At 43.4% G+C, this 49,391-nt stretch carries 41 protein-coding genes, 1 tRNA gene and 1 riboswitch; of the genes, 38 read left to right on the top strand and 4 right to left on the bottom strand.

The genetic code is table 11. The features are described from left to right. Positions 1–86 precede the first annotated feature (86 nt). A riboswitch (glycine riboswitch) is annotated at positions 87–198 on the top strand. A 149-nt stretch (positions 199–347) separates the two neighbouring features. The 13 genes from JQM82_RS01725 (at position 348) to JQM82_RS01665 (ending at position 14,559) form a co-directional block, all read left to right on the top strand. Then, positions 348–734, top strand: coding sequence for a GrdX family protein (locus tag JQM82_RS01725; protein WP_235248199.1), 387 nt, complete (start codon positions 348–350; stop codon positions 732–734). 75 nt (positions 735–809) lie between these two features. Further along, on the top strand, positions 810–2,090 hold the full coding sequence (locus JQM82_RS01720; protein WP_235248198.1) for a glycine/sarcosine/betaine reductase component B subunit: 1,281 nt from the start codon (positions 810–812) through the stop codon (positions 2,088–2,090). 17 nt (positions 2,091–2,107) lie between these two features. Then, a complete protein-coding gene (grdB, locus tag JQM82_RS01715; RefSeq protein ID WP_235248197.1) occupies positions 2,108–3,418 on the top strand; it encodes a glycine reductase complex selenoprotein B in 1,311 nt (436 codons plus the stop codon). Between the two features lie 39 nt (positions 3,419–3,457). Then, positions 3,458–4,402, top strand: a complete 945-nt coding sequence (trxB, locus tag JQM82_RS01710) for a thioredoxin-disulfide reductase (RefSeq protein ID WP_235248196.1) — start codon at positions 3,458–3,460, stop codon at positions 4,400–4,402. A gap of 129 nt (positions 4,403–4,531) precedes the next feature. Beyond that, entirely contained in the window at positions 4,532–4,849 is a 318-nt protein-coding gene (gene trxA / locus JQM82_RS01705) for a thioredoxin TrxA (protein ID WP_235248194.1), read from the top strand. Positions 4,850–5,015: 166 nt separating this feature from the next. Further along, positions 5,016–5,489 carry a glycine/sarcosine/betaine reductase complex selenoprotein A gene (gene grdA / locus JQM82_RS01700; protein WP_235248192.1) on the top strand — a complete coding sequence of 158 codons (474 nt, stop codon included), beginning with the start codon at positions 5,016–5,018 and terminating at the stop codon, positions 5,487–5,489. Positions 5,490–5,710: 221 nt separating this feature from the next. Next, positions 5,711–7,243, top strand: coding sequence for a glycine/sarcosine/betaine reductase complex component C subunit beta (grdC, locus tag JQM82_RS01695; RefSeq protein WP_235248189.1), 1,533 nt, complete (start codon positions 5,711–5,713; stop codon positions 7,241–7,243). A gap of 14 nt (positions 7,244–7,257) precedes the next feature. Then, complete coding sequence (gene grdD / locus JQM82_RS01690) at positions 7,258–8,412, top strand: glycine/sarcosine/betaine reductase complex component C subunit alpha (RefSeq protein WP_235248188.1); 1,155 nt, start codon at positions 7,258–7,260, stop codon at positions 8,410–8,412. Between the two features lie 124 nt (positions 8,413–8,536). Further along, positions 8,537–9,322 (top strand): hypothetical protein, encoded by a 786-nt coding sequence (locus JQM82_RS01685; RefSeq protein WP_235248186.1) that lies wholly within the window; start codon positions 8,537–8,539, stop codon positions 9,320–9,322. 148 nt (positions 9,323–9,470) lie between these two features. Then, on the top strand, positions 9,471–10,712 hold the full coding sequence (locus JQM82_RS01680) for a GNAT family N-acetyltransferase (protein WP_235248185.1): 1,242 nt from the start codon (positions 9,471–9,473) through the stop codon (positions 10,710–10,712). Then, positions 10,709–11,170, top strand: coding sequence for a threonine/serine exporter family protein (locus tag JQM82_RS01675; protein ID WP_420370598.1), 462 nt, complete (start codon positions 10,709–10,711; stop codon positions 11,168–11,170). Before JQM82_RS01680 ends, JQM82_RS01675 begins: the two co-directional genes overlap by 4 nt. Positions 11,171–11,246: 76 nt before the next feature. Next, on the top strand, positions 11,247–12,710 hold the full coding sequence (gene gltX / locus JQM82_RS01670) for a glutamate--tRNA ligase (protein WP_235248184.1): 1,464 nt from the start codon (positions 11,247–11,249) through the stop codon (positions 12,708–12,710). Between the two features lie 10 nt (positions 12,711–12,720). Next, positions 12,721–14,559 (top strand): ATP-dependent helicase, encoded by a 1,839-nt coding sequence (locus tag JQM82_RS01665; protein ID WP_235248183.1) that lies wholly within the window; start codon positions 12,721–12,723, stop codon positions 14,557–14,559. Here the strand turns inward: JQM82_RS01665 and JQM82_RS01660 are convergent. Continuing rightward, entirely contained in the window at positions 14,545–14,853 is a 309-nt protein-coding gene (locus JQM82_RS01660; RefSeq protein WP_235248182.1) for a DUF1292 domain-containing protein, read from the bottom strand. The genes JQM82_RS01665 and JQM82_RS01660 overlap by 15 nt on opposite strands. A gap of 168 nt (positions 14,854–15,021) precedes the next feature. On the opposite strand from JQM82_RS01660, the gene JQM82_RS01655 reads away from it, so the two are divergent. The 11 genes from JQM82_RS01655 (at position 15,022) to JQM82_RS01605 (ending at position 27,385) form a co-directional block, all read left to right on the top strand. After that, positions 15,022–16,038 (top strand): sugar ABC transporter substrate-binding protein, encoded by a 1,017-nt coding sequence (locus tag JQM82_RS01655; RefSeq protein WP_235248181.1) that lies wholly within the window; start codon positions 15,022–15,024, stop codon positions 16,036–16,038. A 67-nt stretch (positions 16,039–16,105) separates the two neighbouring features. Further along, entirely contained in the window at positions 16,106–17,797 is a 1,692-nt protein-coding gene (locus tag JQM82_RS01650) for an alpha-amylase family glycosyl hydrolase (RefSeq protein ID WP_235248179.1), read from the top strand. A 27-nt stretch (positions 17,798–17,824) separates the two neighbouring features. After that, complete coding sequence (locus JQM82_RS01645; RefSeq protein ID WP_235248177.1) at positions 17,825–18,373, top strand: DUF5662 family protein; 549 nt, start codon at positions 17,825–17,827, stop codon at positions 18,371–18,373. Positions 18,374–18,442: 69 nt separating this feature from the next. After that, positions 18,443–18,527 (top strand) — tRNA-Leu (locus JQM82_RS01640). A 147-nt stretch (positions 18,528–18,674) separates the two neighbouring features. Continuing rightward, positions 18,675–20,183: a polyphosphate:AMP phosphotransferase gene (gene pap / locus JQM82_RS01635; protein ID WP_235248200.1), complete on the top strand. Its 1,509-nt coding sequence runs from the start codon at positions 18,675–18,677 to the stop codon at positions 20,181–20,183. After that, positions 20,180–21,187, top strand: coding sequence for a deoxyguanosinetriphosphate triphosphohydrolase (locus JQM82_RS01630; RefSeq protein ID WP_235248176.1), 1,008 nt, complete (start codon positions 20,180–20,182; stop codon positions 21,185–21,187). Before pap ends, JQM82_RS01630 begins: the two co-directional genes overlap by 4 nt. 47 nt (positions 21,188–21,234) lie before the next feature. Further along, positions 21,235–23,010 carry a DNA primase gene (gene dnaG / locus JQM82_RS01625; RefSeq protein ID WP_235248175.1) on the top strand — a complete coding sequence of 592 codons (1,776 nt, stop codon included), beginning with the start codon at positions 21,235–21,237 and terminating at the stop codon, positions 23,008–23,010. Between the two features lie 39 nt (positions 23,011–23,049). After that, entirely contained in the window at positions 23,050–24,162 is a 1,113-nt protein-coding gene (gene rpoD, locus JQM82_RS01620) for an RNA polymerase sigma factor RpoD (RefSeq protein ID WP_235248174.1), read from the top strand. Positions 24,163–24,175: 13 nt separating this feature from the next. Beyond that, complete coding sequence (locus JQM82_RS01615; protein ID WP_235248173.1) at positions 24,176–24,871, top strand: tRNA (adenine(22)-N(1))-methyltransferase; 696 nt, start codon at positions 24,176–24,178, stop codon at positions 24,869–24,871. 26 nt (positions 24,872–24,897) lie between these two features. After that, positions 24,898–25,692, top strand: coding sequence for a Nif3-like dinuclear metal center hexameric protein (locus JQM82_RS01610; RefSeq protein ID WP_235248172.1), 795 nt, complete (start codon positions 24,898–24,900; stop codon positions 25,690–25,692). Between the two features lie 25 nt (positions 25,693–25,717). After that, a complete protein-coding gene (locus tag JQM82_RS01605; RefSeq protein WP_235248170.1) occupies positions 25,718–27,385 on the top strand; it encodes a nucleoside kinase in 1,668 nt (555 codons plus the stop codon). A gap of 90 nt (positions 27,386–27,475) precedes the next feature. On the opposite strand, the gene aroC is transcribed toward JQM82_RS01605, so the two are convergent. Then, a complete protein-coding gene (aroC, locus tag JQM82_RS01600) occupies positions 27,476–28,573 on the bottom strand; it encodes a chorismate synthase (RefSeq protein ID WP_235248168.1) in 1,098 nt (365 codons plus the stop codon). Between the two features lie 192 nt (positions 28,574–28,765). Between aroC and JQM82_RS01595 the strand changes: the two genes are divergently transcribed. From JQM82_RS01595 to JQM82_RS01550, 10 genes are all read left to right on the top strand, one after another. Further along, positions 28,766–30,400, top strand: a complete 1,635-nt coding sequence (locus tag JQM82_RS01595; RefSeq protein ID WP_235248166.1) for a L,D-transpeptidase family protein — start codon at positions 28,766–28,768, stop codon at positions 30,398–30,400. A gap of 26 nt (positions 30,401–30,426) precedes the next feature. Further along, complete coding sequence (tgt, locus tag JQM82_RS01590; RefSeq protein WP_235248165.1) at positions 30,427–31,560, top strand: tRNA guanosine(34) transglycosylase Tgt; 1,134 nt, start codon at positions 30,427–30,429, stop codon at positions 31,558–31,560. A 105-nt stretch (positions 31,561–31,665) separates the two neighbouring features. Then, entirely contained in the window at positions 31,666–31,971 is a 306-nt protein-coding gene (gene yajC, locus JQM82_RS01585; protein WP_235248164.1) for a preprotein translocase subunit YajC, read from the top strand. 200 nt (positions 31,972–32,171) lie between these two features. Next, positions 32,172–34,424: a formate C-acetyltransferase gene (gene pflB, locus JQM82_RS01580; protein ID WP_235248163.1), complete on the top strand. Its 2,253-nt coding sequence runs from the start codon at positions 32,172–32,174 to the stop codon at positions 34,422–34,424. Between the two features lie 45 nt (positions 34,425–34,469). Next, positions 34,470–35,219, top strand: coding sequence for a pyruvate formate-lyase-activating protein (pflA, locus tag JQM82_RS01575; RefSeq protein ID WP_235248162.1), 750 nt, complete (start codon positions 34,470–34,472; stop codon positions 35,217–35,219). Between the two features lie 314 nt (positions 35,220–35,533). Next, a complete protein-coding gene (gene leuB, locus JQM82_RS01570; protein WP_235248161.1) occupies positions 35,534–36,616 on the top strand; it encodes a 3-isopropylmalate dehydrogenase in 1,083 nt (360 codons plus the stop codon). Between the two features lie 47 nt (positions 36,617–36,663). After that, the gene (gene ilvD / locus JQM82_RS01565) at positions 36,664–38,337 is read left to right on the top strand and encodes a dihydroxy-acid dehydratase (RefSeq protein WP_235248159.1); all 1,674 of its coding nucleotides are present in this window, start codon (positions 36,664–36,666) and stop codon (positions 38,335–38,337) included. A gap of 30 nt (positions 38,338–38,367) precedes the next feature. Further along, entirely contained in the window at positions 38,368–40,047 is a 1,680-nt protein-coding gene (ilvB, locus tag JQM82_RS01560) for a biosynthetic-type acetolactate synthase large subunit (protein WP_235248158.1), read from the top strand. 29 nt (positions 40,048–40,076) lie between these two features. Further along, positions 40,077–41,159 carry a 3-phosphoserine/phosphohydroxythreonine transaminase gene (serC, locus tag JQM82_RS01555; protein WP_235248157.1) on the top strand — a complete coding sequence of 361 codons (1,083 nt, stop codon included), beginning with the start codon at positions 40,077–40,079 and terminating at the stop codon, positions 41,157–41,159. Positions 41,160–41,161: 2 nt separating this feature from the next. Continuing rightward, positions 41,162–42,325 (top strand): phosphoglycerate dehydrogenase, encoded by a 1,164-nt coding sequence (locus tag JQM82_RS01550; RefSeq protein ID WP_235248156.1) that lies wholly within the window; start codon positions 41,162–41,164, stop codon positions 42,323–42,325. Positions 42,326–42,473: 148 nt separating this feature from the next. On the opposite strand, the gene JQM82_RS01545 is transcribed toward JQM82_RS01550, so the two are convergent. Further along, positions 42,474–43,643, bottom strand: coding sequence for a ribose-phosphate pyrophosphokinase (locus tag JQM82_RS01545; protein WP_235248155.1), 1,170 nt, complete (start codon positions 43,641–43,643; stop codon positions 42,474–42,476). Positions 43,644–43,801: 158 nt separating this feature from the next. Between JQM82_RS01545 and der the strand changes: the two genes are divergently transcribed. The 3 genes from der to JQM82_RS01530 are packed head-to-tail and all read left to right on the top strand — an operon-like array spanning position 43,802 to position 46,812. Then, the gene (der, locus tag JQM82_RS01540) at positions 43,802–45,130 is read left to right on the top strand and encodes a ribosome biogenesis GTPase Der (RefSeq protein ID WP_235248154.1); all 1,329 of its coding nucleotides are present in this window, start codon (positions 43,802–43,804) and stop codon (positions 45,128–45,130) included. A 2-nt stretch (positions 45,131–45,132) separates the two neighbouring features. Beyond that, positions 45,133–45,780, top strand: coding sequence for a glycerol-3-phosphate 1-O-acyltransferase PlsY (gene plsY / locus JQM82_RS01535; RefSeq protein ID WP_235248152.1), 648 nt, complete (start codon positions 45,133–45,135; stop codon positions 45,778–45,780). 18 nt (positions 45,781–45,798) lie between these two features. Beyond that, on the top strand, positions 45,799–46,812 hold the full coding sequence (locus tag JQM82_RS01530; protein WP_235248150.1) for an NAD(P)H-dependent glycerol-3-phosphate dehydrogenase: 1,014 nt from the start codon (positions 45,799–45,801) through the stop codon (positions 46,810–46,812). A gap of 47 nt (positions 46,813–46,859) precedes the next feature. Here the strand turns inward: JQM82_RS01530 and JQM82_RS01525 are convergent, their stop codons facing one another. After that, entirely contained in the window at positions 46,860–47,747 is an 888-nt protein-coding gene (locus JQM82_RS01525; RefSeq protein WP_235248149.1) for a LysR family transcriptional regulator, read from the bottom strand. A 168-nt stretch (positions 47,748–47,915) separates the two neighbouring features. Between JQM82_RS01525 and spoIVA the strand changes: the two genes are divergently transcribed. Then, entirely contained in the window at positions 47,916–49,388 is a 1,473-nt protein-coding gene (gene spoIVA, locus JQM82_RS01520) for a stage IV sporulation protein A (protein ID WP_235248148.1), read from the top strand. Positions 49,389–49,391: the final 3 nt, after the last annotated feature.

The following is a 49,391-nucleotide window of genomic DNA, read 5'->3' as shown; positions in this document are numbered from 1 at the left end:
GTTGAAAATAATTTAACGATAGGTTATTATAGGTTTAGAAAATGAAACTTATAAAAAAGTTCTATAAGTTAATATGAAAAGCGGGTTGATGTTTCTCAAGAGAGAGTTGATATTTCGACCGCCGAAGAGGCAAGCCTGTCATATGCTGGTGATCATATGCAGTGTGAAACTTTCAGGCAAAAGGACTGGGAAACGGACCGTATTCTGAATCTTGTGCTGTGTGAGAGGCTTCGCTGGAACACACTTGGTATCAGGGCAAAAGACAGGAAAGGACGATTTAAACATCTAGCCGTGTTTAAAGCGTCCTTTTTTTAAACAAGGGAAACTGAAAGGAGTAAGTGGATCAAATGAGTCGGAAAAGTTATATGATCTTAACCAATAATCCACTGGTTTTAGAAAAGCTGAAGGACACGCACAATGTGATATACAAAGATATTTCATATGAAGAACTTCTGAAAGAAGTAAGAGACAGAATTCACGAGGGTCACTTGCTTTTATCACATCCCTTATCGGGAAGTGTAAAGCCTAATGAAACACCATATAAATCAGTAATGATATCAGAAGGAAAGGGGGAGATGGATCGGAGGTCTCTTTCGTTGATTGAAAATGCCATTCAGGCTTGCGGAAAGTTTGAGGATAAATCAGGCAAATATGCAGCGAATGTATATGAGGATTTTCAATTGATCGACTGGACATTGCTTGAAAGCGGGTTGGCATCAGCGGATGCCTGGTAGTCATTTTAGAGAGGTTGTTAAAGTATTGCAGCTTTAGACAATAAAATGAATCTTTTTTGAAGGAGGGAACTACAAGTGAGATTAGAAATGGGACACATTTACATTAAGGATATTCAGTTTGCATCTGAATCAAAGATTGAAGACGGAATCCTTTATGTATCCGAAGAGGCTGTGAAAGCCGTAGCTCTTGAGGATGAGCATATTAAGAGCGTATCGTTTGATATTGCAAAACCAGGAGAGTCTGTAAGAATTACACCGGTAAAAGACGTTATCGAGCCACGTGTGAAAGTTGAAGGAAGAGGGGGAATCTTCCCGGGCGTTATCGCAAAGGTTGATACAGTAGGTGAAGGAAAGACTTATGCATTAAAGGGAATGGCTGTTGTTACAGCTGGTAAGATCGTTGGATTCCAGGAAGGTATTATCGATATGACAGGTCCTGGAGCTGATTACACACCATTTTCCAAGACATTGAACCTGGTTATGGTATGTGAGCCGGTTGACGGAATTAAACAGCATGATTATGAAAAAGCAGTTCGTTTTGCAGGATTCAGAGTTGCAGTTTATCTTGGGGAATTAGCTCGTAACCTGACACCTGATGAGACAAAAGTATATGAAACATGCACGATCAAAGAAGGCATGGAAAAATATCCGGATCTTCCGAGAGTTGCTTATGTTCAGATGCTTCAGAGTCAGGGATTATTACATGACACATATGTATACGGCGTAGATGCTAAGAAGATTGTTCCTACAATCTTAAGTCCAACAGAGATCATGGACGGTGCAATCGTATCCGGTAACTGTGTGTCTGCATGTGATAAGAATCCAACTTATGTACATGAGAACAATCCGGTTGTTCATGATATGTTTGAACAGCACGGAAAAACAATTAACTTTGTATGCCAGATCATTACAAATGAGAACGTATATCTTGCAGATAAGATGCGTTCTTCCGACTGGACAGCAAAACTTTGCAAGATGTTAGATCTTGATGGTGTTATCGTATCTCAGGAAGGATTTGGTAACCCGGATACAGACCTTATCATGAACTGCAAGAAGATTGAAGCAGAAGGCGTTAAAACAGTTATCATTACTGATGAGTATGCAGGACGTGACGGAAAGTCTCAGTCTCTTGCTGACTCTGACCCGGCTGCTGATGCGGTTGTTACAGGCGGAAATGCAAACCAGGTAATTATCCTGCCAAAACTTGACAAGGTAATTGGAACACTGGATTACGTAAACAAGATTGCAGGTGCCAGCGAAGAAACACTTCGTGAGGACGGAAGTCTGGAAGTTGAGCTTCAGGTACTTACAGGAGCAACGAATGAAACAGGTTTCAATAAACTGAGCGCAAGATAAGAGGGGAGGATAATAGAATGGCTAAGATTAAAGTAGTTCATTACATCAATCAGTTCTTTGCACAGATTGGTGGAGAAGAAAAAGCAGATTATCCGGCAGAGCTTCGTGTAGGTGAGGTTGTTGGACCGGGTATGGCATTGACTCAGAATTTTAAAGATGAAGCAGAGATTATTGCAACAATCGTTTGTGGTGACTCTTACTTCAACGAAAATCTGGAGAAAGCGAAAGCTGATATCCTTGCTATGGTAAAAGAGCAGGCTCCGGATGTATTTATCGCAGGACCGGCATTCAATGCAGGTCGTTATGGTGTAGCTTGTGGTACAATCGCTGCAGCAGTTCAGGAAGAACTTGGAATTCCGGCTGTAACAGGTATGTACGTAGAAAACCCGGGTGCTGATATGTTCAAAAACCAGGTATATATGGTTTCTACAAAGAACAGTGCAGCAGGTATGAGAGATGCGGTTAAGAAACTGGCTCCTCTTGCAGTGAAACTTGCTAAGGGTGAGAAGATTGGTGCATCTTGTGAAGAAGGTTATATGCCGAATGGCGTTCGTGTAAACTTCTTTGAAAAAGAAAGAGGTTCTCAGAGAGCGGTTAAGATGCTTATTAAGAAGCTGAATGATAAGCCGTTTGAGACAGAGTTCCCGATGCCTGACTTCGACAGAGTAGAACCAAATCCGGCTGTAAAAGATCTGGCGCATGCTAAGATCGCGTTGGTTACATCTGGTGGTATCGTACCAAAGGGAAATCCGGATCACATTGAAAGCTCCAGTGCTTCTCACTATGGAGAATATGATATCGCAGGAGTTATGAATCTGACAGAAGAAACCTATGAGACAGCTCATGGTGGATACGATCCGGTATATGCAAATGAAGACCCTGACCGTGTACTTCCGGTTGACGTTCTTCGTGACATGGAAAAAGAAGGAGTTATTGGTGAATTACATCACCTGTTCTATACAACAGTTGGTAATGGTACAGCTGTAGCATCTTCTAAAGCATTTGCAGCTGAGTTCTCTCAGAAACTGAAAGCAGACGGTGTTGATGCTGTAATCCTCACCTCTACCTGAGGTACCTGTACTCGTTGCGGTGCAACGATGGTTAAGGAAGTTGAGAGAGCAGGAATCCCTGTTGTACACATTTGTACAGTAACTCCAATTTCTATGACAGTAGGTGCTAACAGAATCGTTCCGGCTATCGCTATTCCTCATCCGCTTGGAAATCCGGTTCTGGATAAGGCTGAGGAAAAAGCACTTCGTCGTAAGATCGTTGAGAAGGCTCTGAACGCTCTGACAACAGAAGTAGACGGACAGACGATTTTTGAGTAGACGTGTTGAATACTTAGACGAAAAGGAGAATAACGCAAAATGAGCAAGATTTATGACGTTATTGTCCTGGGTGCAGGTCCTGCTGGTTTAGCAGCAGGACTGTACGCAGGAAGAAGCCGTCTTTCTGTTCTGATTATTGAAAAAGGACAGGACGGCGGACAGATCGCAATTACAGATGAGATTGAAAACTATCCGGGACAGATCGTAGAAGGTGAGTCCGGACCGTCTCTGATTGCGAGAATGACACAGCAGGCAGAAAAATTTGGTGCAGAACGTGTATCTGATACGATCACAGAAGTATCACTGGAAGGCGAGATCAAAGTTCTTAAGAGCGCAAAAGCTGAGTATCAGGGAAGAAACGTGATCATCGCTACCGGAGCTCATGCAAGACCGATCGGATGTAAAGGGGAAGCAGAGTTCACAGGTAAAGGTGTATCATACTGTGCAACATGTGATGCAAACTTCTTTGAAGACTTTGAAGTATACGTAGTAGGCGGAGGAGATTCTGCAGTAGAAGAAGCCATGTATCTGACCAAGTTTGCAAGAAAAGTTACGATCATTCACAGACGTAACGAACTGCGTGCGGCAAAATCCATTCAGGAAAAAGCATTTAAGAATCCAAAGCTGAACTTCATGTGGGATTCTGTAGTAGAAGAAGTAGGCGGAGACGATATTCTTCAGTGGATGAAAGTGAAGAATGTAAAGACCGGAGAAGTTACGACGGTAGAAGCAGATGAAGAGGACGGAATGTTCGGAGTATTCGGATTCATCGGAACCATCCCGAACAGCAAACCGTTCGAAGGAATCATTGATATGGATGAGCGTGGATACATCAAGACAGATGAAGACATGCACACCAACATTCCTGGTGTATATGCAGCAGGGGATGTACGTATCAAGAGCCTGAGACAGGTGGTTACTGCAGCAGCTGACGGAGCAATCGCAGCAGTACAGGTAGAAAGAAGTATGTCTGACTACTTCTAAAAACTAATGAGCACAGCGTGACAATCTTGAGCTTCGCTGTGCGGGATAAAAAGAAGTAAAAAAGCAGACGCGACGTGCCTGCATGAAAGCGAAAGCTTAAAAATATATTTCACAAGGAGGAACATACCAATGTTAGATGTAGATAAGCACACATTTGAAGAAGAAGTGTTAAAAGCAGAAGGTTATGTATTCGTAGATTTTTACGGTGACGGATGTGTACCATGCCAGGCTCTGATGCCAAAGGTACATGAATTCGCTGACACATATGGAGATAAGTTAAAATTCACATCTCTGAATACAACAAAGGCTCGCCGTCTTGCAATCGGACAGAAAGTTCTCGGACTTCCTGTTATGGCAATCTACAAAGACGGAGAGAAAGTAGAAGAACTGGTGAAAGATGACTGTACACCAGAATCTATCGAAGCAATGATTAAGAAGTATATCTAATCGGAGCATCGTGAGTGCGTAAACAGCCACAAGGCTTTTACGGGAATGTAAAATCTGCCGCTTTCAGCGAGCACACTCGCCGGAATTTCATTATCGTTTGCCCGGCGGAGTATAAACATTTCTACAATAAATAAAAAAAGAAGGGAAAGGAAGGAGGAAACACGTCATGGCAATATTAGAAGGAAAAAAAGTCGTTATCATTGGCGACCGTGATGGTGTTCCAGGACCGGCAATCGCAGAGTGCGTAAAGACTGCTGGCGGAGAAGTAGTATTCTCATCCACAGAGTGCTTCGTCTGAACGAGCGCTGGTGCAATGGATCTTGAGAATCAGAAGAGGGTAAAAGAATTCGCAGAGGAGTATGGTCCGGAGAACTTAGTAGTAGTTCTTGGAGCAGCTGAAGGCGAAGGTGCTGGTCTTGCAGCAGAGACTGTAACAGCAGGTGACCCGACATTCGCAGGTCCATTGACAGGGGTCCAGCTTGGACTCACGGTATATCACGTATGTGAAGAAGAACTGAAAGAAGAATTTGATCCGGATGTTTACGATGAGCAGGTAGGCATGATGGAAATGGTTCTTGATCTTGACGACATTGCTGGAGAAATGTCAGCAATCCGTGATGATTTCTGCAAGTTTTTATAAGAAGGGTTTGAGATCGTTTCATCCCACATTTAACGAAACGGTGAGGTAAACACTTACCTCGCCGTTTCGTTCTATAACAAAGTATGCAGGGCAGGCTGCAGATGACGCAGGCTGCCAGTATTGCACATATCGCTGAGGCACGTCAGATGATGACACATTCCTGTAAACAACAGTTAATTATTTTGAAATGATTTAGAAAAGAAGAAAGGTGGATACTCACAATGAACAGTGTAATCAAAGGCGCAAGCTATGTACTTGCACATACTCCACAGATGGTATTTTATAATGGAACAACACAGACAACAGAGAAGGTTGTCAATCCAGAGTCTGAATATTTGAAAGCAATCGACAGTCACCTTCGTTCTTATGAAGAGGCTGTAAGTTACTGGCCAAACCAGGTATATATCGGAAATGCTCATCCGGATGAATTAGCAGAAGTTGCATTCCCTTATTATGATAAGGCAAAAGAGGGTGCAGAGAGATACGGAAAATACGGCGAGATCATGCCGGAAGAAGAATTCCTGATTCTGGCACAGACGGTAGACGTATTCGAAGTTGTAAAGCTGGACAAAGAATTTGTGGCAGCTCATAAAGACGCATTTGCAGCAGATCCGATCATCACAGAAGATATCGCAGCAAAAGTTGAGGAAGGTATCGATGCAGAAGAGATCGCAAGACTGGTAAATGAAGAGCATGCAGAAGGTCTGTATCATGCAGGCAAACTTGTTGGATGTATCAAGAGAGCACATGATATCGACGTAAACCTGTCCGCACATGTTATGCATGAGAATATCATGAGTAAGGCTACCAGCGTACTTGCATTGTTATACGGTGTAAGAAATGCAGGAATCGACAAGGCAGATGTAGAGTATGTGATCGACTGTGCAGAAGAGGCATGTGGTGATATGAACCAGAGAGGCGGCGGAAACTTTGCAAAGGCTGCAGCAGAGATCGCAGGCCTTGTAAATGCAACCGGATCTGATACCCGTGGATTCTGTGCAGGACCATCTCATGCGCTGATCGAGGCAGCATCCCTGGTAAAAGCCGGAACCTATAAGTGTGTAGCTGTTACGGCCGGAGGATGTACCGCTAAATTAGGTATGAACGGAAAAGACCATATCAAGAAAGATATGCCGATCTTAGAGGACTGCCTGGGCGGTTTCTGCGTGATCATCGCTGAGAATGACGGAGAGAATCCGGAGATCAACCTTGATATCGTAGGACGTCATACGGTAGGAACCGGTTCTGCACCGCAGAACGTAATCGGAAGTCTGGTAGCAGATCCGCTGGAGAGAAACGGAATGAAGCTGACTGATATTGACAAGTTCTCACCGGAAATGCAGAACCCGGATATTACAAAACCGGCAGGAGCAGGAGATGTTCCGCTTGCAAACTACAAGATGATCGGAGCACTTGCAGTTAAGAGAGGCGAGTTAGACAGAAAAGAACTTGCAAACTTCACAAAAGATCATGGTCTGACCGGATGGGCACCGACGCAGGGACACATTCCTTCCGGTGTACCGTACATCGGATTTGCAAGAGAAGATATCCTTGCAGGAAAGATCAAGAATGCAATGATCATCGGAAAAGGAAGTCTGTTCCTTGGACGTATGACCAACCTGTTTGACGGATGTTCTTTCGTGATCCAGGCAAATACAGGAGCAGAGGATAACAGCGGAGTATCCGAAGAAGAAGTAAAAGGACTGATCGCAAAAGCTATGAAAGATTTCGCTGCATCATTGCTGGCAGAATAGAGAGGTGAACAAAGATGGCAAATGGAATTGAAAAAATGATTGCCGACACCTTTATGGAAATGGCTCAGGGATTGGAAACAGGAAGCTTTGGGAAGAGACCGAAGATCGCACTTACCGGAATGGGAAGTGAACATGGAGAAGAGAACTCCATGGCAGCTGCAGTAGAGGCAGCAAGAGACGGAATCGATGTCTATTATATCGGAACCTTAGAGGCAGAGGGCGTGATAACAGTCAAAGTGGCAAACGATGAAGAAGGCCATGACAAGATGGAAGAGATGCTGAAAAACGGGGAAGTAGATGCAGCAGTAACGATGCATTTCCCGTTCCCGATCGGCGTATCCACTGTTGGACGCTGCGTGACACCTGCAAAGGGAAAGGAAATGTACATTGCCAATACGACGGGAACCTCCAGTACGGATCGTATTGAAGGAATGATCAAGAATGCCATCTACGGAATCATCACAGCAAAGGCATGCGGAAACGCAGCACCGAGCGTAGGAATTCTGAACGTAGACGGAGCACGTCAGACGGAAAAGGCATTAAAGCAGTTAAAAGAGCAGGGATATGATATCACATTTGCAGAGTCTGCAAGAGCAGACGGCGGATGCGTCATGAGAGGAAATGACGTGCTTCAGGCATCACCGGATATCATGGTAACAGATTCCCTGACAGGAAATATCCTGGTTAAGATGCTCTCTTCCGCAAATACAGGCGGAAGCTTCGAGGCAACAGGCTATGGCTATGGTCCCGGAATCGGAGAAGGCTATGAGCAGTTAGTGATGATCGTATCCAGAGCAAGCGGAGCACCGGTAATCGCCAATGCAATCCGCTATGCGGCACAGCTGGTAAGAGGAAAAGTCTTTGAAGTAGCAAAGGCAGAATTTGCAGCAGTGAATCAAGCAGGACTGAAGGATATCCTGGGTGCATTAAAAGCAGCTCAGAAACCGGCTGCAGCAGAAGAGGATGTAAAAGAACCACCGAAGGAGATCGTAACAGCACAGATCCCGGGAATCGAGGTTATGGATCTGGAAGATGCGGTAAAAGCATTGTGGAAGATCAACATCTACGCAGAAAGTGGAATGGGATGTACGGGACCGATCATCCGTGTATCTGATGCAAATCTTGCAAAAGCAGAAGAAGAGCTTAAGAAAGCAGGATATATTCAGTAATTTCAACACTTAAAGGAAACGGAAAAAGATCATAGATCTGAGGAAGTGGCGTCAAATGTGTCGAGATGCCACTTCCTTTTGTATAATCCTTACTTTATAATGAAAAAAGTAGGGAGGTGCAAAGATGGAAGAAGCGTTGCATATAGATATTATACAGAAAACGATTTACCGGATCTGTTACATTATCATGTGGATGATGGCAGGAATCTTTCTCTTTTATGAAATCAGTACATTTGCAGGATATCCGGACTTGAGCCGGCATTTGAGCAGGATAATACTGGATGAAGCAACATGTTGTGGCATTGATATGTCGGTTCTTCATACCACCTCAGATATCAGGAAAATATCTGAAAAAGCGAGGAATATGGCTGTTATACAGCAGGAAAAGATGAAAAATACTGTGCAGGAAACTCCAGAAGCGGAGAGGATACGAGAAACGACCGAAATGGTGAAAACACTGGAAGTACCGGTGATTCCGGACGAAGAAATGCCGGGTGTTTCGGGGAATGAACCGGCTTACATTGAAAGTGTACCGGATTCGATTCCAAATGATCTTTCACAGATGGAGATGGAAGACGCAGAGATAGAGATCAGGGGATTCCTGATTGATGCAGATGGTTATATCATGGGATATACAGATGTTGTTTCTGCAGTAGATGGTGTTCTGGTGATTCCAAGTGATGAGAGATGCACAGGAATTCGAAAATCAGCGTTGGAAGGGCTGGAATCCATGATTTTTGAAATCTATATTCCTGAAAACATTACAGAGATTGAAGCAGAGACGTTTGAATATCTTGAAGAGCTGATGTATATAGAAGTAGCTGCAGACAATCCTGTTTATAGCAGTGAGTATGGAGTATTGTATACGAAAAACGGTGAGATGGTAGCTTTCCCAAAGGGAAGATATTAAAAGGGAGGCAGTAGAGACTCTCGCAGCAGATGCTGCGATGGTCTCTGTTTTCATATATAAATACAATTTAATTTCCAAAAATTCTCTATGATTCTCCAGCTTCTGGTGATATAATGGATGAAATTGAGCAAGGCAAAAAGGAGCAGACATGAGAGTTAGGCAGATAATAGAGAATAAAAGATTGTATATAGACTTGTTGTTGTTGGCTGATCCGCAGGAAAGCATGATTGAAAAGTATCTGGATCAGGGGGAGATGTTTCTCCTTGAAGAGAATGGAGAAGCAAAGACGGTTGCAGTAGTAAAGGTTTTAAAAAACCGGAAGTGTGAACTTAAGAATATTGCGACAGCCGAGGCACAGCGGAACAAGGGATATGGAAAGTATATGATACACTTTCTCTGTGAGCATTACAGCAGCGTGTGTGATGTGATGTATGTTGGTACGGGTAATACCGGAAAAACAATAGACTTTTATAAAAAATGTGGGTTTGAAAATTCTCATATACTGGTAGATTTTTTTGTGAAAAATTATGAGAAGCCGATTTATGATGATGGAGTACTGCTTAAGGATATGATCTATCTGAAAAAGAATCTGGAATCTGAGGTAGATGTGAAAAAAGTGTTGGATCTGGCATTAGAGGCAGGAAGAATTCTTTTAAAAAACGGTGCTGAGATCTTTCGTGTGGAAGAGACGATTACCAGAATCTGTCAGAGGTTTCATGTAGATCAGGTTGATATATTTGCATTGAGTCATGGTCTGTTTGTAAGTGCGGAAAATGGAATCGAAGAGGCATATACAAGAGTAAAACATATTCCATTGTCTGCATCTCATCTGGGGGTTGTTGCAGAAGTAAATGCACTATCCAGAGAAATTGCGGCCGGGCAGGTTGGAATGGATGAGGCGGCGGAAAGATTGAAAGAAATTGATAAAATTCCGCCTAAAAAATCGTACTTTCAAATTGGCGCTGCTGGAATCGCAAGTGCAACATTCGGATATATGTTGGGGGCAACACCATATGAAAGTATTATGGCCTTTTTTATTGGATGTGTTTTATATGTATGGGTTTTATTCTGCAAGAAATATGGCATGTCTAAAATTATTGTGAATCTTGTGGGCGGAATAATCATTACAACACTTGCAATCTGTATGAAGCATATATTTTATATTGTATTTGCAGAGACACTTCGCTTTGATGGAATGATTATTGGTGCATTGATGCCTCTTGTCCCCGGACTTGCATTTGTAAACGCAATCCGAGATATCGCTGACAGTGATTTTCTGTCAGGCACCGTTCGCATGATCGATGCAATTCTTGTGTTTGTTTATATTGCAATTGGAGTTGGAGTTACATTGAGTATTTATAATAATATGTTTGGAGGGTTATTGTTGTGATGGGGGAAATGCTTTTTCAACTGTTATGTTCATTTTTTGGAACGATTGCTTTTTCCATATTGTACCAGGTTCCAAGAAAGTATTATATATCCTGTGGAATGACAGGAACTACAGGATGGATGATATATAGAGTCATGGTTCAAGGAGTTACTCCGGCAATCGCTTCCTTTTTTGGAGTACTGGTGGTAGTGTTGATGTCACGGATGTTGACGGTACGCATGAAATGTCCGATTACAATCTTTCTGGTACCGGGAATCATTCCGTTGGTGCCGGGAGCGGGAATCTATTTTACGGCTTATTATCTGGTGACAAACCAATTATATCTGGCTGCAGAAAAAGGAATTGAATCTGTGAAAATTGCATTTGCTATTGTTCTTGCAATTGTATTTATTGTGTCTATTCCAAGAGAAGTATTTCAGCCGACATACTGGAAGCAAAGAAGATTGAGAAAAGGTTGATGCATATATGGATATTGTGCTACAATGTAAGAATCGATGGATAAAATTATGAAAGAATTAGGAGATATGAATTGCGATGAGTAAGGTAAGAACAAGATTTGCACCAAGTCCTACAGGAAGAATGCATGTGGGAAACTTAAGAACTGCGCTGTACGCGTATCTGATTGCAAAGCATGAAAATGGCGACTTTATGTTAAGAATAGAAGACACGGATCAGGAAAGATTCGTGGAAGGTGCTCTGGAGATTATTTATCACACACTGGCAGAGACCGGACTGGTTCACGACGAAGGACCGGATAAGGATGGAGGTGTTGGCCCTTATGTACAGAGCGAGCGTAACGCTTCCGGATTATATTTGAAATATGCAAAACAGTTGATTGAACAGGGAGATGCATATTATTGTTTTTGTGACAAGGAACGTCTGGAATCTCTGAAGAACAGGGTATCGGAGGAAGATGGCGGAACAGAAATCGTGGTATATGACAAGCATTGTCTCGGACTGAGCAAAGAAGAAGTAGAGGCAAACCTTGCGGCAGGTAAACCATACGTTATTCGTTTTAATATGCCGACAGAGGGCACGACGACATTTCATGATGAGATTTACGGTGATATCTCTGTACCGAATGCAGAACTTGATGATTTGATTCTGATCAAATCTGACGGATATCCGACTTATAATTTTGCGAATGTAGTTGACGACCATCTGATGGGGATTACACATGTTGTACGCGGCAACGAATACCTGTCTTCCGCACCAAAATACAACAAGATCTATGAAGCTTTTGGATGGGAAATTCCGGTATATGTACACTGTCCGTTGATTACGGATGAAAATCATAAAAAACTGAGCAAGCGCTGTGGACATTCTTCTTATGAAGACCTGATTGATCAGGGATTCGTAACGGAAGCGGTTGTGAATTATGTTGCGCTTCTTGGATGGTGTCCGACCGGAAACCAGGAGATTTTCTCTCTGGAAGAACTGGTGAAAGAATTTGATTATCGCCATATGAGCAAGTCTCCGGCTGTATTTGATATTGTAAAACTGAAATGGATGAATGGGGAATATCTGAAGAAGATGGATTTTGATTCATTTTATGAAAGAGCAGAATCCTATATCAAAGAAGTGGTTACAAAAGATTATGATCTGAAAAAGATTGCAGCGCTTGTAAAGACAAGAATCGAGATCTTCCCGGATATCAAAGAGCAGATTGATTTCTTCGAAGAATTGCCGGAATATGATACAGCTATGTATTGCCACAAGAAAATGAAGACCAATGAGGAAAAATCTCTGAAAGTGCTTCAGGATGTGCTTCCTCTTCTGGAAGAGCAGGAAGATTTCAGTAACGATGCTCTGTTTGCGATGTTAAAAGGATATGTTGATGAAGCTGGAGTAAAGACCGGATTCGTAATGTGGCCGGTCAGAACAGCAGTTTCCGGAAAACAGAATACACCTGGTGGTGCAACTGAGATCATGGAGATTCTTGGAAAAGAAGAATCTATAAGACGAATAAAAAAGGGTATTGAATTGTTAAGTAAGTAAGGGGAATCTGATGAGTCTGAATCAAGCGCAGGCTGAGGCGGTCGCCCACAAAGAAGGACCATGTATGGTTCTTGCCGGTCCCGGTTCCGGGAAAACTCTTACCATAGCAAAGAGAATTGAATATCTGATCACGAAGTATAAGGTAAGACCAGAAGAAATTCTGGTCATTACCTTTACAAAGTATGCGGCAAAAGAGATGAAAGAAAGAACCAGAAAAATATGTGGTCAACCGGCATATGCGGTTACTTTTGGTACCTTTCATGGAATATATTATGGAATCCTGAAGTGGGCCTATCATCTGAATCAGACCAATCTTTTGACGGAAGAGGAGAAGTATACTCTGCTCCGTCAGTTGATTTCTCAGATGGATTGGGAGGAGATTCCGGCTGCGGATGAAGAAAAAGACTATCTGCAGGATCTGACTGTGGAGATAGGAAATGTAAAAAATAATTGTCTTAATATTATGGAATACGATTCTTTGAAATATGGGAAAGAGCGGTTTCGCGAGCTATATCAGTCTTATGAATATGAAAAACGAAAACGGAAAAAGATTGATTTTGAAGATATGCTGATAATGTGCCGGGATTTGTTCAGAAGCAGATCGGATATTCTGGAAAAATGGCAGAAAAAGTTCCGTTATATTCTGGTGGATGAATTTCAGGATGTCAATCAGGCACAGTATGATGTGGTGCGGATGTTGGCGGCACCTGAGAATAATCTGTTTGTGGTGGGAGATGATGATCAATCTGTGTATGGATTCCGGGGCGCAAAGCCAGGGATTATGATGGAATTTGTGAAGGATTATCCGGATGCCAGGCAAATTCTTCTGAATGTGAATTACAGATCTACCGGTTATATTGTGAAAGGTGCTTTGAAGGTAATCGGGCATAACAAGACAAGATTTGCGAAAGAGATTATTGCAGAAAAAAAACCGGATGAAACGGTTCATGTTCAGGAAGTGAAAGATCCAATGGAAGAAAGCAGATACGTGATCGATAAGATTCGTGAATATACAGAAAGGGGAATTCCGTATACACAGATTGCGATTCTTTATCGTACAAATCTGGATGCAAGAGCATTGTCGGAGGTTCTGATGGAATATCAGATTCCATTTACAATGAAAGAATATCTGAACAATATTTATGACCATTTTATCGGGGTGGATATCAGCAGCTACTTTCATCTGTCACAGGGAGAGTATGACAGAAAATATTTTCTACAGATTGCTAACAGGCCAAAGAGATATATCAGCAGAGAATGCCTGAACGAGAAAAAGGTGAGTTATGAATCGATTCGAAACTTCTATTGTGATAAAGAATGGATGATGGATCGAATCAATCAGCTTGAATGGGATATGAAGATGATCCGGAATAAGACTCCGTATGCGGCGATTCAATATATCAGGAAAAGTATGGGATACGATGAATTTCTGAGGGAATATGCGGCTTATCGGAAGATACCGGAAGAAGATCTGATGGCAGTCATTCATGAGATTCAACAGAATTCCAGAGAGTATCAGACCATTTCAGAGTGGTTTGCACATGTGGAGAGATATCGAGAGATGTTAAAAGTGCAAAATCAGAAGCGGGAAAGCACGGAGGGTGTTGCACTTATGACGATGCACAGCGCAAAAGGTTTGGAATATGATACAGTTTTTATGATTGAGAGCAATGAAGGAAGTACTCCGTATCGGAAAGCAAGATCTGAAGAAGAGATCGAAGAGGAGCGTCGCCTGTTTTATGTGGCGATGACCAGGGCAAAGAGAAAACTAATCATCAGCTATGTAAAAGAAAAAAACGGGAAAGATATGAATCCCTCCCGTTTTGTTGATGAACTACTCCTCGTCTGAATCTTCCAGTTCCAGCGTATCCATCCATTCGTCGAAAGCATCAGCGGCAGCCTCATACTCATCGTCATCTTCGATGTTGCCGAGTTCCGGTTCGCCGTTTTCATCTTCGCTGTAACGATAGAGGTAGATGTCACTGTCTGCATCAAATTCCATATTGTCATCCAGTGGAACAAGCGCGATATATTCTTCCCCGCCTGCTTCGAATACAGTAAGGATCGCACACTGGATTACTTCATCATTGTCAAGGGTCAGCTCAATTGTTACATATCCATCATTATCGATTGTTTCATTCATAGCCGCATTCTCCTTTTCTATATCACTAGTTTAACTGTAACAGAGGTGTACTTAAAAAGCAAGGATGTTTTCGAGAGAATGACTGTAAAACTGAAAACAGTAGCCAAAATGCCAGAAATGTTGTAGAATAAAGCTGTGTATCATCGCATACATAAGGAGGAAGATATAATGCAAAGAAAGAGAATCATCAGTGTACTGGCAGTCATGCTGGTATGCATTTTCGCATTATCTGCATGCAAGAAGCAGGCAGGCAAGCCGGTAGATAATGCGATTACAGAAGATACAGAGGATGAAGAAAAAGAGGAAAAAGAAGAGGAAGAAGACGTACTGGTATTCGGATTTTCGGCAATTGATATGGAAAATCCATATTTTATAACATTGGAGAAGGCAATTAAGGAAGTATTGGATGAAGATGAGTGTCAGCTGATCACAAAGGATCCGGCATCAGATGCAGAACTTCAGGAACAGCAGATTCAGGAGATGATAGATGAAGGAATTGATGCAATCTTTCTGTGCCCTGTTGATTGGGAAGCAATCACTCCATCTCTGGAGGCTCTGAAAGAGGCGGGGGTGAAGATTATCAATGTGGACACCCAGGTAAAAGAAATGGATTATGTAGATGCGTACATAGGATCGGATAATCAGAAAGCCGGAAGAATCTGCGGAGAAGATCTGATTGAAAAGTGTCCGGATGGCGGAAAGATCGCTATTTTGGAGGCGACTGCTCAGAATTCGGTGAATGACCGTATCACGGGATTTGAAGAAGCCATTGCCAAAGCTGAGAATGGATTTGAAGTGGTAGCGAGAGAGAATACCGACGGAAGTTTCGAAAAGGGGCTGGAAGGTGCAAAAAAGATCATAAGTGAGAACCCGGAGCTGACTGCAATTATGTGTGGAAATGACCAGACAGCGGTGGCTGCTAAGACAGCACTCAACCTTGCCGGCATGGATAAAGTCCTGATATACGGAGTGGATGGATCGCCGGATATCAAGAAAGAACTTATGAAGACCGGCAGTCAGATTGCCGGGACTGCAGCACAATCACCGATCAATATGGGAAAGACTGCAGCAAAAGTGGCAATCTGTATGATGAATGGAAAAGACTATGAAAAAGAAACATATGAAGATGTATTTATGATTGATGAAGAAAATGTTGATATGTATGGTGTAGATGGATGGCAATAAAGCGGGAAAGGCATCACTTCAGGAGGTACCAGCAGAGCTGATGCACACTTGAACAGGAGGATATGACATGAGACAGATACAGGGACAACCGATACCAATAGGAGTTACAGTAAACGACAATCAGGTGAACTTTGCAGTAGCGGTTCCGAAGAACAGGGAGTGTCGGCTGCTTTTGTACCGAAGAGGAGAACAAAAGCCATGTGATGAATATGAGATGGAATTGTCCGTGGGGGAAGTGCGTGCGATTGCGTTGCAGGATATTGAGCCATTGGAGTATGAATACAATTATAAAGTAGATGGAGAGATTATGGTCGATCCATATGCCAGAGCAATTGCAGGCAGAGAAGAGTGGCAGAATAAAAGAAATGTGCAGGAACATGAAGTAAGAGGCGTCCTGATAAATCATACTTTCGATTGGGAAGGAGATCAGCCACTTCGGATTCCTTATCATCAAGTGATTGCCTACAGCCTTCATGTGCGCGGATTTACAAAACATCCTTCTTCACAGGTGAAAAATAAAGGAACATTTCAGGGATTGATTGAAAAGCTTCCTTATCTCTGTGAGCTGGGAATCAATCAGATCCACTGTATGCCGGTCTATGAGTTTGAAGAATGTATGCCAAACTGCAATTACTGGGGATATGGGAGTGCGTATTATTTTGCACCGAAGAGTGCATATTCCAGTACCGGAGATGGAGTGAATGGTCTGAAAGATATGGTAAAGGAATGTCATAGGTGTGGAATCGAGGTCGTTCTCGAAATGCCATTTTCAGATGATATTTCCAGACAGATGATGGTTGAATGCCTGCGATATTATGTAATGCAGTACCATATTGACGGATTTATCGTAAACCCGGTTCTTCTGTCCGTAGATGAGCTTCGGGAAGATCCGATCCTCAAAGGTACAAAGCTGATGGTGCATCAGTTGGGATTTCAGACAACTATGCGCCGTTTTTTAAAGGGCGATGAAGGTATGATCAATGATGTGATCTACTGGCTGAAGCATCATGCTGAGAACCAGGATTCGTTCAACAGTATTACCGGTCAGAATGGATTTACCCTTAATGACCTGGTGTCATACGACGGAAAGCATAATGAAGCCAATGGAGAGAATAACCGGGATGGTTCGGATTATAACTTCAGCTGGAACTGTGGAGCAGAGGGGCCGACAAGGAAAAAGGCGGTTCTGGAGCTTCGGAAAAAACAGATTCGCAATGCATATTTTCTGGTGCTTCTGTCTCAGGGTACGCCATGTATTCTCGCAGGAGATGAATTTGCAAATACGCAGAAAGGCAATAATAATGCATATTGTCAGGATAATCCGATTGGCTGGCTGGACTGGAAAAAACTGGAAAAAGGAAAGGAACTGTATGAGTTTGTCCGTGGCCTGATCCGAATCCGCAGAGAGTATTCGATCTTTGCACCGGAAAAAGAACTGTTGGGAATCGACCGTTCCTCCTGTGGAGTGCCGGATGTATCTTATCATGGAGAAAATGCATGGCAGGTGCAGTCGGAGGTATCAAGCAGACAGCTTGGTGTATATTACAGTGGTGCATATATGGACAGTGAAGACTGGTTTGTCGCTTATAATATGCATTGGCTGGAACATTCATTTGCGGTTCCGGCATTGCCAAAAGGGAAAAAATGGTATCTGATGGCATCTACAGATCTGGGTGTTCTTGATGAACCCGTGTTGATGGAGGGCCAGCGTATCATTGATATCAAAGAAAGGACGATTATGGTTATGATCGCCCGGTAGAGAATTGGAAAGTGGAATGAGGCAATTATGAAAGCATGGCAGCATTTGCGAACAATTAATCATCATAAATATCTGGTAATGAAGCATTGTTTTAAGGTAGGGTTATACAGACAAGGACTGCTTCATGATCTGTCAAAGTATTCCCCGACGGAATTCCTTGTGGGGTGCAAGTATTATCAGGGCAATCGTAGTCCGAATAATGCAGAGCGTGAAGCTACCGGATATTCGAAGGCGTGGCTTCATCATAAAGGAAGAAACAAGCATCATTATGAGTATTGGATTGATTACAGTGTGAATCCGGAGGAGGGGATCGTGGGGCAGAAGATGCCGACCAGATATGTCATTGAGATGTTCATGGATCGGGTTGCTGCTTCCAAAACTTATCAGGGAGACCGGTACAAAGACTGCCACCCTTTGGAATATTATAAGCAGGGGGCAGCAAAGCTTGGAAAAATGATCCATCCCGAGACGGCGGCTCTGCTGCATAAGCTGCTTAAGATGCTGGCTGAAGAAGGCGAAGAAAAAACCTTTTTCTATATTAGAAAGAACATTTTGAAAAATTTGAAAAATTTGTAAAATATTTGTTGACATTTTGAAAGTGATGATGTATTATATATTTTGTCAGCGCGAGAGCGACAGACAAATGCGGAAGTGTCGGAACTGGCAGACGAGCAAGACTAAGGATCTTGTAGCTGTTTTAGCTGTGTGGGTTCAAGTCCCATCTTCCGCAGTATATAGACTCAGGCAAAAGCCTGAGTCTTTTTTTATTGATTTTGTATGAATTAAGTATTGTATCGTGTATAATAAAAGAAAAAATTGAGAAATCTGATGGAGACGGAAGTGGAAAGAAATGTTTCGGAGTGAGGAGGAATGGATGATGTTAGAGAAGCTGGATCTTACGAAGTCAATGGGAAAGTCAGAATATAAGGAAAAGATGGTTGAACTTGAGAACAGGATTGGAAGGCTTCAGAGGGAGTGCAGAAGTCTCGGAATTCCGGTTATGATAGCTTTTGAAGGATATGGAGCATCAGGAAAAGGGCTCCAGATCGGGGAATTGATACAGGCACTGGATCCGAGAGGATTTGAGGTATATGCGGTAAAAAACGAGACGGAAGAGGAACGGATGCATCCATTTATGTGGAGGTTCTGGACGAAGCTTCCGGAAAAGGGAAGAATTGCAATCTATGACAGCAGCTGGTATCGAAAGGTTCTGGTGGATCGGTTTGATAAAAAGACGAAAAAGAGAGATCTTGACAGGGCATATCATTCGATCTGCTCTTTTGAAGAGCAGCTGACAGCAGATGGTATGGTGATTATCAAGATATTTCTGGCCATTGATCAGGCAGAGCAGAAGCGAAGGTTTGAACAATTGTCTGCATCTCCGGAAACAGCGTGGAGGGTCAGTAAGGGAGATTGGAAACGAAATCAGAAATTTGAAAAATATCAGGCAATGAACGAAGAAATGTTGAATCGCACAGATACACAGTACGCACCGTGGCATATTGTGGAAGCAACAGATCGCAGATACGCGACAGCCAGAATCTATGCAATTGTGGCAGAACGCCTGGAGGAGCAGGTGAAACAGGCGAAGGAAAAGACAGAGCAGGAGCAGACCGTACAGGAGGAGTCGGAGCAGGAATGTGATAAGAGGGAATCCATTCTTGCAAAGGCAGATCTGACATTATCTTATTCAAAAGAGGAGTATAAGAAAAGACTGGCAGTACTGCAGCAGCGGATCGAGTTACTCCATGGAGAATTGTACCGGAAAAGGATTCCGGTTGTCATTGGTTTTGAGGGATGGGATGCAGGCGGTAAAGGAGGAGCGATTAAGCGTCTGACGAGAAAGATGGATCCCAGGGGATATGTGGTGCATCCGACAGCTTCTCCGACTGAGAGGGAAAAGGCGCATCATTATCTGTGGCGTTTCTGGACAGATATGCCAAAAGCCGGACATATTACGATATTTGACCGAACCTGGTATGGAAGAGTGATGGTTGAGAGAATTGAGGGGTTCTGTACGAAACTGGAATGGCAGAGAGCTTATAAGGAAATTAATGATATGGAGCGTGATCTTACAGATGCAGGAGCGATTGTTTTGAAGTTCTGGATGCAGATCGATAAGGATGAACAAGAGCGAAGATTTAAAGCAAGGCAGGAAAGTCCGGAAAAACAGTGGAAGATCACAGAGGAGGACTGGCGAAACCGGGAAAAATGGGAACAGTACGAAGAAGCCGTAAATGAGATGCTGATTCGGACATCTACCCCGAAGGCTCCATGGATTGTTGTAGAAGGAAACTGTAAATATTATGCAAGAATTAAAGTGCTTGAAACGGTAGTAGGGGCGATCGAAACACGTCTGGAACAGGAAAGGAGCGACCGTGCATGACGATCAGAGAGCAGTTGGAAGCAAGAGAAGTGGAATACTTAAGTCCTTATGCTTCTCTGAGCAGCAAGTCAAAAGGAAGAAAACGTCCGGAGGAGGAATGTGACATACGACCGGTATACCAGAGGGACAGAGATCGAATCCTTCATTGTAAGTCGTTTCGGCGTTTGAAGCAGAAGACACAGGTATTTCTGCTTCCCAAAGGGGATCACTACCGGACGAGACTTACACATACCCTGGAGGTGTCGCAAAATGCGCGCACCATAGCAAAAGCCCTGCGCCTGAATGAGGATCTGGCAGAGGCAATTGCACTGGGGCACGATCTGGGGCATACGCCATTCGGTCATGCGGGAGAGCGGGCATTGAATGCGGTCTGCTCTTTGGGATTCCGACACAATGAACAAAGTGTCAGGGTGGTGGAATATCTGGAAAAACATGGAGAAGGACTGAATCTGACCTGGGAGGTCAGAGATGGAATTCGCAATCATAAAACCAGTGGTATGCCACATACTTTGGAAGGACAGATTGTGCAGTTATCGGATAAGATAGCCTATATCAACCATGATATAGACGATGCAATCAGAGGAGGGATTCTGAAGGAAGAGGATATCCCGCAGGAATATCGAAACATTCTTGGACAAACTACCAGAGTCCGACTGGATACGATGATACATGATGTGATTATTAACAGTATGGATCAGCCGGAGATTCGGATGTCACCAGAGATTCGAACAGCAGTGATGGGACTTCGGAAATTCCTGTTTGAACATGTTTATGAGAATCCGGTGGCAAAGAGCGAGGAATCAAAAGCGATCAATATGATTACAAATCTGTATGAATATTATGTCCGTCACGAAGAACTGCTCCCCGGACAGTCACGCGCTGATGTTGAAGCAGGAACAACGAGTCTGGAACAGACGGTGTGTGATTATATCGCTGGAATGACTGATACATATGCCGTGAAAAAGTTTGAAGAATATTTTGTTCCGGAATCCTGGAAATATTAAAGGAAATCAGATGGTTTTGTCGAATATTATATATGAGGAGATTTTATATGTATTATTCTGATGAAATAATTGAAGAAGTAAGATCCAGAAATGATATTGTGGATGTGATATCAAGCTACGTCAAGCTTCAGAAAAAGGGAAATTCTTATTTTGGACTGTGTCCGTTTCATAACGAGAAGTCTCCATCCTTTTCCGTCAGCAGACAGAAGCAGATGTACTATTGTTTTGGATGTGGAGCCGGAGGAAATGTATTTACATTTCTGATGGAATACGAGAACTATACATTTGTTGAGGCTCTGAAGTATCTGGCTGATCGTGCAGGAGTGGAACTTCCGGAAGAGGAATATTCCAAAGAAGCAAAAGAGCGTGCAGATACCAGGGCGATCCTTCTGGAGATCAATAAGACAGCCGCACAGTATTATTATGCACAACTGAAGGGCGCACAGGGTGCACAGGGGCTTGCATACCTCAGAAAACGGGAGCTCACAGATGATACGATCAAGGTATTCGGGTTGGGATATTCGAACAAATACAGTGACGATCTGTACCGGTATCTGAAGTCGAAGGGATATAAGGATGACATGATCGCAAAAGCGGGGCTGATCACGATCGATGAAAGGCAGGGGGTATATGACAAGTTCTGGAATCGGGTGATGTTCCCGATCATGGACGCCAACAGCAGAGTCATCGGATTTGGCGGACGTGTTATGGGAGACGCAAAACCAAAGTATCTGAATTCGCCGGAGACAATGATATTTGACAAAAGCCGGAATCTGTACGGTCTCAACCGGGCAAGAAGCACAAAGAAGCCGTATTTTCTTCTGTGTGAAGGATACATGGATGTGATATCGCTTCATCAGGCGGGATTCACCAATGCCGTGGCATCGCTTGGAACAGCGCTTACTTCCGGACATGCTTCACTGATCAAGCGATATGTGCAGGAGGTATATCTTACCTATGACAGTGATGGGGCAGGAACGAAAGCAGCCCTTAGAGCGCTTCCGATTTTGAAGGAGGCGGGGATTACTGCAAGGATTATTCGAATGGAACCGTATAAAGACCCGGATGAGTTTATCAAAAATCTGGGGGCGGAAGCATTTGAAGAAAGAATCCATCAGGCGAGAAATGGTTTTATGTTCAGTCTGGAAGTCCTGGAGCGTGACTATGATATGACTTCACCGGAAGGCAAGACAGACTTCATGAAGGAAGTGGCAAGGCGGCTGACACAGTTCGATGAGGAGATTGAGCGCAATAATTACATAGAGGCTGTGGCGAAAGCGTATCATGTAGGATATGAAGACCTCAGAAAACTCGTTAGCAGGATGGCTGTTCAGACGGGGCTTGCAACGCCGGCATCCAGACCCAGACCGACGGTCGGTAAGGAAAAGCGGAAGGAAGATGGAATTCTGATATCTCAGAAGATTCTTCTGACCTGGCTGATTGAGAGTGAGGATCTCTTCCGGCAGATTGAGAAGTATATTACGCCGGAGGATTTTACAGAGGGGCTGTATCGGACGGTTGCCGGACTCTTATATGAACAGTACGAAAGACATGAGGTCAATCCGGCACAGATTATGAATCATTTTACGGATGAAGAAGAACACCGGGAGGTGGCAGGTCTTTTTCATACCAGGATCAAGGAACTTACGACTGTGCGTGAACAGGAGAAAGCACTGCAGGAGACGATTCTTCGGGTAAAGAATCACAGCATCGAAGAAGCAACGAAGCATCTGGATCCGACAGATATGCAGGGACTGCAGAGACTGATGAACGCCAAAAGAGAATTGCAGGATCTTAAGGCACTGCATATTTCTATTAATTAAGGATAAAATATAAACAAGCAATGAGAGGATGGACAATACATGGATGAAAATGTAATGAAATTCCAGGAAAAATTAAGAGAGTTAGTAACACTTGGAAAGAAAAAAAAGAGTATTCTGGAAATTCAGGAGATTAATGATGTTTTTGCGGACATGGAACTAGATTCCGAAAAAATGGAAAAGGTATTCGACTATCTTGAGGCAAATAATATTGATGTACTGCGTATCAGTAGTGATGACGATGATGATATACCGGATGATATTGTGATATCTGAAGAAGATGATATTGACGTAGAGAAGATTGATCTGTCTGTTCCGGATGGAATCAGCATAGAAGATCCTGTACGTATGTATCTGAAAGAGATTGGTAAGGTTCCTCTTCTGACAGCAGAAGAAGAGGTAGAACTTGCAAAAAGAATGGCAGACGGAGATGAGGATGCCAAGAAGCGTCTTGCAGAAGCGAATCTTCGTCTGGTCGTCAGTATTGCAAAGCGCTATGTCGGACGTGGAATGCTTTTCCTGGATCTGATTCAGGAAGGGAATCTGGGTCTGATCAAGGCTGTGGAAAAGTTTGATTATCATAAGGGATTTAAGTTCAGTACTTATGCAACCTGGTGGATCCGCCAGGCGATTACAAGAGCAATCGCAGATCAGGCAAGAACCATCCGTATTCCGGTGCATATGGTAGAGACGATCAACAAGCTGATCCGTGTTTCCAGACAACTTTTGCAGGAACTTGGACGGGAACCAACGCCGGAAGAGATTGCGGCAGAGTTGGACATGCCGGTAGAAAGAGTGCGTGAGATCCTCAAAATCTCTCAGGAACCGGTATCTCTTGAGACTCCGATCGGAGAGGAAGAAGACAGTCATCTGGGAGATTTCATACAGGATGATAATGTGCCTGTTCCGGCAGAGGCTGCTGCACAGACACTTCTGAAAGAACAGCTGGATGAGGTTCTGGATACACTGACAGAGAGAGAGCAGAAAGTACTCAGACTTCGCTTTGGTATGAATGACGGTCGTGCCCGTACACTGGAAGAGGTTGGAAGAGAATTCGATGTTACCCGTGAGCGTATTCGTCAGATTGAGGCGAAAGCGCTTCGTAAGCTGCGTCATCCGAGCCGCAGCAGAAAATTAAGAGATTATCTGGATTAAGAAAGAGGCGCCTATGGAACTATCAAAAAGACTTTATGCGGTTGCGGGTCTGGTGACAGAGGGCGCCTCTGTTGCCGATATCGGAACTGATCATGGATACATACCAATCTATCTGGTACAGCAGGGGATAGCTTCTCATGTGATTGCGATGGATATTAACAAAGGACCGCTGGAGAGAGCGAAGATGCATATCATCGGACACGGACTGAAGGAGCAGATTGAGACGAGATTATCCGATGGACTTGCTGCGGTTGTTCCAGGAGAAGTGGATACGATGATCGCTGCCGGTATGGGCGGAGGCCTGGTCATTCGGATCCTGACGGATGGAAAAGAAGTGGCGGATACGATTACTTCATTTGTACTGCAGCCACAGTCAGAGATTCAAAGAGTTCGCAGATATCTGAATGAACACGGATACCGGATCGTGCAGGAAGATATGGTGGAAGAGGATGGAAAATACTATCCAATGATGCGTGCTGTTCATGGAGAGGAGGAAGTCTATACTGCCTGTGAATATCTGTATGGACGATGCCTTCTGAGGAAGCAGCATCCGGTTCTTGAAAAGTATCTGAAGCGCGAGCTTCAAATCAAAGAAAGTGTATTCTGTCAGCTTATGAAGCATAAGAACAGCGAAAGCGCTTTCAGTCGAATGGAAGAATTAAAAACAGAGATGGAAATGGTAAAAGAAGCTCTGAATTACTATCCATAACAGACAGACGAAAAGGAGTAGATGTCATGGTTTGTAGAGAGATCATGGAGGTCATAGAACAGACGTATTCCCGTGCATATGCAATGAGCTGGGACAATGTAGGCCTTCTTGTTGGCAGGGATGATAAGGAGGTACAAAAGATATATCTGGCAGTGGATGCAACGGATGAAGTGATTGATGCAGCCGTCAGTTGCCATGCGGACATGCTGGTGACACATCACCCGATGATCTTCGGTGCATTGAAGCAGATTAATAATCGCGATTTTATTGGAAAAAGAATTCTCCGACTGATACAGAATGATATTTCCTGTTATGCCATGCACACCAATTATGATGTGAAAGGAATGGCAGAATTGTCGGGAGAGATGATGGGATATGAAAATGCACAGGTGCTGGAGATTACCTGTATAGAGGAAACCAGTGACGGATCTGTATCGGAAGGGATCGGAAGGATTGCAGACCTTAAAGAACCGGTCACATTGAAGGCATACTGTGACAAGGTGAAGGAGGTGTTTCAGCTTCCGGGAGTGATTGCTTTTGGGGATATGGATGCACAGATCCGTCGTGCGGCTATCTGTCCGGGATCCGGGAAAAGTGTGATCTCTGCAGCGATTGAAAAGGGAGCGGATGTTCTGGTTACCGGAGATATCGGACATCATGAAGGAATCGATGCAAAAGCGCAGGGACTTGCCATTATTGATGCAGGACATTACGGAATTGAGCATATATTTATAGAGGATATGAAACGGTATCTGGAAGCACATCTGGAAAATGTTCAGATCATCGGAGCACCGGTTCAGCATCCATATGTAATCTTGTGATTGTCAGATATAAAGGGGGAATAATATGGCAGGCAATATGTATAATGTTCAGATTGGAAATGAGATCCGACAGTATGAGGAGGGGACAACATACCGTCAGATTGCAGAGGAGTATCAGAAAAACTACGCACACGATATTGTGCTGGTTTTTGTCAATGACAGGCTTCAGGAACTGTTCAAAACAGTAAACTCTGATTGCACGATCCGCTTTGAGACAACTGGAGATTCCATCGGTCATAAGACTTATAAGCGAAGTATGAACCTGATGCTGGTAAAAGCAGTATATGATGCAGCAGAACACCGGAATATTGAGAAAGTCAGGATTCATTATTCCGTAAGCAAAGGATATTACTGTACCATTGAAGGAAATATTGTTCTGAATCAGGAATTTCTGGACCGTGTGGAGGCGAGGATGCGTAATATGGTGGAACAGGATCTGCCGATTCAGAAGGCATCCATCCATACGGATGATGCGATCGCCAGATTTGGACAATATGGAATGTACGATAAGGAGCGTCTGTTCCGTTACCGGAGAGTGTCGAAAGTCAATATATACAGCATGAATGAATTTGAAGATTACTATTACGGGTATATGGTGCCAAGTGCGGGTTATTTGAAGTATTTTAAACTATATTTGTATGACGAGGGATTCGTACTTCAGATGCCGACACAATACAGCCCGGAGATCGTTCCTCCGTTTGAACCTCAGAATAAGCTGTTTCAGGTATTGAAGGAATCGGTAAAATGGGGTGACATGCAGGGAATTGAAACGGTCGGAGATCTGAATGACAAGATTACCAAAAGTGATGTGCATGAAGTGGTACTGGTACAGGAGGCTTTGCAGGAAAAAAAGATTGCAGAGATTGCAGGACAGATTGCAGCCCGTAAGGATGTAAAATTTATCTTGATTGCGGGTCCGTCTTCTTCCGGAAAGACGACGTTTTCCCATCGGCTCTCGATACAGCTTCGTGCGAATGGAATGATTCCGCATCCTATTGCGGTAGATAATTATTTTGTTGAGAGAGAAGATAATCCAAAAGATGAGAACGGCAATCCGGACTTTGAATGCCTGGAGGCGGTGGATGTGGAGCTGTTCAACCGACAGCTGCAGGAATTACTGGATGGAAGAGAAGTAGTAATCCCGACCTTTAATTTTGTGACAGGACATAAAGAATATGGGAATCAGAAGATGAAGCTGGGAGAAAATGACGTTCTGGTCATCGAAGGAATTCATTGTTTGAATCCTGAATTGACCGGAAGCCTTTCACATGCCAATAAATTTAAAATCTATATCAGTGCGCTCACACAGCTAAATATAGATGAACATAATCGGATTCCGACGACTGATGGACGTCTGATCCGCCGAATTGTCCGAGATGCCAGAACCAGAGGCGCGTCTGCGAAGAAAACGATCCAGATGTGGGAGTCTGTCAGAAACGGAGAAGAAAAAAATATCTTCCCATATCAGGAAGAAGCGGATGTGATGTTCAATTCGGCTCTGATCTATGAGCTTGCAGTTTTGAAACCATATGTAGAAGCACAACTTTTTGGAATTGAACGTGACTGTCCAGAATATCTGGAGGCAAAGAGACTTTTGAAATTCCTGGATTATTTTGTGGGAATTGGCAGCGAGACCGTGCCGGTGAATTCTTTGCTTAGAGAGTTTATTGGAGGAGGATGCTTCCGGATATAATGAATTGAATGTATATAGAAGGAACTGCTGAAAAACAGGGAGTGTATCCGTATTATTCAGCAGTTCCTTCTTTATAACCTTGATCTATGATTAAGAATAAAATTCTTTTAGGTAATCAATTCGGGAAGACATATTTTGCATCAGCAGATCTACCAGAGTGACAGCGGCCATAGATTCTACAACAACTACAGCACGTGGAACGATGACTGGATCGTGCCTTCCGGTAATCTCGATGCTGATGTTATTACCGGAAGAGTCCACGGTACTTTGACTGCGGGCAATAGATGGCGTTGGCTTGATCGCTGCACGCAAAACGATCCGGTTTCCGTCGCTCAGACCGCCGAGTACTCCGCCTGAATGATTTGTCACTTTTCTGATCTGACCGTGATCCGCCTGGAATTCATCGTTATTGGTACTTCCATTTGCAAGGGAAGCCCGGAATCCGTCACCGATCTCGACTCCCTTAACGGCACCGATGGACATAATTGCTTTTGCAAGAGAGGCATCGAGTTTTTGAAATACAGGTTCTCCGATTCCGGCCGGAACTCCATCTATCACGCACTCAACAATTCCTCCGGCGGAATCTTTTTGTTCCATGCATTGTTTCAAATATGCAGATGCCTTTTGGGCATAATCGCAGTTTGGCATATACAGATGATTTTGGGCAATATCTTGATAGTTGTACTCTGATTCGGGAATGCTGATATCGCCGATGGATCTGGTGTAAGCGGTAAGGTGGATGCCAAGATGATCCAGAATACGGGAAGCAACAGCGCCTGCGGCAACACGTCCGATGGTTTCTCGTCCGGAAGTGCGTCCGCCTCCGCGATAATCGCGAAAACCGTATTTGGCATCGAAGGTATAATCGGCATGTCCGGGACGGTAGCAGTTCATGATCTTGCTGTAATCATGGGAACGCTGATCGGTATTACGAACGATCAGTGAGATCGGAGTACCCGTTGTACGTCCTTCAAAGACGCCGGAAAGTATCTCGACTTCATCGGCTTCCTTACGTGCGGTTGTAAATCTGCTTTGCCCGGGTCTGCGCCGGTTGAGGTATATCTGTATATCGGAGGCTGCAAGAGAAACACCGGCCGGGCATCCGTCGATGACAACACCGAGTGCCGGACCGTGGGATTCTCCCCAGGTAGTAATTGTAAATAGAGTTCCATAAGTTGATCCTGCCATAGTATGTAAATCTCCTTCTCGTAAAGCTGATTTTATTATATATAATAGAATAAAATCCTGCAATGATTAAATATGACGGAAATCTTAATGAAATTTTTCGGTTTTTTTCCTGTACTTTTGAATATATGCATATTATAATAAAAAAGTATAACAATCTATAGATATATAGGCTTATGAATGAGGAGTATTATCATGGGAGATAGAGAAAAAAATGCTGATGAGATCATCGAAGAGACGATGAAAGAGATCTATCGGGATGTTCAGAGTCTTAACGATAATTTGAATCTTGATGCAGATACGGATATTGACGTTGGCAATTTTGATGATGAGGAATTCGAGGGTGTCTCCGAGGATGACTATGAGGAAGATTATGAGGAAGATGAAGTGGCATCGGATGAGGAAGAGACGCCTTTTGAAGAGGAACCTGTAAAGAAAAGAGGAAAGAAAAAAGCGGCAGTCATTGCAGCAATTATAATCGGAGTGCTGATTCTGGTCTATGCCGGATTTGCAATATATTTTGAAAGTCATTTCATGTTTTCAACAAAGATTAACGGAACCGATGTATCAATGAAAAGTGTGGAACAGGTAGAAGCCTACATGGAAAAACAGGTTGCGGATTATGAATTGACCTTGAAAGAATCTGATGGAGATAAGGAACAGATTGACGGTACGGACATTTCACTGAAATATGTACGGGGAGATGAGCTTAAGAAGCTGGCAAAGCAGCAAAATAATCTTTTCTGGATTCAGTCTTTGTGGAAGACAGAGAATATTGAGGCTGAAGTAGGGGTAGAATATAATGAGAGTGCACTGAACCGACTGATTGATAATCTGAATTGCCTTAAGGAAGAGAATCAGACGGCATCTGTAGATGCACATCCGGAATTTCAGACGGATCAGTTTGTAGTAGTTCCGGAAGTGATCGGAACACAGATTAACCGGGATATTTTTGATAATGCAGTCAAAGAAGCGATTAACGGATTCCAGGCGGAGCTTGATCTGACGAAAACCGGGTGTTATTATGCGCCGAAGTATGTTTCGGATTCCAAAGAAGTAGTTGAGGCGACAGAAGCCATGAACAGCTACCTTGGCGCCTGTGTTACATATGACTTTAATCCATATACAGAAGTTGTGGATTCTTCTGTAATCTCACAGTGGGTGAAAGTAGATGGCGAGATGCAGGTAACGTTTGATGAAGCATCTGTAAGAGCTTATATTCAGTCGCTGGCAGAGAAGTACAATACGAAAGGCAAGCAGAGAACATTTGTTACAGCTACGGGCAATACAGTTACCGTTTCCGGAGGAGGATATGGATGGCAGATCGATCAGGAGGCGGAGTATAATGCTTTGATCGCAAACATACAGAATGCAGAGACGGTTACCAGGGAACCGAATTATTCCAGCCGTGCAGCCAGTCATGAAGGTAATGATGTTGGAGGTACCTATGCAGAAGTGGATCTGACGAATCAGGTGATGTATTTTGTGCAGAATGGTCAGGTTGTATTGCAGTCAGGTGTAGTTACCGGTAATCCGAACAGGGGTAACGCAACTCCGCAAGGCGTATATTCTCTGGCGTATAAAGCGCTGAATCAGACACTGCGGGGAACGAAGAGGCCGGATGGGACTTATGAATATGAGACTCCTGTCAAATACTGGATGCCATTTAATGGAGGAATCGGATTCCATGATGCGCCGTGGCAGGCTTCCTTTGGAGGCTCCAGATATCAGACCAACGGCTCTCACGGATGTGTGAATATGCCAACGGATGCTGCGGCACAGTTGTATAATCTGATATCAGCCGGAACACCGGTAGTGGTACATTTTTAATTGAAATTAAAGTCGAGGATAAGATCATGTATGAATTGTTAAAGAAAGATGGTCTTGCGAAAAGAGGCAGATTACATACGGTACACGGGGTCATTGAGACCCCTGTATTTATGAATGTCGGAACTGCTGCAGCTATAAAAGGTGCAGTGTCGACGATGGATCTGCAGGAGATTAAGACGCAGGTGGAACTTTCCAATACATACCATCTTCATGTCCGGCCTGGAGATGAAGTGGTGAAGAAACTTGGAGGTCTTCATAAGTTTATGAACTGGGATAAGCCGATTCTGACGGATTCCGGTGGATTCCAGGTGTTTTCGCTCGCAGGACTTCGAAGAATTAAAGAAGAAGGCGTATATTTTAATTCCCATGTGGATGGACGGAAGATCTTTATGGGACCGGAAGAAAGCATGCAGATTCAGTCGAATCTTGCATCGACTATTGCGATGGCATTTGATGAATGCCCTTCCAGTGTGGCTGATAAAGAGTATATTGAGAAATCGGTTGATCGGACAACGAGATGGCTTGTACGGTGTAAAAATGAGATGGAGAGACTGAATGCTCTTCCGGATACGATCAATAGGCAACAGATGCTGTTCGGAATTAATCAGGGTGGAATCTATGAGGATATCCGGATCCGCCATGCAGATGAAATCGCTGGACTGGATCTGGATGGATATGCAATCGGTGGACTGGCAGTCGGGGAGACTCATGATGAGATGTATCGCATCCTGGATGCCGTTGTACCGCATCTTCCGGAAAACAAGCCGACCTATCTGATGGGTGTCGGGACACCTGCCAATATTTTGGAAGCGGTGGACCGGGGAGTTGATTTTTTTGACTGTGTATATCCGAGCCGCAATGGAAGACATGGACACGTGTATACCAACCATGGGAAGCTGAATCTTTTTAATGCGAAGTATGAACTGGATGACAGACCGATTGAAGAGGAATGTCAGTGTCCGGCATGCCGCCATTATACCAGAGCGTATATTCGTCATTTGCTGAAAGCAAAGGAAATGTTGGGAATGCGTCTTTGTGTCCTTCATAATCTGTATTTTTATAATACGATGATGGAGGAGATACGGGATGCAATTGAGCAGGGAAGCTACAGAGAGTATAAAGAAAAGAAAATTGCCGGGGTTACGGAGACAAATCAATAAAATTTTTATGAATAATCGTTGGAATTAGAAAAATAGCTTGATGAAATGTCTATTTTTGTGTATGATAGCAATAGTGTTTAAAGAATGTAGGAGGAAATATTAGTTATGTTTTCATTAGCATCACAGAGTTCAGGCGGCAGTATGGTATTACTGATTGCAGTATATGCGTTAATCTTTGGAGGTTTCTGGTTTATCTTTATCAGACCGCAGAAAAAGGAACAGAAGAGAGTTCAGGCAATGATCGCAGAGATGGAAGTAGGTGACACTGTCCTGACAACCAGCGGGTTTTATGGTGTAATCATTGACATCAGTGAGGCAGATGTGATTGTGGAATTCGGAAGCAACAGAAATTGCCGTATCCCAATGCAGAAAGCTGCAATTGCGCAGGTTGAAAAAGCATCTGCAGAATAAGAATTGTGTGTTTTGACGAACAAAAGAGCAGAAAAGCAGGAAGAGGACCTAAAAAGGTTCTCTTTTTTTGATGAAATTGCACAAAATCTAATACATAAGCTCATATGAAAGATATTATCACTAATATGCTTGATATTTATTTCACAAGATGCTATACTGTCGTCGCAAAAGAAAAAGAGCAAGAGGAAGGAGAAGCTAAAATGGCACAGTTTGAACAGTGGGCTGGTTTCAAAGGAAGAAACTGGACAAATTCTGTAGATGTCCGCAGCTTTATTCAGGACAATTATACACCTTATGACGGAGACGAATCTTTTTTAGAGGGTCCGACAAAGGCAACGAACACTTTATGGGATGAACTGCAGAAACTGCAAAAGGAGGAGCGCGCCAAGGGCGGCGTTCTGGATATGGAGACAGAAGTTGTATCTGGACTGACTGCATATGGTGCAGGTTATATCAATGAAGAGTTAAAGGATCTGGAAAAAGTGGTAGGTCTTCAGACAGATAAACCTCTAAAAAGAGCATTTATGCCATATGGAGGAATCAAGATGGCTGAGCAGGCCTGCACTACTTATGGATATCAACCGAGTGAAAAGATACATGAGATCTTTACAAAGTATCACAAAACACACAATCAGGGGGTGTTTGATGTATACACACCGGAGATGAAAAAAGCCAGACACAATAAGATTATCACTGGTCTTCCGGATACCTATGGAAGAGGACGTATTGTTGGTGACTATCGTCGAGTGGCGCTGTACGGCATTGATTTTCTGATTGAGAAGAAGCAGTATGATTTCGAACGTTATGCAAGACATGGTATGAAGGGAACAGACTTCCGTCTTCGTGAAGAAGTTGCGGATCAGATTCATGCATTGCAGGATATGAAAGTCATGGCTGCCGCTTATGGATATGACATCTCACAGCCGGCAAAGGATGCCCGTGAGGCAGTACAGTGGCTGTATTTTGGATATCTTGCAGCTATCAAGACACAGAATGGCGCGGCTATGAGTGTTGGCCGTATCTCGACCTTCCTTGATATATATATTGAAAGAGATTTAAAAGCAGGCAAGATTACAGAAGCTGAGGCTCAGGAGCTGATCGACCACATGGTTATGAAGTTCCGTATGGTGAAGTTCGCAAGAATTCCTTCTTATAATGAACTGTTCTCCGGCGATCCGGTATGGGCAACTCTGGAAATGGGCGGACTTGGACAGGATGGACGTTCTATGGTTACAAAGAATGATTATCGTTTCCTGCATACACTGGAGAATATGGGACCGGCACCAGAGCCGAACCTTACTGTTCTGTATTCTTCCAAACTGCCGGAGAATTTCAAGAAATATGCCGCATATATATCTGTGAAGACAAGTTCTGTACAGTATGAAAATGATGATGTTATGCGTCCGGTATGGGGTGATGACTATTCTATCTGCTGCTGTGTATCTGCAACTCAGACCGGAAAAGAAATGCAGTTCTTCGGTGCACGTGCCAACCTGGCTAAGTGCCTGTTATATGCAATCAACGGTGGTGTTGATGAAAAGAGCAAACAGCAGGTAGCACCGGCATATAAGCCGATTACTTCAGAATATCTGGATTATGATGAAGTGATGGAGCGTTATGATGAGATGATGGAATGGCTGAGCAAGCTGTATGTAGATACATTGAATATGATTCATTATATGCATGACAAGTATAACTATGAAGCTGCAGAGATGGCTTTGATCGATACCAATGTAAGACGTACATTTGCAACGGGTATTGCCGGATTTTCACATGTAATCGACTCTCTGTGTGCGATCAAGTATGCAAAGGTTAAGCCAATCCGTGACGAAGATGGTATCGCAGTGGATTTTGAGATTGAAGGCGACTTCCCAAGATATGGTAACGATGATGACCGGGCAGATGATATGGCAATCTGGCTTTTGAAGACATTTATGCATAAACTGAATAAATGCCATACTTACAGAAATTCCGAGCCAACGACGTCCATCCTTACGATCACTTCCAACGTTGTATACGGTAAGGCTACCGGATCACTTCCGGATGGAAGAAAAGCAGGAGAACCACTGTCACCTGGTGCAAATCCATCTTATGGAGCAGAAAAGAACGGTCTTCTGGCATCGCTGAATTCTGTAGCAAAGCTTCCATATGAGTTGGCATTGGATGGCATCTCTAATACACAGACGATCAGTCCTGGGGCACTTGGACACAATGATGAGGAGAGAAGAGATAATCTGGTACATGTGATGGATGGTTACTTTGATCAGGGTGCACACCATCTGAATGTCAATGTATTTGGTACAGAGAAACTGATTGACGCAATGGAACATCCGGAAAAGCCGGAATATGCAAACTTCACGATCCGCGTATCCGGATATGCAGTGAAGTTCATTGATCTGACTCATGAACAGCAGTTGGATGTAATAGCAAGAACCTGCCACGATCATATGTAAAATGTCAGGAGTAATGTGAAGTCAAGAATATAAAGGAGAAGAGAGATGACAAAGGGATATATACATTCCCTGGAAAGCTTTGGCTCTGTTGACGGTCCCGGAGTACGATATGTGATATTTACTTCCGGCTGTGCAATGCGCTGCCAGTTCTGTCACAATCCGGATACCTGGAATATGCAGTCGGGAACACCTTATACAGCGGATGAGCTGATCGCAAAGGCTGTAAAATACCGAACCTACTGGGGAAGTAATGGGGGTATCACCGTCAGTGGAGGAGAACCGCTTCTTCAGATTGATTTTCTGACAGAACTCTTTCAAAAAGCAAAAGAAGAGGGAATTCATACGACGCTCGATACAAGTGGGCAGCCATTTACAAAAGAAGAACCATATTTTCAAAAGTTTCAGAAACTGATGGAAGTGACTGATCTTGTGATGCTTGATCTTAAGCATATTGATGAGGAACAGCACCGACTGCTGACCGGACACACCAACCGTAATATACTGGAGCTTGCCGATTATCTGTCAGACATCAGAAAATCAGTATGGATCCGGCATGTGCTGGTGCCGCAGAGAAGTGATGAAGATGTGTATCTGAATCGTCTTCGTGACTATATTCGGACACTTCGTAATGTTGAGAGAGTTGAGATCCTTCCATATCATACATTAGGAATATATAAGTGGAAGGAATTGGGGCTTACGTATTCGCTGGATGGAATTGAGCCACCGACAAAAGAGCGGATTAAGAATGCAAATCAGATTCTGGAAACTGAAAAGTATTATAATCAGTTCAAATAATAGAAAAAGCGACAGGACGATTACGGAACCAGTATGGAGCTCTGTATTCGTCCTGTTTTTCCATCTGTTAATTTATATCAGATGATGAATGAAACAGATGCTCTACGTAATTCTGCATCGTTAAAAATCATTAAAATCACCTCAATATCAATATGTACATAGTATGTGCAATATGAAGAGAATTATATGTGATATACAAGTAAAAATATAAGAACTGTCAGAATATGACAATTTACTCAATTAAAGTCTTGAAACATGTATGAAAATAGGCTAATATAAATTCTATAGATTTTTTCTAAGGAAGGATGAGAACCATGAATCTGAAAATTGGTGCGATTAAAGGAGATGGAATTGGTCCGGAGATCGTAACGGAAGCAATGAAGGTCCTGGATAAAGTTGCAGAGGTGTATGGGCATACCTGTGAATATACACAGCTTTTGCTTGGAGGTGCTTCGATAGATGTTCACGGTATTCCGCTTACAGATGAGACCATTGCAGAGGCAAAGGCATGTGATGCAGTATTGATGGGATCCATCGGAGGAGATGCGAAGACTTCTCCCTGGTATCAGCTGGAACCGTCAAAAAGACCGGAAGCCGGATTGTTAAAGATCAGAAAGTCTTTGAATCTGTTTGCAAATCTGAGACCGGCGATCTTGTATGATGAACTGAAGGGAGCATGTCCGCTGAAGGAAGAGATCACGGAAGGCGGATTTGATCTGATGATCATGCGTGAACTGACAGGTGGTCTTTATTTTGGCGAGAGAAAGACGGTGGAAGAAGATGGGGTACTGACAGCGTATGATTCTCTTACTTACAATGAAACTGAGATCCGCAGAATTGCAAAGCGGGGATTTGATATCGCGATGAAGCGCAGAAAAAAAGTGACCAGTGTTGATAAGGCAAATGTGCTGGATTCCTCCAGACTTTGGAGGAAAGTAGTTGAAGAAGTCGCTAAAGATTATCCGGAAGTGACTCTTGAGCACATGCTGGTTGATAACTGTGCGATGCAGCTTGTAAAGGATCCAAAGCAGTTTGATGTAGTGCTTACTGAGAATATGTTTGGAGACATCCTTTCAGATGAAGCAAGTATGGTGACTGGATCTATCGGTATGCTTGCCAGCGCAAGTCTGAATGAGACAAAATTCGGGTTATATGAGCCCAGTGGTGGTTCAGCACCGGATATTGCAGGAAAAGGAATTGCCAATCCGATCGCAACGATTCTGTCTGCTGCAATGATGCTTCGTTTCAGCTTTGATCTGGATCAGGAAGCAGATGCAATTGAAAAAGCAGTAGAGAAAGTATTGAAAGATGGATACAGAACAATTGATATTATGTCGGCCGGAAAGACACAGGTTGGAACTGCCCGTATGGGTGATCTGATTGCAGAGAATATCTGAAGATGTATTTATATATATTGATATAGAAGAGGAAAGGATATAAAAAGATGAGAAGTGATACAGTTACAAAGGGAAAACAGCAGGCGCCACACCGGTCATTGCTTAATGCGCTGGGGCTTACAGAAGAAGAGATGAATCGTCCGCTGGTCGGTATCGTCAGTTCTTATAATGAGATCGTTCCGGGACATATGAACCTGGACAAAATTGTAAATGCGGTAAAGCAGGGAGTTGCCATGGCAGGCGGAACACCGATCATGTTTCCTGCAATTGCGGTATGCGATGGAATTGCAATGGGTCATATCGGAATGAAGTATTCTCTGGTAACCAGAGATTTGATTGCAGATTCTACAGAGGCGATGGCGATGGCACATCAGTTTGATGCCCTCGTTATGGTGCCAAACTGTGATAAGAATGTACCGGGACTTTTGATGGCGGCAGCAAGAATTAATGTTCCGACCATATTTGTAAGTGGCGGCCCGATGCTTGCAGGTCATGTCATGGGACAGAAGAGAAGTCTTTCCAGTATGTTTGAAGCGGTAGGAGCTAATGCGGCAGGAACATTGTCTGATGAAGGATTATGTGAATTTGAGAATAAGGTATGTCCGACCTGCGGATCCTGCTCTGGTATGTATACAGCAAACAGTATGAACTGTCTGACGGAAGTACTTGGTATGGGACTTCGCGGAAATGGTACGATTCCGGCTGTATATTCTGAGAGAATACGTCTTGCCAAGAAGGCAGGTATGAAAGTGATGGAACTTCTTGAGAAGAATATCCGTCCAAGAGATATCATGACAGAAGATGCGATTCTGAACGCATTGACTGTAGACATGGCGTTGGGATGTTCTACAAACAGTATGCTTCATCTCCCGGCAATTGCCCATGAGATCGGTATGGATTTTGAAATTGATTTTGCAAATGGTATCAGTGAAAAGACACCGAATCTCTGTCATCTGGCACCGGCTGGTCCGACCTATATGGAGGATCTGAATGAGGCGGGCGGTGTATATGCCGTAATGAACGAGCTGAATAAAAAAGGTCTTCTTCACACAGACTGCATGACAGTAACAGGAAAGACGGTAGGGGAAAATATCAAGGATGCAGTAAACAAGAATCCGGAAGTTATTCGTCCGATTGACAAGCCATACAGTCAGACAGGCGGTCTTGCAGTATTAAAGGGCAATCTTGCGCCGGATGGAAGTGTAGTAAAACGTTCTGCAGTTGTACCGGAGATGCTTGTACATGAAGGACCGGCAAGGGTGTTTGAATGTGAAGAGGATGCAATTGATGCAATTAAGGGTGGCAAGATCGTTGCCGGAGATGTCGTCGTTATTCGTTATGAAGGGCCTAAGGGTGGACCGGGTATGCGTGAAATGCTGAATCCGACCTCTGCGATTGCAGGTATGGGACTTGGTTCCAGCGTTGCGCTGATCACAGACGGACGTTTCAGTGGAGCGTCCAGAGGAGCATCCATCGGACATGTATCACCAGAGGCGGCAGTAGGCGGACCAATCGCTCTGGTTGAAGAGGGAGATATCATTAAGATTGATATTCCAAACATGAAACTGGAACTGGATGTATCAGATGAAGAACTTGTAAGAAGAAAAGAAGCATGGCAGCCAAGAGAGCCAAAGGTTACAACCGGATATCTTGCAAGATATGCATCCATGGTGACTTCAGGAAACAGAGGAGCAATTCTGGAAATACCAAAAGTAAAATAATAGTAAAATAGAACAGGGGAACAAGAGAAGATGCAGTTAACAGGAGCAGAAATCGTGATCGAATGCCTGAAAGAACAGGGCGTGGATACTGTATTTGGGTATCCGGGCGGCGCGATTTTAAATGTATATGATGAGTTATATAAACACAGCGATGAGATTACACATATCCTGACCTCACACGAGCAGGGGGCATCCCATGCAGCAGATGGTTATGCCAGAGCGACCGGTAAGGTAGGTGTATGCTTTGCGACCAGTGGTCCGGGAGCAACAAATCTGGTTACAGGAATTGCGACCGCATATATGGATTCCATTCCGATTGTTGCTATCACATGTAATGTAGGTGTTTCTCTTCTTGGAAAGGACAGTTTTCAGGAAATTGATATTGCCGGAATTACAATGCCGATCACGAAGCATAACTTTATTGTAAAAGATGTAGAACAGCTGGCAGATACGATCCGCAAGGCTTTTGTGATTGCGAAAAAGGGAAGACCGGGTCCTGTACTGATCGATATTCCAAAGGATGTAACTGCTAATAAGGCAGAGTATCGGAAAGCAGAGATACAGCCGGTACGTCCGCGGAAAGATATATGTCAGGAGGATATCCAGACGGCACTTCAAATGATTCGCAAAGCAAAAAAACCATATATATTTGTGGGTGGAGGAGCTGTACTTTCCGGTGCAAGTGAAGAACTCTATACATTTGTGAAGAAGGTGGATGCACCTGTGACTGATTCCCTGATGGGAAAAGGAGCATTCCCGGGAGACGATCCGCTGTATACAGGTATGCTTGGCATGCATGGCACCAAGACTTCCAACTATGGAGTCAGTGAATGTGATCTGCTGATCGTAGTCGGTGCGAGATTCAGTGACCGTGTGACCGGCAATGCAAAGAAGTTTGCCAAGAATGCCAAAATTCTTCAGATTGATGTGGATCCGGCAGAAATGAATAAAAATGTGATTATTACAGACGGTGTGGTCGGTGACATCAAAGTAGTACTGGGTATTCTGAATCAGGAACTGGAGCAGCTGAATCATTCTGAATGGATCGAAAAGATCATGGAATACAAAGAAAGATATCCGCTGTCTTACCATCCGAATGTACTGACAGGGCCATATATTGTTGAGGAGATTTATCGACAGACAGAAGGAGAAGCGATTATCGTAACAGAGGTTGGACAGCATCAGATGTGGGCCGCACAGTATTATAAATATACCAGACCAAGAACATTCCTGACATCAGGCGGACTTGGAACCATGGGATACGGACTTGGTGCATCCCTTGGGGCAAAAGTTGGAAGGCCGGATAAGACGGTTGTAAATATAGCAGGTGACGGATGTTTCCGTATGAATATGAATGAGATTGCTACTGCAGTACGCCATAATATTCCAGTCATTCAGGTAGTAATCAATAATCATGTACTTGGAATGGTTCGCCAGTGGCAGAATCTTTTCTACGGACAGCGTTACTCGGCAACGGTACTCAATGATGCTGTAGACTTTGTAAAACTTGCAGAGGCTATGGGAGCAGAAGGTATCTGTGTTACCACACAGGAAGAGTTCAGGAATGCATTTTCCAGAGCACTTACACTGGGCAGGCCTGTTGTCATTGACTGTCAGATCGACTGTGATGACAAGGTATGGCCGATGGTTGCACCAGGCGCACCAATCAATGAAGCATTTGATGAAAAAGACCTGGAAGACAGAAAGTAAATACGACGAAGGGAATTGGAGGAACAACTATGAGCAGAGTGTACAATTTTTCAGCAGGACCGGCGGTATTGCCGGAGGAAGTATTAAGAGAAGCGGCAGAGGAGATGTTAGATTACAACGGAACTGGCATGTCGGTAATGGAAATGAGTCACCGCTCGCAGGCGTTTAAGGAGATTATTGAGACAGCGGAAGCTGATATCCGTGATCTGATGAACATTCCGGATAATTATAAAGTATTATTTTTACAGGGCGGAGCATCGCAGCAATTTGCCATGATTCCGATGAATCTTATGAAGAATGGTGTGGCAGACTATATTGTTACAGGACAGTGGGCAAAAAAAGCTGCAGCCGAAGCCGAAAAGTATGGAAAAGTAAACATTCTGGCATCTTCGGCAGATAAGACATTTTCTTATATTCCGGATTGTTCTGATCTTCCGGTATCTGAAGATGCAGATTATGTTTACATATGTGAAAATAATACAATCTATGGTACGAAGTACAAAGAACTTCCGAACACGAAAGGGAAAACACTGGTGGCAGACGTATCTTCCTGCTTCCTGTCTGAACCGATCGATGTCAGCAAATATGGTGTTGTATATGGTGGAGTACAGAAAAATGTAGGCCCTGCAGGAACGGTTATCGTGATCATCCGAGAAGATTTGATTACGGACGATGTTCTTCCGTGTACACCGACCATGTTAAAGTATAAGACGCATGCTGATGCCGGATCTTTATACAATACACCGCCGGCATACGGAATCTATATCTGCGGCAAGGTGTTCAAATGGCTGAAAAAGCAGGGCGGTCTTGCTGTTATGAAAGAAAAAAATGAACAGAAGGCAAAGATTCTTTATGATTTTCTTGATCAGAGCAGGCTTTTTAAAGGAACTGTAGTTCCAAAAGATCGTTCACTGATGAATGTTCCGTTTGTGACCGGAGATGCCGACCTGGACGCAAAATTTGTAAAAGAAGCAAAAGCGGCCGGACTGGAAAATCTGAAGGGACATCGTACGGTAGGAGGTATGCGTGCAAGTATCTATAACGCTATGCCGATCGAAGGTGTGGAAAAGCTGGTTGAATTTATGAAGAAGTTTGAAGAGGAGAATTTATAATCATGTATAAGTATCATTGCCTGAATCCGATCTCTGGCGTAGGATTGGAAAAATTTACAGAAGATTACGCTCCGGTGAGTACACCGGATACTGCAGATGCAATTCTTGTCAGAAGTGCAGCCATGCATGACATGGAGTTTGCGCCGGAACTGAAGGCTGTTGCAAGAGCCGGAGCCGGTGTGAATAATATTCCACTGGAAAAATGTGCTGAACAGGGGATCGTTGTATTTAATACACCAGGTGCCAATGCAAATGGTGTAAAAGAACTGGTAATTGCCGGTATGCTTCTTGCATCCAGAGATATCATTGGCGGTATCAGCTGGGTTCAGGAGAATGAAGAAGACGGCAATATTGCCAAGGATGCAGAGAAAGCCAAAAAAGCGTTTGCAGGATGTGAATTACAGGGAAAGAAACTTGGAGTTATCGGCCTTGGTGCAATCGGTGTACTGGTTGCTAATGCTGCAGATCATCTTGGAATGGATGTCTATGGCTATGATCCGTACGTATCTGTAGATTCTGCATGGAGACTTTCCAGAAACGTTCACCATGCAACGAATGTGGATGAGTTATATGAGCAGTGTGATTATATTACTATACATGTTCCTGCGCTTGACAGTACAAAGGGTATGATCAGCCGGGATGCCATCGGCATCATGAAGAAAGGTGTGGTTGTTCTGAACTTTGCCAGAAATGTACTTGTGGATGAGGAAGCTATGGTTGATGCACTGGTATCCGGACATGTGAAACATTATGTGACAGATTTCCCGACACCGGAGATTGCTGGTGTAAAAGGAGCAATTGTAATTCCGCATCTTGGAGCATCAACAGAAGAATCAGAGGATAACTGTGCGAAGATGGCGGTGAAAGAGCTGATGAACTATCTGGAGAACGGCAATATTACAAATTCTGTTAATTATCCGGATTGTGATATGGGACTTCGCGGCAATAACACGAGAATTCTTCTTTTGCATCATAACGTTCCGAATATGATCGGGCAGTTTACAAAGATCCTTGCAAGAGATAATATGAATATTGCAGACCTTACGAATAAGAGTAAAGGAAAATATGCTTATACTATGATTGATGTTGATTCAGAAGTGCCGGAGGGTGTTGCAGAGGAATTACGGCAAGTGAACAATGTGTTAAGAGTTCGTGTCATTTCTTAGTCCAAAATTAATCTATTTGTAAGAATACCTTAATTGAGAAATTAGTTGGAGGAGTGTAAGATATTTTAAAAGAAAAGGGACTGTTGCAAAAATAATCTGTATGTCAGAAAGATATTTTGCGACAATCCCTTTTATCTGATTATATGAATTATCCTCTGTGTAATTCCAGTAACTGATGAATCTTCTTGGTTGGGTCAAGAACCTGTCCAATGGTAATATCATGGTTAAATGAATCGATGATCAGAGCGATAAATTTACTCATATCTGCAACTACAAAATAGGGCTTTTCCTTTGTTACCGGAGGCAGATAGGTCAGATTCGTCGTAATGACACGATCGATGTAACCCTTATTATAAAAGTCATCAAATTTTTCGAAGCCTTCTGTAAATAATCCGAAGCAAGTGCAGACAAATACGCGGTTTGCACCACGTTCTTTAATCTGTTTTGCGACATCCAGCATACTTTCTCCGGAAGAGATCATGTCATCTACGATGATGACATCTTTACCATCGATACGGTCTCCCAGAAATTCATGTGCAACGATCGGATTCTTGCCATTCACTACGGTTGAATAATCTCTTCGCTTGTAGAACATGCCCATATTAACCCCAAGCACATTTGAAAAGTATACAGCACGATGCATAGCACCTTCATCAGGACTTACAATCATCAGATGATCTTTGTCAACTTTAAGATCCGGCTCGGCCCGTAACAGAGCTTTCATAAACTGATAAGGCGGATTAAAATTGTCGAATCCATGCAATGGAATGGAATTCTGAACACGTGGATCATGAGCATCGAAAGTAATAATATTGCTGACACCCATTTCTACGAGTTCCTGAAGTGCCAGTGCGCAGTCAAGGGACTCCCTTTTTGTACGTTTGTGCTGGCGGCTTTCATACAGGAACGGCATAATTACATTCAGACGATGCGGTTTTCCGTTTGCAGCTGATATGATACGTTTCAGATCCTGATAATGATCATCCGGAGACATGTGATTCAGGTGGCCGTTGACGGTGTAAGTCAGGCTGTAGTTGCATACATCAACCATAACAAAGAGGTCGGTTCCCCGGATTGATTCCTTCAGCAGTCCTTTGGCTTCCCCGGAGCCAAAACGTGGACAGGGACATTCGATCAGATAGTTGTCTCGCTGATAGTTGTAGTAAAGCGGAGAATCCAGGGATTCTTTCAATGTGTCTTGTCTGAACTGGACAATATAATCATTTACTTTTTCCCCAAGCTCCCGGCAGGATTCCAGCGCCGCAATCTTAAGCGGAGCGACCGGAAGCGCTGATTCCATTAATTTGATATTTGGCATGATACAATCTCCTGTTTTGTTCGTATTTATAACACTCATATTTATTTATATCACTTTTTCTATAAAAAGGTCAACTACTGATTGAACTATTTAGGAAAGGTAATGTATAATAAGAGAGTTAAAGGAAAAAGAAACAGTAGAAATAGAGGAGAGTTAAAATGAGTAAACCAGTAGTTGCTATTGTCGGAAGGCCAAATGTAGGGAAGTCAACCCTTTTTAATGTACTGGCCGGTGAGATGATATCCATAGTGAAAGATACTCCGGGAGTGACCCGGGATCGTATCTATGCAGATGTCTCCTGGCTGGATAAAGAATTTACCCTGATCGATACAGGAGGTATTGAGCCGGAGAGTAATGATATCATCCTGTCACAGATGAGGGAGCAGGCACAGATTGCAATCGATACTGCAGATGTTATTATCTTTATTACAGATGTGCGGCAGGGAATGGTGGATGCAGACTCCAAGGTTGCGGACATGCTCAGACGTTCCGGAAAACCGGTTGTTCTTACCGTGAATAAAGTGGATAATTTTGATAAATTTATGCCGGATGTATATGAATTCTATAATCTGGGAATCGGTGATCCTTCACCGATCTCAGCTTCTTCAAGGCTTGGAATCGGTGATATGCTTGACCGCGTGACCGAGTATTTTCCGGAGCATACAGGTGAGGGTGAAGAAGATGAGCGCCCGCGTGTTGCAATCGTGGGAAAACCAAATGTAGGAAAGTCTTCCATTATCAATAAGCTTCTGGGAGAGCAGAGAGTCATCGTGTCAGATATTGCCGGAACGACCAGAGATGCGATCGATACAGATATCGTATACAATGGGAAAGAGTATGTATTTATCGATACAGCAGGGCTCAGAAGAAAGAACAAGATCAAGGAAGAACTGGAACGTTACAGTATCATACGTACGGTGACGGCTGTGGAACGTGCAGACGTGGTTCTTGTGGTGATTGATGCGACGCAGGGTGTGACTGAACAGGATGCAAAGATTGCCGGAATTGCCCATGAACGTGGAAAGGGCATTATTGTTGTGGTGAATAAGTGGGATGCCATAGAGAAGAACGATAAGACGATGCGTGAATATGAGAATGAGGTTCGTCGTGTGCTTTCATTTATGCCATATGCGGAGATTATGTATGTTTCTGCCGAAACAGGACAGCGTCTGAACAGATTATATGATATGATAGATATGGTGATTGAGAACCAGACGATGCGGGTGGCAACCGGCGTACTGAATGAGATCATGACAGAGGCTGTGGCCATGCAGCAGCCGCCTTCAGACAAGGGAAAGAGACTGAAACTGTTCTACATTACGCAGGTAGCAGTTAAGCCGCCTTCATTTGTAATATTTGTAAATGATAAAGAACTGATGCATTTTTCATACACCAGATATCTGGAAAATAAGATTCGTGAGGCATTTGGATTTAGAGGAACCGCGCTGAAGTTCTTTATACGGGAGAGAAAGGAAAAGGATAGCTAGATATGGAACGTCTGATATGTGTGATAATCGGATATGCATTTGGACTGATACAGACCGGTTATATCTATGGAAAAAGACAGGGAGTCGATATTCGGAAAAAGGGAAGCGGAAACGCAGGAACTACGAATGCGCTTCGAACGATGGGATGGAAAGCTGGTCTGGTCACGTTTCTCGGTGACTGTTTTAAGTGCGTCTTTGCTGTGGTTCTCATACATCTGATCTACGGGAAGAGTCATGCGGATATGATTCCGATGCTTTCCATGTATGCAGGAATGGGGGCAGTGTTGGGGCATAACTATCCATTTTACCTGAAGTTTAAAGGCGGAAAGGGAATTGCTGCGACTGCAGGGCTGCTTGTGAGCACGACGAATATATGGATTGTACTGATCTGTCTTGTTGTATTTGTCGGAATTGTAGGAGTGACCAGATATGTGTCATTGGGCTCTCTTGCAGTTGTGATCATCTATCTGGTAAGTGTGATTGTATATGGCCAGATGGGCGGATTCGGCATTATGGATAACGGATATCTGTATGAAATGTATGCAATTGCTGCATTTCTGATGATATCTGCATTCTATAAACATAAAGAGAATATAAAAAGACTTTTATCCGGCACGGAGAATAAGATCAGTGTTGGAAAAGGTAAATAAAGAAAGGAAAGAATGATTATGGCAAATGTAGGCATTATGGGAGCAGGCAGCTGGGGAACTGCACTGGCGCTTTTGCTTCACAAAAACAATCATCATGTAACCGTATGGTCTATCAGTGAGGATGAAGTCCGTATGCTTTCAGAAAAGAGAGAACATACCAGCAAGCTTCCGGGAGTAAAGCTTCCGGAGAATATGGTATTTACCTCGGACATGAAAGAAGCAATTCAGGGAAAGGACTTTATTGTGCTGGCAGTACCGTCACCATATACAAGAAGCACTGCACGCAATATGAAGCCGTATGTTGCAGACGGACAGATTATTGTTGATGTGGCAAAGGGAATTGAAGAAGATACATTAATGACTCTGTCACAGCAGATTAAAGAGGAGATTCCGCATGCAGATGTGGCAGTGCTGTCAGGACCAAGCCATGCTGAAGAAGTAGGACGCGGGCTTCCGACAACGGTATGTATCGGAGCAATGACTGAAAAGACTGCAAAATATCTGCAGGAAATGTTTATGAATGAAGTATTCCGTGTGTATATCAGCCCGGATATGCTGGGTATGGAGCTTGGCGGAAGCCTGAAAAATGTTATAGCACTTGCTGCAGGTATTGCAGACGGAATGGGATATGGAGACAATACAAAGGCGGCTCTGATCACCAGAGGAATTGCAGAGATTGCAAGACTGGGTGTGAAGATGGGCGGCGCGGTTGAAACATTCAGCGGTCTTACCGGAATCGGAGACTTGATTGTTACATGTGCCAGCGTTCACAGTCGTAACCGAAAAGCCGGCTACCTGATGGGGCAGGGGAAATCCATGCAGGAGGCGATGGATGAAGTTCAGATGGTGGTAGAAGGAGTATATTCTGCGAAAGCTGCAGCAAAACTAGGAAAGAAATATGGTGTGGCTATGCCGATCATCGACAAAGTAAATGAGATTCTTTTTGAAGGAAAGGATCCTAAGGAAGCAGTGAATGAACTGATGCTTCGTGACAGTAAAGCGGAGCATACAGCTCTTCCATGGAAAGAATAGATCTCAAAGGGACTGTTATTATTAACAGTCCCTTTTTAAGTCTGAATTTACAGATCTGCATGTTCTTTAACATATTTTATGAAATCTAATATAACCGGAGGCTGGTAAATATCTTTTAAAGTTGCCATGTAGAAAAGACGTTCCCAGGAGGGGGTAGTGATTCCAATCTTTTTTACAGGCATATATTCCAGTAATGGCATATCCGGGATAATTGCAATTCCGAATCCGGCGCTGACGAGTCCGGCAATTCCCTGGTCTTCTTCCATGGAATATGCAATTGGAGGATATCCTCCGCATTTCATAAACAGTTGATCGATGATCTGACGAAGTTCGCAGCCTTTCGAAAATACGATCTGTGGATATTCAAGTGTATCCTTTAATTCAATGGTTTGATATCTTTCAAGAGGATGTCCGTTTGGTACGATCAGAACCAGTTTCTGTCGAACGATAGGAACAAAGTCAATCAACGGTTCGTTTTCCATCAAGGAACAAAATGCAATGTCATATCTGCGGTCTTTTAATCCCTGTATCATGTCGGTTGTAACACCTGTGGAACTATGAAAATAGAAATCAATTTTTTTCTCTGGCCTGGAGTCAAGAAATCCCTTGATGTAGTTCGGAACAATAGCACTGCTTAGTGTACGAAGTTCAACAATATCTATACGGCCTTCTCCGTTTCCGGTCATTTGAAGTTTATTGACGCTTGAATCCAGCATGCTTAATGCCTGCTCAACATCTGTGAGAAAGGCCTGTCCACATTTGGTAAGTGCAACATTCCGTCCATCTTTTTCGAAAAGCTTAACCCCAAGTTCCTTTTCGAGAGAAGCAATCGCATGGCTCAAACTCGGCTGCGTGATTGCAAGAATCTCTGCAGCCTTTGTATAGTGCTCGAGATGGGCCAATGTCACAAAATATCTTAAATGATACAGATTCATATATCCGGCCCCCTTTCTTCAATTGTTGTAATTATATACATTATATTAACATGAACATCAAACAATTTCCTATGAATAAAATCTATAGATTATAATATTCGGAAATCAGTTCTAAGGGTTGGAAATTACTGCATATATTCTAATAGTACATGTGGAAGGGGAAGAAATATGGACAATTTTGATTTATACAAAGACATAAAGGCAAGAACAAAAGGGGAGATCTACATCGGCGTAGTTGGTCCGGTCAGAACAGGAAAATCTACATTCATCAAAAGATTTATGGATGTACTTGTAGTACCGCATATGCAGGATGAACATGCAAAAGAGCGTACAAGAGATGAGCTTCCACAGTCTGCTTCCGGAAGAACGATTATGACGACAGAACCAAAGTTTATTCCCAAAGAGGCAGCTCAGATTACCCTGTCGGAGGATGTGACAGTGAAAGTTCGGTTGATAGATTGTGTGGGTTACATGGTCGAAGGTGCTTCCGGGCATGAAGAAGACGGAGAAGAACGGATGGTAAAAACGCCCTGGTTCGAGTATGAAATTCCGTTTACGAAAGCAGCCGGAATCGGAACCCGCAAAGTGATCCATGACCATTCTACGATTGGAGTTGTCGTTACGACTGATGGAAGTATTACAGATATTCCAAGGGGAAATTATAAGGAGGGAGAGGGAAAAACAATCCGGGAGCTTCAAAGTATCGGAAAGCCATTTGTAGTACTGGTGAATTCAAAAAAGCCATATGGAGAAGAGGCAAGAAAGGTATCTCAGGAGTTGGAGCAGCAATATGGTGTGAAGGCAATACCTGTCAACTGTGAGCAGCTGAAAGAAGAAGATATCTATCAGATCATAGAAGCGGTACTGTATGAATTCCCGGTGTCTGAAGTGCAGTTCTATATTCCCAAATGGGTAGAGATGCTTTCACGTTCTCACAGAATCAAACAGGATCTGCTGGTACATATCCGGGAACTGATGGATCGTTTCCGGGAAATCAAAGACGTGGTGGAAGGAATAGAAGTTCCGGAAAGTCCTTATATAGAGGACATGAAGGTGGAGAAGGTTGAGATGGATACCGGATGTGTGAAGGTTCGGATCAATGTTGCTGAAAGGTATTATTATGAGATGCTGAGTGAGATGACAGGAACACCGATCGGGGGACAGTATGAACTGATCACTGTAATGAAAGATCTGTCAAAACTGAAGATGGAATATGAAGGAGTCCGGGACGCATTTACAGCAGTCCGGATGAAAGGATACGGTGTAGTGAGTCCGCGAAAGGAAGAGATTACACTGGAGGAGCCAACGATTATCAGACAGGGCAATAAGTATGGTGTAAAAATTCATTCGGAGGCACCGTCCATCCACCTGATCCGTGCAAATATTGAGACAGAGATTGCACCGATTGTGGGAAATGAGCAGCAGGCGAATGATCTGATACAGTACATCAAAGATGCGAAAGACAGGGATGGTGGGATATGGGGAACCAGTATATTTGGAAAATCTATTGAAGAACTTGTGATGGACGGTATGCAAAATAAGATGGCAATGATCAATGAAGAGAGTCAGGTAAAATTACAGGATACCATGCAGAAAATTGTCAATGACAGCAATGGTGGACTTGTATGTATTATTATATAAATG

Origin of the sequence: Faecalicatena contorta, assembly GCF_021531995.1 — a bacterium.
GTDB lineage: Bacteria > Bacillota > Clostridia > Lachnospirales > Lachnospiraceae > Dorea_A > Dorea_A contorta_A.
This window is presented reverse-complemented; position numbering and strand designations above follow the sequence as displayed.

Excerpts from the sequence above, each read along its gene's own strand:
- JQM82_RS01665 (WP_235248183.1), top strand. The coding sequence starts at position 12,721 with ATGAGTCTGAATCAAGCGCAGGCTGAGGCGGTCGCCCACAAAGAAGGA.
- ilvD (WP_235248159.1), top strand. The coding sequence starts at position 36,664 with ATGAGAAGTGATACAGTTACAAAGGGAAAACAGCAGGCGCCACACCGG.
- JQM82_RS01615 (WP_235248173.1), top strand. The coding sequence starts at position 24,176 with ATGGAACTATCAAAAAGACTTTATGCGGTTGCGGGTCTGGTGACAGAG.
- JQM82_RS01525 (WP_235248149.1), bottom strand. The coding sequence starts at position 47,747 with ATGAATCTGTATCATTTAAGATATTTTGTGACATTGGCCCATCTCGAG.
- plsY (WP_235248152.1), top strand. The coding sequence starts at position 45,133 with ATGGAACGTCTGATATGTGTGATAATCGGATATGCATTTGGACTGATA.
- tgt (WP_235248165.1), top strand. The coding sequence starts at position 30,427 with ATGTATGAATTGTTAAAGAAAGATGGTCTTGCGAAAAGAGGCAGATTA.
- leuB (WP_235248161.1), top strand. The coding sequence starts at position 35,534 with ATGAATCTGAAAATTGGTGCGATTAAAGGAGATGGAATTGGTCCGGAG.
- JQM82_RS01530 (WP_235248150.1), top strand. The coding sequence starts at position 45,799 with ATGGCAAATGTAGGCATTATGGGAGCAGGCAGCTGGGGAACTGCACTG.
- JQM82_RS01605 (WP_235248170.1), top strand. The coding sequence starts at position 25,718 with ATGGCAGGCAATATGTATAATGTTCAGATTGGAAATGAGATCCGACAG.
- JQM82_RS01685 (WP_235248186.1), top strand. The coding sequence starts at position 8,537 with ATGGAAGAAGCGTTGCATATAGATATTATACAGAAAACGATTTACCGG.
- trxB (WP_235248196.1), top strand. The coding sequence starts at position 3,458 with ATGAGCAAGATTTATGACGTTATTGTCCTGGGTGCAGGTCCTGCTGGT.
- trxA (WP_235248194.1), top strand. The coding sequence starts at position 4,532 with ATGTTAGATGTAGATAAGCACACATTTGAAGAAGAAGTGTTAAAAGCA.
- grdC (WP_235248189.1), top strand. The coding sequence starts at position 5,711 with ATGAACAGTGTAATCAAAGGCGCAAGCTATGTACTTGCACATACTCCA.
- aroC (WP_235248168.1), bottom strand. The coding sequence starts at position 28,573 with ATGGCAGGATCAACTTATGGAACTCTATTTACAATTACTACCTGGGGA.
- JQM82_RS01545 (WP_235248155.1), bottom strand. The coding sequence starts at position 43,643 with ATGCCAAATATCAAATTAATGGAATCAGCGCTTCCGGTCGCTCCGCTT.
- ilvB (WP_235248158.1), top strand. The coding sequence starts at position 38,368 with ATGCAGTTAACAGGAGCAGAAATCGTGATCGAATGCCTGAAAGAACAG.
- JQM82_RS01630 (WP_235248176.1), top strand. The coding sequence starts at position 20,180 with ATGACGATCAGAGAGCAGTTGGAAGCAAGAGAAGTGGAATACTTAAGT.
- JQM82_RS01645 (WP_235248177.1), top strand. The coding sequence starts at position 17,825 with ATGAAAGCATGGCAGCATTTGCGAACAATTAATCATCATAAATATCTG.
- rpoD (WP_235248174.1), top strand. The coding sequence starts at position 23,050 with ATGGATGAAAATGTAATGAAATTCCAGGAAAAATTAAGAGAGTTAGTA.
- gltX (WP_235248184.1), top strand. The coding sequence starts at position 11,247 with ATGAGTAAGGTAAGAACAAGATTTGCACCAAGTCCTACAGGAAGAATG.
- JQM82_RS01595 (WP_235248166.1), top strand. The coding sequence starts at position 28,766 with ATGGGAGATAGAGAAAAAAATGCTGATGAGATCATCGAAGAGACGATG.
- serC (WP_235248157.1), top strand. The coding sequence starts at position 40,077 with ATGAGCAGAGTGTACAATTTTTCAGCAGGACCGGCGGTATTGCCGGAG.
- JQM82_RS01680 (WP_235248185.1), top strand. The coding sequence starts at position 9,471 with ATGAGAGTTAGGCAGATAATAGAGAATAAAAGATTGTATATAGACTTG.
- JQM82_RS01550 (WP_235248156.1), top strand. The coding sequence starts at position 41,162 with ATGTATAAGTATCATTGCCTGAATCCGATCTCTGGCGTAGGATTGGAA.
- pflB (WP_235248163.1), top strand. The coding sequence starts at position 32,172 with ATGGCACAGTTTGAACAGTGGGCTGGTTTCAAAGGAAGAAACTGGACA.
- pap (WP_235248200.1), top strand. The coding sequence starts at position 18,675 with ATGTTAGAGAAGCTGGATCTTACGAAGTCAATGGGAAAGTCAGAATAT.
- JQM82_RS01650 (WP_235248179.1), top strand. The coding sequence starts at position 16,106 with ATGAGACAGATACAGGGACAACCGATACCAATAGGAGTTACAGTAAAC.
- dnaG (WP_235248175.1), top strand. The coding sequence starts at position 21,235 with ATGTATTATTCTGATGAAATAATTGAAGAAGTAAGATCCAGAAATGAT.
- spoIVA (WP_235248148.1), top strand. The coding sequence starts at position 47,916 with ATGGACAATTTTGATTTATACAAAGACATAAAGGCAAGAACAAAAGGG.
- JQM82_RS01725 (WP_235248199.1), top strand. The coding sequence starts at position 348 with ATGAGTCGGAAAAGTTATATGATCTTAACCAATAATCCACTGGTTTTA.
- JQM82_RS01655 (WP_235248181.1), top strand. The coding sequence starts at position 15,022 with ATGCAAAGAAAGAGAATCATCAGTGTACTGGCAGTCATGCTGGTATGC.
- yajC (WP_235248164.1), top strand. The coding sequence starts at position 31,666 with ATGTTTTCATTAGCATCACAGAGTTCAGGCGGCAGTATGGTATTACTG.
- grdD (WP_235248188.1), top strand. The coding sequence starts at position 7,258 with ATGGCAAATGGAATTGAAAAAATGATTGCCGACACCTTTATGGAAATG.
- JQM82_RS01660 (WP_235248182.1), bottom strand. The coding sequence starts at position 14,853 with ATGAATGAAACAATCGATAATGATGGATATGTAACAATTGAGCTGACC.
- JQM82_RS01610 (WP_235248172.1), top strand. The coding sequence starts at position 24,898 with ATGGTTTGTAGAGAGATCATGGAGGTCATAGAACAGACGTATTCCCGT.
- pflA (WP_235248162.1), top strand. The coding sequence starts at position 34,470 with ATGACAAAGGGATATATACATTCCCTGGAAAGCTTTGGCTCTGTTGAC.
- der (WP_235248154.1), top strand. The coding sequence starts at position 43,802 with ATGAGTAAACCAGTAGTTGCTATTGTCGGAAGGCCAAATGTAGGGAAG.